We start from the raw sequence: 56,511 nt of genomic DNA on the forward strand, positions 1-56,511 counted from the left end.
CCTCCTCTGCAACGGCCAGCATGACGAGTACCCGGACGAAGACACCGTCCCCATCGGTGAGGCGTTCAGGCTCGTAAAACACATCGTCAGCACGGAATCCTGGCCTGCGGACGCGTGCTGGGTGGTCGATCGCTGAGGCTATCGCCGGGCCCAGATGGATGGCGGCGAGGTGGAGTGCAGCCTGGTAGGTGATGGCGAGCTTGTCCGTTCGCATGGCCAAACCGCACCACTGCTTGACTGGCCGTTCTCTATCCGTTCGTGGAGTCTATCGGGTTCGAACAGGGTGCTGGTTCGGGTGAGTTGGCCGATGCCGGGGCATGGAGGAAGGGCCTCTTGGTATCTCGCGGTTGTTGAGTCCAGCGAGAAGCAAGAGGCCCTGTTGTCGAAGTGTCGCGTGGTCATGGTTGCCGGGTCCAGTCCATGGGTGTGGTGGGCACTCTGACTTGAAGTCTCAGCGTCCATTGGTCACGCCTCTGTCGAGCCACACCGCGCGAGTGCCGGCCGGCGGCGGCAAACTCATCATGAGCCAGCCCGAGTTGGGGCGGCATGAGGTCACGCGAGCCCGTGCCGGTCGGCACCCTGGACGCTACGGCTGCAGACCGCGCGTCTGGGGTCGATTCAACAAGTCAGAGGTCCGGCCACCGCCCGGTCCGGCGCAACGCCCGACCGCGTACGGGCGGCAGGTCTGCATAACGTGGATGCGCGCGTACGACACCCATGCCGAGGCCGGCACGGTCAACACCCTTGGAAGGGCGCGATGTTCGACACCGAAGACGTGGGCGTGTTCCTCGGCCTGGACGTCGGCAAGAGTGCCCATCACGGCCACGGGCTCACCCCGGCCGGGAAGAAGGTCCTCGACAAGCAGCTGCCCAACAGTGAGCCGAAACTGCGGGCCGTCTTTGACAAACTGACCGCCAAGTTCGGCACCGTGCTGGTGATCGTTGACCAGCCCGCCTCCATCGGCGCCCTCCCGCTGGCCGTGGCCCGGGACGCGGGCTGCAAGGTCGCCTAGCTGCCCGGACAGGCCATGCGCCGGATCGCCGACCTCTACCCCGGCGAGGCGAAGACCGACGCGAAGGATGCCGCGGTCATCGCAGACGCCGCACGCACCCTGCCGCACACCCTGCGCTCGCTGGAACTCACCGACGAGATCACCGCCGAACTGACCGTGCTCGTGGGCTTCGACCAGGACCTCGCGGCCGAGGCCACCCGCACATCGAACCGGATACGCGGCCTGCTCACCCAGTTCCCCCCGTCACTGGAACGCGTCCTGGGCCCGCGTCTGGACCACCAGGCCGTCACCTGGCTGCTGGAGCGCTACGGTTCGCCGGCCGCGCTGCGCAAGGCCGGCCGCCGCAGGCTCGTCGAGCTCCTCCGGCCCAAGGCCGCGCGCATGGCCGCCCGGCTGATCGACGACGTCTTCGACGCGTTGGACGAGCAGACCGTCGTGGTCCCGGGGACCGGCACCCTCGACATCGTCGTGCCCTCCCTGGCCCGCTCGCTCGCCGCCGTCCATGACCAGCGCCGGGCCCTGGAAGCCCAGATCAACGCCCTGCTGGAGGCCCACCCTTTCCCCGGTCCTGACGTCGATGCCCGGCGTCGGTGTCAGGACCGCCGCCGTCCTGCTGGTCACCGTCGGCGACGGCACCGGCTTCCCCTCCGCCGCCCGCCTCGCCTCCTACGCCGGCCTCGCCCCGACCACGAAGTCGTCGGGGACCTCGATCCACGGCGAACACGCACCCCGAGGCGGCAACCGGCAGCTCAAACGCGCCATGTTCCTGTCCGCCTTCGCCTGCATGAACGCCGATCCCGCCTCCCGCACCTACTACGAGCGCCAGCGAGCCCGGGGAAAGACCCACACTCAAGCCCTCCTCCGCCTTGCCCGCCAGCGCGTCAGCGTCCTGTTCGCGATGCTCCGCGACGGCACCTTCTACGAACCCCGCGTCCCCCAGGCGACGGCTGCATGAACCAGCCCACACAACGGCTGACGCAGATCAACACCTAGGGCCGCCTGCCCATGCCGAGATATCTGCGGCCCCCCGACGGACCGCTTCTTCCGGGTCCCGGGCGAGCTTCCCGCAGGCCGCTGCGACGTCCTGCGCACCGCCCGGTCCCACGAGCGCGTCATGCACCCCGGTCTGCAGCCAGTCGGCCTGGTTGTCGTCAGCCTCGGCAACCGCGAGAGCGATAAGCCTCATGGCGGTCACCGTCCCCACCCGGGTCAAAGCCTCTGCCGTCTGCCGGGTCACCGCCGTGTCCTCGACGTCCAGCAGCAGTCCCACCAACGCTTCCGCAGCCTCAGAAACATCAGCGAAGGAAGCAAGGTCACGCCCGGAACGAACACGCCGCGTCCACGAAGGAGACGACGCCTCAGCCAAGACCGCCTCCAACCCACTCGTCATCTCTGGCACGACCAGACAGTCTCACGCCCCACAAAGACGATCAAACCCCGGGCAGAGGCCGCCCACACGCTTGACGAAGAACATAGAGACACCCATTACCTTCGTTGTAGCGCCCGGTTCGGGCTCGTGGCCCTCGGGGCCGGTATGACTCGTTGCCCCTGTCCTTGATGATCCGGGGGGTGCTGTCGCCGGTCCTGGCGGCACCGGGTGGTCGCTGATGGAAGCGTGTCCGCCGACAGGCAGGGCTGCGTAATGTGGCTGCCGATCTCCGGTGCCGGTCGGGCCACCGGCGGTGACTCCGGGGAGGGAAAGCCCGGTGACCAGCAACGACTTCACGTCGATCGATGTGTTCTGCGCCTTGGATGTGGGCAAGTCCGCCCATCACGGCACGGCCCTGTTGGCCGACGGCCGTACGGTCTTCGACAAGCCGCTGCCCAACGGCGAGCCCCAGCTGCGGGAGCTGTTCGTACGCCTGGGACGGCGGGGGAATGTCCTGGTCGTGGTCGACCAGCCTGCGTCCGTGGGGACCTTGGCGGTGGCCGTGGCCCGCGCCAGCGGATGCGAGGTGGCCTACCTGCCCGGCCTGTCCATGCGCCGCCTGGCCGACTGCCATCCCGGCACCGGCAAGACCGACGCCCGCGACGCCTATGTCATCGCCGATGCCGCCCGCATCATGCCCCACCTGCTGCACTCCATCGACCCCGCCGAGGGCGTGCGGGCCGAACTGACCATGGTTCTGGGCTATGACGACGACCTCGCCCAGGACGCCACCCGCACCTCCAACCGGCTGCGCGGCCTGCTCACCTCGATCCATCCGGCCCTGGAACGCGTCCTGGGACCGCGGCTGCGTCACCCGGCGGTCCTGGCCGTGCTGCAGACGTTCGGCTCCCCGGCGGCACTGGCTCAGGCCGGCACCGAGGAACTCATCGAGGTCATGACCGACGCCGCCCCACGGATGCGGACCCCGCGGGAGCTGGCCGGACGGATCCATGCCGCCCTGGCCGAGCAGACCGTCCAGGTCCCCGGCACCGGCTCGGCCGGCGAGATCATCTCCGGTCTGGCCGAGTCTCTCACCGTGCTCCTCAAGCGCCGCGAGATCCTGGAGACCCGCATGACGGCCCTGCTGCAGGCCCACCCTCTCGCGAAGGTCCTGACCTCCATGCCCGGGGTCGCGGTCAGGACCGGCGCCCGCATCCTGGCCGAGATCGGCGACGCCAGCGCATTCCCCACCGCTGCCCACCTGGCCTCCTACGCGGGACTGACCCCCACCACACGTCGATCCGGGACCTCCATCCGCGGCGAAGGACCGCCCCGCGGCGGAAACAAGACCCTCAAACGGGCCCTGTTCCTGGCCTCGTTCGCCTCGCTGAGCAGTCCCGAATCACGGGCCTACTACGACAAGAAACGGGCGGAAAACAAGCGCCACAACGCCGCCCTCATCTGCCTCACCCGCCGCCGCATCGACGTCCTGCACGCCATGCTCAAACACCGCACCCCCTACCAACCCGGGCACCAGCAAGCAGCCTGACCAAGCCAGCAGACCTTGACCGAACAGATAGAAGCCCCCCCCCGGGCAGCGCCCTGCCGGCAGAGCGGACGCCGACGAGCCGGTCGCAGGTCAGCCGTTGCTCTGTGCCGGAAGCGCTGCGCGTACTGGAACACGCCGGGGTCCTGGGCATCCGCACCGGCAGCGGCACGTACGTGGCCACAGAAGGGGTTCGAGCGTCATGTTCCGGCGCGCCCAGGCCGCCGCCCTCGGCGAACACAGCCCGCTCGATGTGACCGTGGCACGTGCGGCGATCGAGCCGGTCTGCGCGGAGCAGGCTGCGCTGTCCCACCACCCCACCGACCTCGCCGCCCTTGAGGCTGATTTCGCGGAAGAGGCACGGGCGACACCGGCGGACGAGGGCATGCCGGAGCCCGACCTGTCCTTCCACCTTGCCTGTCGCCGCGTCCCGCAACAGCGTGCTGCTGGCACTGGAGAGGTCGCTCATCAGTACCGCTCTCGCAGCCGCAAGCACGCCGCGACGGAATGTCTGGAGCACCACCGCCGACTGGTGTCGCAGGCCACGGCGCGACGCCCGACGAGCCCACCATGTGATGGCGATCCACCTGAGCGCCGTGGAGACGGCGCTGGTCGCGGGAGCGGCACCGGGCGGTGCCGCTCCCGCGATTCAGGCGCGTTCCAGGACGATCAGGTAGATCGCGTTGGGCGCGAGATCGACGGTGGCGGTGTACGTCCTGCCAGGCCTGACAATCTTCTTGTCGACCAACTGAAGACCAGCCTTGGCCGGGTCGGAGAAGTAGTTGCTGGTGTTCTGGTCGATCCGGTACATGAGCTGGCGGACCGGACGGTTCCTGAGCTCGGACGGCATCCGGGACATGTCGATGGTGGCCCGATAGCTGCGGTCGCCCACATGCTGCCAGTTCCAAAGCATCAGCGACGCACCGGTACGGTCCTTCGACGCCATCGCATAGACGCCGTTGTCCCCTTCGAGCGCGTCCGACTCGGCGGCAACCCTGGTGTCCTTCATCCGGGATTGCATCAGCATCATGTTGCCGTAGGGAGTGAAGGTGTCGTTGACCGGCCCGTTCGGGGTTCGGGTCACGAGCTGGTCCTTGCGCTCCTCGACCCGGTGCCGGACGCACCAGTTGAACATGTAGGTATCCGGCTGGTTCGCGAAGTAGTAGTTGTAGGTGGCCATACCGGCCGCCTGCCGGATGTAGTCCTTCTTGGGGTCGGTGTCGTCGTAGGCCGGACCCGGGTAGACGCCCGTCTCGGTGACATAGCTCGGGATGTGCCCGCGGATGCGGCGCTCCTCAAGCCAGCCGCGTAGGGCATCCCGCTGGGACGCCACCACCCTCAGGTCGCCGTTGTACAGCGTCGGCGTCTGATAGTTGTCGTCCCATTGGAGGTACGCGTGATAGGAGAGGAAGTCCAGGCGCTTGCGCGGGTCCCGGTCGGCGGCGTAGTCGTCGAGGAAGGGCCTCATCCACTTCGGGTCCATCCACATCAGCGCCGGTCCGCCGAGCTTGATCCGGTCTGCGCGCCGCACGCCCTTGTTGACCTTGTCGACGGCCTCGTAGTAGGGCTCGTAGAAGCGGTACAGGTCACCCGGTTGCAGCGTCGTCCTGTCCGCCGAGGTACCCGCCTTGCGCTGCTGGCCGTGGAACTGCCAGTCCGGCTCGTTGAAGGCCTCCACGTACTTGACACGGGGGTACTTCGCCTTGACGCTCCGCACGATCAGTTCGAGCATCGGCTCGAGGTCGTCGAAGGGCCGCTTCCCTTCGACGAAGTCCGTCGGGTTGAGGTTGATCAGCACCGAGTCGGAGACCGTGCTCGCCGCGGTGAGGTAGGCGCCCAGCTTGGACAGGTCGCACCTCTGTGTCTTCAGGTCACACAGGTTGAACACGTCGAGGCTGTCCGCCGCGTTCGGGCTGCTGAGCCAGATCCGGTAGATGTCGCCGTGCAGGCCCTGCCGGTTCAGGAACTTCGTGTCGGCGGCGCGCTGGTCGGGCCACGCCGTGACGTTGCCGAAGTTGTTCAGCCGTTCCGGGTGCGGCATTCGGCCCTCGCGTGAGCCGAAGTCGACCGAGACCTCGGCCGGGGAGGGAGAGGTGGAGGGTTCGGCCGCCTGAGCCGCGATGGACTGAACGGACGTCACGGCCAGCAGCGAGGCGGCCGCTCCGGCCAGCAACCCCCGCCGGGTGGGAAGTCTCGTACTCATGCGCACGGGGAAAACCTCGCTTCCATGAAGCAACGACGGCCTGTTGTCGCGGATGTGGGGGGACCGACGGGCGGTTTCAGCATAGGGAGACTCACGCTCACAGAGAACCCCTGATGCCATAGAGGAGAAGGTTATTCTTTGTCAGCGAGAAGACGGGCGCGGGCGTTGGGGTGCCTGCCACTGCCCAACTCGGGCCTCTCGGTACGGCAGATGTCACGCGCCTTGGGACAGCGGGTGCGGTGAGGGCAGCCCTCCGCCGTCCCAAGTGGGCCCGACGCCTCGTCCTCGGAAGGCTGCTTCGGGGAGGACGTCGTCGGCGAGGTCCACGGCCGTGGCACGACCGGGCGAAGCGCTCAGCAGTGCCTGGGTGAAGCGGGTGTCCGTATAGCTCCTCGGTCGTCCCGGTCGCCACCACACGCCCCATGTACCATCACGGCCACCCGGTCGGCGACGAGCCGGACCAGGTTGCGGTCAGCCCGAGGTCGGCGTGCGGCTTCATCAGGACGTGGGCTACCTGTGCCTGGAGGGACACGTCGAGGGCCGACACCGGCTCGAGGTGTGGCGAGGCCGGTTGCCGTCTCGTGCTGGCCATCACGAAGGGCTTGGGTTTCGCGTGGAAGCCTGCCTGGTGGACTCCGCTGGTCACCGAAACGAGGAGCGGGAGATCAATGAGGGCCTCGAGTGCCGAGGCTCGATAGCCAGGAAGAACTGGCGGCGGCGCAAGCCATTTGGATTCGCGGCGTACTTCTCCAGCTTCTTCTGATGGACCTCAGATACTGCGGCCAGCCGCCGCGAAACTGCACACCGCCGCTTGAAGCAGGTCAACGACGACCAAAGCTGAGGAACCCACCATGACGAGACTTCCCGCCAAACGCGGCCGCGTCGCCGTGATCGGTGCCGGACCCGGTGGCATGGCCGCCGCACTGTCCGTCCATCAGGCTGGCCACGACGTCGTACTGTTCGAGCGCTACCCGCAGGCCAGACCCGCCGGCAACATCCTCAACCTGTGGCCACCCCCCATCAAGGCACTCGGGCTGTTCGGAGTGAACACCGAGGACCTGGGTGCGCCCTGCACGTCCGAGTTCCGCAACGCCCGCGGCCGCCGCCGGGTCCGCGCGACCCTTCCGGAACAGGTTGTCCGCGACTACGGCGGCGGCTTCGTCGGCCTGCTGCGCCCCGAGTTGTACGAGCGGCTGCTCGACGCGCTCCCCAAGGGAGTCCTGCGGGTCAACCACACAGTGGAGAGCGTCGAGCAGGACGAGAGCGGTGTTCGACTGCACCTCGCGGACGGACGAGTCCACGAGGCGGACCTCATGATCGGCGCGGACGGCATCGATTCCCTGGTCCGCCGCACCCTGTGGGGCGACAGCCCCAAGCGCGAGCACAACCTGCACATCTTCGGCGGCTACACCTTCGACGACAGCGTCGAGACCGAGCACGGGATGTGGGTCCTCTCCCACACCCGCACGGTGCAGGGCAGTTGGACCTCCATCCGCGACAAGGGACGTGACGGCCACCAGTGGTGGGTACTCGAAGCCTTCGACGCAAGCCGGGAATTCACCGGTGACCTGCACTCGACCGCGACCGGCCTCGGTCAGGGCTTCGCCCACCCGTTCCCTCAGCTGATCGCCGCGACCGACCCCGCACACGTTCAGCGCTGGGTGATCCGCGACCGCAAGCCGCTGAAGCAGTGGTCCAAGGGCCGCGCCACCCTTGTCGGCGACGCCGCTCATCCCACCTCCCCGTACGCCGGGTACGGCGCCGGTATGGCCACCGAGGACGGCTATTTCATCGGCCGCCACCTGGCAGGGGTGGACCTGAGCGACTACGGCGCCGTCCGCCAGGCACTCGACGCCTTCGAGGCCCCCCGCAAGCCGCACACCGCCCGGCAGTCCCAGCACGCCTACGCCCTCGGGCAGGTCTTCCATCACGCGCCGCGCGCTCTGCAGCCGATCCGGGACGCGATCCTGGACCGCACCCCGCTGATGCAGAAGGTGGTCGGTGACTCCACCCCCGTATCGATCCTCACTCAGCTCGGTCAGATCGACCGGGCCGAAGCCCGCTTCAGGGCGCTTCTCGGTCTCGGCCGCGGCGAGGCGCATGACACCGACACCGCTTCCTGAACCACGTGGCAGGTCAGCGTAGCGCCGGGATCCGCTCGGAGGTGGCCGAGCGGACCCCGGGGCAAGTTGGCGGCGGCAAACCCCGGGTCAGCCACACGGTGGGCGCATCGCGGTGGCTCCAGGAGGACGGGGGCCCTGGTGAAACTACTCCGTCAGCGTGTCCATCGCGCGGTCGAGCAGTACGGCCAGGGGCACGGCGCCCTCGCAGGCCACCCAGCCCGTCGCGGCCGCATCCAGACAGGCGAGCGCGGCCCCGGAAAGCGAGTTCGGCCCGACCTCCTCCGGCTGGTCGGCGCTGACGCCCAGCCGCCGGGCGATCTCCGGCTCCAGCATCGCCTGCCAGCTCAGCTGCTTCTCGAAGTGCCGGGCGCGCAGTGACGGAGTCTCCTGGAGCATGCGCAGGTAGGCGAGTGTCTGCTCGGGCGCCTGCTCGTTCGCCTGCGTGAGGACGTCGAACGCCCTGCGCAGCGCCTCCCAGGGACGCTCGGTGTCGGGGCGGGCGGCGAACGCCTCCGCGATCTGAAGGCCGGTCTCCTCCAAACCCTGCAGGACCATGTCTTCTTTGGTACCGAAGTACCGGAACAGGCTGGCACGCGACAGCCCGACCTCACCGGCGATCTGGTCGACAGTAGTCCCGTCGAACCCTTGCTCGATGAAGAGCCGGAGCGCGACCTCGACGACTTCCTTCCGGACCGTCGCACGCATACGCTCCCGCAGGCCGGGCGGCTTGGTCTCGGACTGGGCGGAGGCGCGGGCAGAATCGGTCATGAGTAAAGAATACAACAGCGGCTCAATCTGATACTGAGCATCAGAAGCACGGGATCCCGGCAGCTGCACTGCAGTTTGCGCAGGAGACGTCAGCTTCAGGGTGGCCATGGCCTGTTCGCCGACGGCCCGGATGCGCGCTCGGGCGACATTGAGGGCCTGCGGACCGACGTAGAGGTCGCGGTGTTTACCGCGGAAGGGCACGCGCCCAGTCCTTCCTCGCGGACGGCAGCGCTTACGCCGGGGCCAACGGCGACGCTGGCACTGCACCACCCAGTCCGGCGCGCTGTTCTTCACCGAGCGCAGGACGCTGCGGGCGAGACTGATCTCCCCGCACGCCTGGGTGTTGACGTTCGAGACGCAGATGACCAACGTCTCCGGAACGGACGTCTCCATGGGGTCCCCGACCACCAAGGGACGGGAGAACGCCGGCTACGGCGGCCTGTTCTGGCGTGGCCCCCGGTCGTTCACCGGCGGACAGTTCGTGACCGAGGAAGGCCTCGGCGGCGACGAGGTCCGCGGGCGGCGCATGGAGTGGATGGGCTTCGCAGGCCGCCATGACGAGACGGACATGCAGTCGCTGGTGCTCATGGTCGACAACGCGGCCAACCCGAGTCACCCGCCGCAGTGGTTCGCCCGGACCAAGGAGTTCGCCTGCCTCAACCCGGCACCGTTCTTCAGCGAGGAGGTGACCGTCGAGGACGGCGCGACCGTGCGGTTCCGCTACGGGGTCGGGATCGCCGATGCCGACGCGGACGCGGCTCCCGCACTCGCCGACGAGGTACGACGGGTGCTCACACGGTCGGACACGCCGTCCGCACGTGCCGCGGAATCCACGGAATCCTCTTCAGGACGCTTCGCGACGGAGTGATAGGACCCCGCTCACTGTGCTGCCCCGGCGGCGTGCACTCCCCGCTCACCAGGGAGTGCACGCCTTCCTCGCGACCCCGGCTGACATCGCAACGGCCCGGCGCCTCTCGACGAACCGTGAGACGGCGGGCGTCCCGACGCTGCTCCGTTCCTGCTCTGCCGGAACCGGACAAGGTGGCCGTGGATGAGTTCGCGCAGCGGCCGTCTCGGCGGGCCGGCTGCGCGGCCGTTGTGACCCGCTCGCGTCAGCGGCGACCTGCGCGGGAGGCACAGGGGTCCCTTCGGATACCACCATCGTCGTCTTCTCCTGGGGCGGGCTGCCGTCCGACTCTCGGCCGGGCGGCAGGAGGTGGGGTGGGGCCGCCGACGACGCGCGGGGCTTTCGGTGCCTGCTCGTCCCGCCGACGTCGTTGATAGTGACAACAGCCGCACCGATGCGGAATGGTCGAACTGGTATGCCACCGATCCACAGGACGCATGGCGAGCCACCGATGTCCACCTATTGAGCCGCCTACCGGACCCCAGCCAGCGGACCAGCTCCAAACCTCGGTCCACGTGCGCGTGAGGCGCCGACCCGGTTGCGGCGGCGCTTCGGTGAGGATCTGCGCCCGCGTCGACCGCGCCTACGAGCTCACGTCGTTCGCCGCCACTCTGCTGGTCCGGCTGTGGACGCGGTCAACGTCAAGGCTCTGATCCGGCCCGACGACGCGAGCACCCTGCCGCGGGAGGCCGTCCGCGACTGTCCCGGCGAGCCCTCGGTCCAGGTCCACTGAGTCCGCGTGGTGGCAGAGTCCGACGACAGCGTGGACAACGAGTTGCCGACCGCCGACCTGGCCCCTCGTCACCACCTACAGGGGGCACGCCCCGCTCCCCTACGCGCCCCTGCGCGAGATACACCCGATTCAGCCGCTTGATGACGATGGCGGCGCGGCGCCTCCAGGATCGTGAACACCGGGTGGAGTTGAACCGGCCACGCCGGGTTTCGGGCCCCGGGCAGGTGGGAGTGCCGGAGTTGTTCACGGCGGTCCGATGCTGCGTCAGCACGACGCGGCCCTCCAGCTCGGCGGCCCGCCGATCTGCGCTGCGTGAAGTCGACGGCGCCGCCCGAGGTTGACACGTCGCGCCACCGGGCCGTGGCCGCGCCGGCCACCGACGCGAGCGTGCCACCCCCGGTTCCTCGTGTTCGACGTGGGCCGCTCTGCCCGGCTCGCCGTACCGCTGGTGCACGCGGGGCGGCCGCATCCGCGTGGCACGCCCGCCGGTGCCCTGCCTGTCGAAGTGTGGCGCCGAGCCGTCGGAAATTAGGTGGTCCCCGCCCGTCGGCGCGTTTCCAGACTCTCCGCCACCATGAAAAGTGCTGCTACGCCGCCGAGCGCACGCGCAGTCCTCGCTGGAGGCCGTCCAGCCCGCCTGCGAGCATCGCCTGGCTGAGTACCGTGCCGGGGAGCCCTGCGGAGCCATGGAACGCCCCCGGGTAGAGGTGGAGCTCCGTGGTGACTCCCGCCTGTACCAACCGCTGCGCGTAGCTCATTCACTCGTCCCGCAGGGGATCGAACTCGCACACTCGCCGCGGCGCGCGCCGTCCGGTGGGGCCTCTGTGGCACTGCGCTCTCACCTGCCTCTGCTAGGTGGCTCTCCGCCGTCCTCGCCACTCTTACCGTCCTCGACACTTCCGATCCCACGACTCGACTTGATACTCAGTATCAGTCCGATATACAGTCTTCTCATAAGACTTCAGCTCGAAGAGAAGAGCTTTCCCATGAGCAAGATCTGGTTCATCACTGGCTCGTCGCGTGGCTTCGGCCGTCAGTTCGCCCAGGCGGCCCTGGAGCGTGGCGACAAGGTCGCGGCCACCGCCCGCAACACCGACTCCCTGGCGGATCTGGTGGCCGCCCACGGTGAGGCGGTCCTGCCGCTGAAGCTGGACGTCACCGACAAGCCCGCCGCGTTCGAGGCCGTCCAGCGGGCGCACGAGCACTTCGGCCGCCTGGACGTGATCGTCAACAACGCCGGGCACGGACTGTTCGGCGCGGTCGAGGAGCTGACGGAACAGCAGGTCCGCGGTCAGATGGAGACCAACTTCTACGGCGCCCTGTGGGTCACCCAGGCCGCCCTGCCCCTCCTGCGCGCCCAGAACAGCGGCCACATCGTGCAGATCTCCACTGTCGGTGGCGTCACCTCCTTCCCCAACCTGGGCGGCTACAACGCCTCCAAGTGGGCCCTGGAAGGCCTGACCGAGGCCCTCGCCCAGGAGGTCGCCAGCTTCGGCATCAAGGTCACCCTCGTCGAGCCCGGCGGTTTCGAAACCGACTGGGCAGGCTCCTCCGCCACCTTTGCCACACAGCTGCCGGCCTACGACGACCTGCGCACCGCCGTCGCCGCCGCCTGGAGTGACGTCGAGTCCGGCGACCCCGCCGCAACCGGCCCCGCCCTGCTGAAGATCGTCGACGCCGACAACCCGCCCCTGCGCATCTTCTTCGGCACCGCCCCCCTCCACCTCGTCCCCCAGGTCTACGCCGAGCGCCTGAAGACCTGGCAGGAATGGGCCGACATCTCCACCCAAGCGCAGGGCAACGCCGCGTAACCCGTGCGACGGCCGCGCCGGTCACGCCCGCTGACCGCTCCCATGGCCATGGGAGCGGTCAGCGGGCGTGTGCACTTCCCCAGCGAGCAGCCGCACGCTCGCAGGTCGAGCTTTTGCGAAGTAGCCACCTGTCCTCCGGCTTGGCAGCTCTCAACCGATGGGCAGGCAAGGGACGGACGGGTTACCTCAGGGCAGCGGCTTCAGGTTCCCGTCACTGATCTGCCGTCGCAGGACAAACTTCTGGATCTTTCCCATGGCGTTGGCAGGAATGGCGTCGGCCAGGTACCAGTGGCGTGGTGTCTTGTACGGGGCCAGAGCCGTGTGCAGGTGGTCGTGGTGTCCGGCAGCGGTGGGCGGGTCGGCCGGATCGGTGGCGTTGATCACGGCGGCGACCTGCTCGCCCCACGCCGGGTCGGAGAGGTCGAGCACGGCGGCCTGCCGCACCTTGGGGTGGGTGCTGAGCGCCGCCTCGACCTCGGCGGGGTAGAGGTTCTCCCCGCCTCGGATGATCATGTCCTTCAGGCGGCCGGTGACGGTGACGTAGCGGCGCTCGTCCATCACGCCCAGGTCGCCGGTGTGCAGCCATCCGTCGCGGTCGACGGTCTGCGCGGTGGCCTCGGGGAAGTCGTGGTAGCCGAGCATGACCTGGTATCCACGGGCGCAGATCTCACCCGGAAGCGCGCCGAAGCGGCGCTCGGTCTCCTCAACGAGTTCTGGAGGCACCCGGTCACCGCCGGACAGGACGGCGGAGCAGGCGCTGAGATCATAGGAGTCGAACGAGGGGTGGTTCAGCAGGGCGGAGAGCATCGCCGGGACTCCGGCGAAGAAGCTGACCCGCCACTTCTGCAGCGCCTCCAGAACCAGGGCGGGCTGGAAGACCTGGACGAGCACGAGGGTGCCGTTGGCGGTGGCCACTCCGAGCACCGTCAGGTCGCAGCCGGTGGTGTGGAACAGTGGCAGCGCGCTGCCCCAGACGCCGTTCCGGGTGAATCCGGCGCGGGCGGCCACGAAGGCGGCGTTGCTCGAGCGCCAGGCCGCCGCCCGACTTCCCGCCGACGTCGACCAGCAGTGGATCTCGCTCGCCGAGCATCTGCTCCCCCGACTTCGACGACCCGCGGCACGGCGCGGGGCACCCCACACGGCCCATGGAGGGCAACCACACGCTGCTTCTCGAGGCCACCCTCGCCGCGACCCATATCGTGAGCACCTCCGCTGTGCACGCGTACGCGCTGGCCTCCCACACCAAGCACTACCTGGACCACTGGACGTCCTGGATGTACATCCAGGATCCCGACTTCCGGGCCGCCACGGCCGGACGCACCGTGTGGGGCGTCACCACCGTCAGGATCGTGCAGCTCGCGGATGACCGGGTACTCATGATCCGCAACGAATTCGACAGAGTCTTCCGGAGCGCCGAGCACACTCGGCCATACCTCAGGGCCCCGCGGCGGCAACACTCGGCGACGAACCCACGCACACCACCGGCTGCGGCAACGCACTCGCCGTCCGGATGCGCCCTCGGGCGCGTTCAGTTGACCATGGTCAGCAGCGTCGTACGTCCCTCGTCAGGACGCCCTGTTCCGTGGCGAGCGTGTGGTCGTAGCACACCCCCGCTCCGCTGAGCCGGTACCGCTCGCTCGTCGTCGCCACGGCATGCCGGTCCTCTCGGGCCACGCCCAGCGTGAACGTCGCGTCTCCGGCGTACTTGTCGTCGCTGAGGATGCCGTCCGTGCGGGCATGGTCGTCGATGGACATGATCACGCGGAGCCCGTTGTCCGTGTCGATCGTGGAGCGGCCGTCCAGTGTGTACGTGCGGTCGGTGCGCGAGGTGTGGCCGTTCACGGTGACCTTCTGGGCATCGGTCCAGCGGCCGGTCTGGTTGTCGGTGGTCTCGTCCGGGGTCCAGTGGTGGGTGATCGCCGTGGTCAGGGACCGGTCGACCGTGGTGGTGACCCGGCCGTGGGAGGTGTCGAGGTAGCCGGAGACCTTGAGGCTGTGCGTGCCCTCCGTCACCAGGCTGCGCAGGGATCCGTCCTCGTAGGTGTTCGTCACCTTCGGCGCGCCCGTCACCACCGCCTTGTGGGTGTCCTGCCACACCAGAATGTTCGTCGGGGCACTCCAGCCGGTCTGTCCGCTGGGCACCGGACTGGGGTTCCACCCCATCAGCTCGACCAACGGCGCGCAACGGACCGGCTGCAACCACTGACGTCGGCGCCTTGTCCTCATCGTCATGACAGCCAATCGAAGGCCCCGACCCGCCCCGGACGACCGGGAGTTGCGGCTATGGGCGGTCGGCCGGGCACTAGCCCTCGCCTTCGCCACCGCCGTCCTCGTCGCGGGCGGCATCTTCTACGGCCTGGTGCAACTGCTGGACGTGAAGGAGATCGACAGCACCGCCAAACTCGACGCGAACACGCTCTTCGACCTGGTGAAGCTCTCCTTCGGCGTAGTCGCCGGCGCCGGGGCACTCGTCGCCCTGGTCGTCGCCTACCGCCGCCAGCGCGTCGACGAGGCCGGCGCCCACCGCGAAGCCACCCGGCTCCACACCGAACGCTTCTCCCAAGCCGTCGACAAACTCGGCTCCGACTCCCCCGCCGTCCGGCTCGGAGGCGTCCACGCCCTGGCTGGCCTCGCCGACGACGCCCCCGACACCAGCCTGCGCCAGACCTGCATCGATGTCCTGTGCGCCTACCTCCAGCTCCCCTTCACCCCCGACCCCGGCAACGACCCTGCCCACCAGGAGGAACACCACCACTACCTGGCCCTGCGCAAAGTCCGGCACACGATCCTGCGCCTCATCGGCGACCACTACCGACGCCCCCAGAGCACCCACCGCTCCTGGCAAGGCTGCGATCTCGACCTCACCGGCGTCACCATCGACGGCGATATGGACTTCAGCGGCGCAGTGTTCTCCGGCGGCAACGTGTCCTTCGACAGCGCGGTGTTCTCTGGCGGCACCGTGTCCTTCGACAGCGCGACCTTCTCTGATGGCGCCGTGCACTTTGAGAGCGCAACGTTCTCGGGCAGCAGCGTGCACTTCCGAGGCGCGACGTTCGCCGACGGCATCGTATTCTTCCGCGACGCTACGTTCGCCGACGGCAGCATGCACTTCGACGGCGCGACGTTCTCCGGCAGCGACGTGTCCTTCGAGAGCGCGACGTTCGCCGGCGGCATCGTGACCTTCTACGACGCAACTTTTGCCGACGGCATCGTCTTCTTCCGCGGCGCTACGTTCGCCGGCGGCACTGTGTCCTTCGGAGGCGCGAGGTTCTCCGGCAGCGACGTGCCCTTCCGAGGCGCGACGTTCACCGACGGCAACGTGTCCTTCGAGAGCGCGACCTTCACCAACGGCACCGTGTCCTTCAACAGCACGACGTTCGGCGGCAGCACCGTGTCCTTCAACAGCGCGTGGTTCTCCGGCAGCGACGTGCCCTTCCGAAGCGCGACGTTCACCGATGGCAACGTGTCCTTCAACAGCACGACGTTCGCCAACGGCACCGTGTCCTTCGACAGCGCGACCTTCACCGACGGCACCGTGTCCTTCGAGGGCGCGACGGGTCCAACTCCCAATGGGCTATTTGCTGCCCTCGGCTCTCCTAATCCCCTGTGGGTCGCCCTTCCCTCTGCTTGGCGGCCCTCGAACCCACAGCACTGAGAGGGGTCGACGACCGCGTCAGCCAGCGAGGACGGCGTCCAACTGGACGGGATCTTGGTGCGCACCGTCGGTGGGGCGGGAGCAACTCCCCTCCGTGGAGAGGGCACCGTTTTCGCAGCGCACCGTGTCGGCAATTTCCGTGCCGGGTGCGGAGCTACCGCAGCGCGGAACGCGCCGATGCCGTCCGCTGGGCAAGCCTCGGGCAGGCGGCTTGCCCACATCGGCCGCACCCGGGCAAGCCTGCCACCAGCCGTGGTCGGGACAGCTGACGACGTGGGTATGACCCGGTCGGGGGCGACCACGGCCGACGCGGTCAGCTCGTCGGCTGTACCTGCTGCGGAAGCGGCCACCCCTTACGCGAGCTGCCCGTGACATGCGGGTGCTCTGGACGATGTCGCGCGCGTGAGTCAGGCACTGCGTGAGCGGCGTGCTGCCGTCTTCTTCGTGGCCTTCTTCGCTGCCGTCTTCTTGGCCGGCTGCTTCTTCGCGGTCTTCCTGGCTGGCATGTCGTGGACGTCGGCGTCCTCGCCGCGGGAGGCCCTGGCCTGCTGGACGGACTCGGTCAGGGCGGCCATGAGATCGAGGACCTTGCCCGGCTGTTCCGGCTCCGGGACGTCGGGCAGGGGCTTCTCCTCCCGCTTCGCTTCGATGATCTTCGCCAGGGCGTCGGTGTAGGAATCGGTGAACTCGGGGCCCTCGAGGTCCTCGTGGGTCATGCGGTCGATGAGCGCCAGCGCCCCCTCGATCTCCTCCTGCGACACCGCCTCGTCGGGCGGGTCGACGGCGCCGGGATCGCGGACCTCGTCCGGCCAGTGCATCGCATGCAGCACCAGCACATCGTCCCGGACGCGGATCAGTCCGAGGCGCTCCCTCCCGGACCAGGCGTACTTCGCGACGGCCACCTTCGACGACCGGCCCAGAGCCTGCACCAGGAGCTTGTAAGGCTTCGCCGCGACCTGCCCGTCCGGGGCCAGGTAGTAGCCCTCGCCGATCCGGATCGGGTCAACCGTGTCGAGGGGCACGAACCCGGCGATCTCGATCGCCTTCGCCGTGGGGAGCAGGAGAGATTGCAGGTCCTCGTCGGTGACCGGCACGACCTGGTCCTTGGCGTACTCGTAGCCCTTCCCGATCTCCGCCTGGGCCACCTCGCGGTCCTCCAGCTCACACACCTTCCGCACCCGCACCCGCCCCATGTCCTCAAGGTGGTACTGGTGGAACTGGATGGAGTGATTCTCGGTAGCCCCCACCACGTGGATAGGCACCGTCACCAGGCCAAACGAGATGGCACCGCTCCAAATAGTCCGGGGCATGGCAGACCTCCGCAGTACGCCCCGAGCCCTCTCAGTGTGGGATCTCAAGTTCGGCTGCACAACCTCACCGCCCGCTTCATATCGGCTGCACTCTCCGTCTTCCTTGACGAACTCGCCCACCACGCACGGCACATCGAACTGGCCGGCGAGCCCCGCCGCAGAACCTCCCACTCTGTCCGGGGTCATGTCTCCCTGCCCGTCTCACTCTCCGCGCGCGGATCATGGGTGAGCTATCCTCCGCGCATGCGCGGACAGTTCACCGGCTGGCCGGAGCAGGCCATGGACGTGTTGTGGCAGCTCCAGGGCGAACCGACCCACGCGACCCGCGAGCGCTACCGCGCAGACCGCGAACGCCTGGTCCGGCAGCCGATGATCGCCCTGCTCAACGAGGTCGCGGACACCGACCCCCGGTACGAGGACTTCTCCGTCTGGCACTACCGCACCGACTCTTGGTGGTGGCAGCACCAGGGCGCGGTGATCCGGCTCGGCCGCAAGATCGAGATCGGTCTCCGGTTCTCCCTGGACGGCCTGCGGATCCAGGGCGCCTGGTGGTACCCCGATCCCGGCCAGGTGGACACATTCCGCAAAGCCGTGGCCTCCGAGAGGAGCGGCCGCGAACTGTCCGCCATCGTCGAGGACGTACTGCAGAAGGGCTACGACATCTCCGGGGACGTGATGAAGCGCCCCCCGCGCGGCTATCCGACGGACCACTCCCGTACGCACCTACTGCGCCACCGTTCACTGATCGCCGCCCGTCCCCTCGGCTGCGAGCAGTGGCTGCACACCCCCGAGGCGGTCGACCGAGTCCTCTCGGCCGCCGCAGACCTGGACGCCCTGCTGATGTGGCTGGTCCGCCACGTGAAGCGTGCCACCTGACATCACGAGGGCGCCACGCGGAGCGGGAGGAACCACACCCGCGCCGCCGGCCCTCGTACTCTGGCGGTGATGCGCACGTTCAGCGCCGACCGGTCGTCCGCCAGGCCGTCGGTGGACGGGCCGTCCAGGCCGGTGAAGCCGTCCAGCCCCCGGGCGTCGCCGAGGACCATGCCGCACCGGTCGACCGGCAGGTCTCCGAGCTGCAGGGGTTCGCCGGCATCGAGGCCGGGCCAGGGCAGGCCGAGGTCGACCTCCAGGACGGCGATCGTCGGGCCCCCGTCGAAGGGTGAGGCTGATGTCCGGGCCCGGACCTGCAGGGGCCGGTCGGCGGCTGCTGCTACGGCGATCGCCTCGCACATCCAAGCGGATGGCTCGGTGTCCTCAGGTCCGTGCAGGTGGCCGCCGCCGGCAGCTATTGCGGTCCGGGCACGCTCGGACAGTGGTCCTCCGACCTGCGGCCAGTAGTCGATCCAGCCCGCCATCCCCAGCACGAGCCTCCCGGAGGGCGCGGTGACGGTGCCAAGGTCCACACCGGTCTCAGTCATCTGCGGATTCAACAGGCTCGGAACCGAAAGGATCAAGGTGTCGTCCGCGTCCGACGTTCGCGTGGAGCTGTCATGTGGGGCGCGCGCGACCGCCCGCAGTACATCTCCGAATCCAGCCATAGCGGACTACACAGGGGTGTTGGGCTGAAGGTCGAAGAACAGAACCTTGGGGTCGATATAGGGATTGCCAGTGGTCAGCTCGGACTGAGTGCACAGGTCCCGAGATGAGCCGGTCGCATATGGACTCGCGGGTGTCGTGTGCTTCGGGCCGGAGGACGCCGTGATCACTGAGGAGAGTCTGGCGGCCGGCCACCGTGCCCGTGACAGTCAATACCCAGTGGTAGGAGCCATGGTTGGTCACCTCGGTCACCTGCCGAACTGTGAGTTTTTCGACGGAACCAAGGAGGGAGCGGGCCGCGTCGTGGACCTCCGCGTCGTACCGGATCTTGCGCATGAGCACCACCATCGGATGGTTGCCTTCGGCGGCAGGCCCTATCGGCGCGTCACTCGACATGAGCCCCTCCCCTCAACATCGCTGGTAGCCAACCTGGTGGAGGAATCCATCCGAGGGTGACGGTGGGGACGGCTCGGTAGCATGAACACCCCGACGCTCTGTCGGACACGGCGCAGTCCCCTTTGGGTCTCCGTCTCCCCCGCAGTGCACCACGAGGTTTTCTTGGACACGCTCTCATTCGCTCACCTCCCCGCCTTCGAGCAGGACAGGATCAGTGGCTTCCTAGCGGTGCTCGCCCAACCCTGGCTCGCGTCCGGCGAGTGGCCGGTGTGTGGTCACGTCCAGCACGCCTACGACATCAGGGGGGACGACGCCGACAGGGTGTTCCAGTCGCTGCCGCGCGTCGGAGTGGCCGGACCGTTCGGAGCCGGGTACGGCTACACCACCGGCATGCGCCCACCCATCGGAGAGGGCGACAGAGTGCGGGTGACCGTGGCCGGCGGACTCGTCCTCCCTGAGATGCGGGCGGCGGTCGGCGAGCCCTTCCTCCGCGTGCTCCACCACATGATCAAGCTGCACACCGAAAAGCCCGCCTCAGCCAACGAGGTCACCTACGCCCAGCTGCGGTCCGGTGAGCTGAGGCAGGCCATGCCGCACCTCGCGCCTCGGTTTGTCGAGGTGCTGCCCGACCTGCTCTCGTACGAGCCCGGGATCGCCAACGGCGGCAGCGCCCGGAAGGGCGACGGCAGCTGGGAGTGGAACATCACGCGCAGCGTGCTCGAGTACCGCAACGTGAAGACCCTGGAGGAGTACGTCGAGAAGACGTGCGAGATCGTCACCGCGGCGGCCGCCGAGTTCACCCCCTCCGCCGTCAGCGCAGCTGCGCCCATCGTCGCTCCCGAGCGGGGCCCATACGTCGACCTGGCCCTCCTGAACGAGCTGGAGAAGGCTGCCCAGTCGACCACGTGGAACCTGAGCCGGCTCATCGCCCTGTGCAGAGAGCTGAACCACAACTACACCGCCGACATGCCGCACGCGGCCGCCGCCATGATCCGGACGATCCTGGACCACATCCCGCCCGTCTTCAATGGGCACAAAGACTTCAAGGTCGTGGCAGCCCAGCATCCGTTCGGAAAGACCGACAAAGCACACGCACAGGAGCTCGTTCGCTTCAAGGCCATCGCCGACGACGCGCTGCACCGGCAGATCGGCAAGAGCAACTCCACCCTCACCATGGACGATCTGCCCGCGCCTATCCGGGTCCGTGCGGTGCTGCGGGAGCTGCTGACACTGCTGTGACGAAGCGCGCGGACCGGGGCGGCTCGCTCCTGTGTAGGACCTGACACAGACAGCGCCGGGCCCGGTTCGACTCCTCGATTCCCGACGCCTTGAGCCTGCGGATAGATCTCAACGATTCTGACGTGCTAAGCCTGACTCGAAGGTCCTACGACTGGTAGTGGTCCCGCCAAGCGCGGCATAGTGCGTTGAACTCCTCCTGGCGTTCGGCAAGGAGGTCCTGGGGCCGTTGCAGGTGGCAGTCGAGGATGTGTACGCCGTCCGGGAAGGGTTCGAAGCCGATCCGCTCCCATACCCGGCTCAGTTTGGCGGCGGCTTCACGATGCTGTTCTTCGGTCCTCTCGCGGCCGTCGGCAAATCCGGGCTGGCACGCCACCGCGACACGGTCCCGCGAGAGGCGCCGGATCGAGGAAGCAACGAAAGGTCGGATATGCCTCAAGGCTCCGTCTAAGCTGCTCACTTGAGTGTCAACGCGGCATGGGGGTGGGGACGATGCAGGTGAGGTTCCGGTTCGCTGGTGACTCGGCCGAGGAGCAAGCCCGGTCTCTGCACGACTGGTTGCTTCTGGATCGGGATATACGCCGTGCCGGGGTCCTGGAGATGGCCTCGTCGTCGGCCTCGGTCGCCGGTCAGCAGGGAACGACGATCTTCGACCTGGTCTCCCTGGTTCTCGGCAATGGAATCAGCGCCGCTTCACTGGGCGTGTCGGTCGCCTCATGGCGGGCTACCCGCCCCCAACAGCCCACCATCATCGTCGAGCGGGCCGACGGCAGCAAGGTCACGATCAGCGGGACGTCGTCTGATGAGGCCCGGCATCTGCTGGAGCAGTTGCTCAGCGAGCAGCGGTAGGTACGGGCGTGAGCAGGTTGCCCGTGCCCGAGAGGTCTCGAGCATTGTTCATCGGCGTGGACAAGTTCCAGAGCCTGGACGACTTGCCTGCGGTGAGACGAAATCTGTCGACCCTCGTTGACCTCTTCGCCCAGGACGTATGGGGACTGGGAGCTTCACGCTGCATGCAGTTGCTCAATCCAGCTTCCGTGCGAGAGGTGGACGAGGCAATCTTCCGTGCTGCGGAGGAAGCGTCGGACACGCTGCTGCTGTACTACGCCGGACACGGTCTGCTCGATCGCAAAGGGTGCCTGCACTTGGCGCTGCCCGACAGCAGCACGCGATCCGTCCACTCGACGGCCTTCCCCTATGACTGGGTACGCATGGGGCTGTCGGCCAGTAGGGCGCAGCGGTGCATCGTCATCCTCGACTGCTGTTTCAGTGCGCGCGCCATGGGGCTGCAGTCATCGCCTTCGACCGTGGTGGAGCTGGCGGAGGCCGAGGGAACGTACGTCATAGCGGCCGCCGCTGAGAACGCCGTTGCCCTGGCACCGCCGGGTGAGACGTATACGGCATTCACCGGCGCCCTGGTGGGGGTTCTGACCGACGGCATAGCCGAAGCCCCCGAGTTCCTCGATCTGGACACTGTTTTCATGGGTTTGCAGTCCGTTCTCAGGCGTCAAGGGCGGCCGGATCCGCAGTGTCTGGGACGCAATCAGATCGGGCGGACCGTGTTCGTCAAGAACCCTGCCCACGTGCCGGACCAGGGCCATAGCTTCGAGGGGGCAATTCGCGAGCTGCACATCGCACGCACCACGCAGGCCGTCGAGATGGCGGGCCCGCACGACAGCGCGCCCTGGCTCTTCGCGCGCTGCTGGATGCGGGTCACCCGCTACGAGACGATCACCAAGGACCCCACGGACATCGACGCGGCCCTCAACGACTTCGACGACCTGCCGGCGGACCTGCCCGGCCGGGCCAAACTGGCCGCTGTGCTGGCCACCGCCCTCATCAGGTCGGGTGAGCTCGTGGGATCCGCACGCATGCCCCGCGCGATGGTGCTGGTGGACATCGCCGACGCGGACCCGTCGCCCCTGGCGGGCTGGCCCGCCACCTCCGCCGCGCTGCGGGCCGCGGACCTGCTCGTGGCCTGGCAGCAGAACCGGCCCGGGTTCAGTCCGCCCGCCGCGCTGCAGGAACTGGAGCGGTACGCACGCATCGTCGGCGACACCCAGCCCCACGCCACCCTGATCGACGCGGCACGGATGGGACTGCAGCACCTGGTCATCCAGGACGACATGGATCCGGCGGCAGCCCAGCGACTGGCCGAAGACGTCCGCGCATTCACGGACGGCCTGGATTCCCGGCCACCGTTGTTCGACCGCGGCAAGGTGATGGCACTGCTGCAGGAGGCGAACGCCAAGGCCATGCGCGGTGACCCCGCGGGAGCCATGGAGAAGCTGGAGGAACTGCGCGAGGGCGCCCTCCGGCTGCCCGTGGGCGATCCGCTGCGGATGGCGGTGGACGAGGCGTGGAACCAGCTCGTGCCGTTCCTGGACATGCTCCAGCCCGTGGCCCCGGCGGGCGAGGACCAGCTGCTCATGTTCAGTGAGATGGCTGCCCAGCCCGGAATCGCGGACAACGAACGTGCCCTCCGCCTGTCCCAGCTCGGCGCCGCCGAACTGGCCACGGACACCCCGCAGTCGGTGGACAGCGCGGTGAAACACCTCACCGAGGCGCTGTCCGTCGCCACCGAACACGACCCGCGACGCACGTACTACCTGATGTTCGCCGGGGTCGCGCACCTGCGCCGGGTCGAGATGACGGGTGACAGGCGCGACCTCAGGACCGGCACGGACCTGCTCGAACAGGCCTGGCGGCAGGCCGAGTCCAGCACCCATGCGCTGTGGACCACGACCGCCATGCCGCTGGCCCACGCCTACCGGCTCGCCGGCCGCAACGAGCTGGGCCGCTCGACGGCACTGAGCGGACTGCGCGGGCACGCGTGGAGCGTGCTGCTGCAGTCGACGCCCGACGAGATGCAGGCCACCGCACGCGACGCGGCCGGCGACGCGCTGGACACGGCGCGACTGTGCCTCATGGACCATGATCCGGAAGGCGCCGCCACCGCCCTGGACGCGGGCCGCGGTCTGATCCTCTACGCCACCACCGAGACCCGGGGCCTCGAGGCACGGCTCACCGCCGCGGGCGATGCGACCCTGGCCCGGGAATGGGCCGAGGCACAGCGGAGCCACCTGCCGGACGACGTGCCGGGCGAGCTGCGGCGCCGGGTCATCGGCGCGTTGGCGGGTGTCGAGCTGACGGCCGACGGTTCACCGGCGGCCAGTCCGGGCCAGGGCACGACCAGGCTGCTTGATCCGCCGCAGACGCGCGAGACGAGTGCGGCCCTGCGTGCGCTCGGCATGGACGCGCTGGTCTACCTGGTACCGGGCGACGAGCGCAACGGTGCCGCCGTGGTCATCCCGGCAGACGCACCCCCGAGCTGGTGCCTGCTGCCGAAGCTGAACGACACCGGCTTCGCGGCGTTCGGCTCCTTCCTCTTCGACGCGGCCCAGGGCATGGAGGGCGCGGACGCACATACCTGCGACAGTGCCCTGCTCGGCGCGCGGAACAGGGCCCCGCAGGTGCTCGACGAGATCTGCGAGTGGGCGTGGGAGGCGGCCATCGGACCGCTCGTCGAGCGCCACCTCGACCTGCCCGCGGACCGCCCCGCACGACTGGTGCTGGTGCCCGTACGGGAACTGGCCCGCGTGCCCTGGCACGCGGCCCGCACCAGGTCGGCGGACGGGACGTGGCGCTACGCCATGGAGCGCGTCGTGTTCTCCTACGCGCCGTCCGCCCGCCTGTTGTGCGAGTCGGCCTGGCACGACCCGGTACCCCTCACCACGAAGGGACTGGTGGTCGGTGACCCCGACACCGCGGGACGGGCGCGGGACCTGCCCGCCGCGCGTCTGGAAGCGCTGGCGATCAAGGACTGCTTCTATCCGGACGCGCGATACGTCGGCAGGCTGCCCGACGGAGAGCCGAGCCAGGAAGGAGCGGGCACCTGCGACGAGGTGCTGCGCTGGCTCGCCGATCCCGACGGCGGGACCATGATGCACCTGGCCTGCCACGGAATCGTCGAGCAGATCACTTCGGCACGGGACAGCTCCTATCTGCTGCTCGACGGCGGGGAACACCTCGCGGCAGAGCGGCTGGTGCTGACCCTGGGCGCCGGCCCCGACCGCGGTATCGCACTCGCCGTTCTGGCCGCGTGCAGCAGCGGCCGTTCCGGACGCGGCTACGACGAGGCGTTCAGCCTGAGCACCACCCTGCTGGTCGGCCGGGTCCGATCGGTGGTCAGCTCCGCGTGGAGCGTGCCGGACGAGGCGACCTCGGTGCTGATGTTCATGTTCCACCACTTCCTCAAGGAGGAGGCTCTGGCACCCGCCGACGCCCTGCGCACGGCACAGCTGTGCATGGTCAGACGCCGGGAACCGCCAGGCGCTATGCCGCACAACCTGCGTCGCTATCTACACCGCCACGGCGAAGGGATCACATCCTGGGCGGCATTCATGCACACCGGACGCTGAACAGGAGCACGCACCATGGGCCTTCCCCCGTGAAGGTGGGCACGCGGTTATTGATCACGCGGCGAGCGTGAGTTTAGCGGTGTGGTGTCGGTGTTCGTATTCGTTGGGGCTGAGGTGGCCGTTGGCGGAGTGCCGGCGGCGGGTGTTGTAGCGGGTCAGCCAGGCGAAGATGGTCCTGCGGCAGGTGGCGGCGTCACCATAGTCGTGGGCGCCCTGGAGAGTCTCGCGTTTCAGGGACGCGTGGAAGCTTTCGCAGGCCGCGTTGTCGGCGCTGGTGCCGACCGCGCCCATCGACCGGCTGACCCCGAGCTGGTTGCAGAGGCCGGCGAAGGCCCGGGATTCGTACTGGGCTCCGTGGTCGGAGTGGAACACGGCGTCGTCCAGGCTGCCGCGGGTCGAGGCTGCCATCCGCAGTGCGTCGGCGACCAAACCGGTGCGCATGTGGTCGGCGATGGACCAGCCGACGACCTTGCGGCTGAAGCAGTCCAGCACGGTCGCCAGGTAGAGGAACTCCCCGTTCTCCAGAGGGAGATAGGTGATGTCGCCCATGTATTTCAGGCCGGGTTCGGTGGCGGTGAAGTCTCGCTGGAACAGGTCCGGGACCGGTTGGGCTGCCGGGTCCGGGATGGTGGTGCGGACGCGTCTGCGCAGGCGGATGCCGGTGATGGAGAACGTCCGCATGATCCGGGCGACCCGTTTCTCGTTGACCCGCCGCCCCTTCTCGTGGAGCTCGGCGGTCACGCGCGGGGAGCCGTAGGTGCCGCCGGACTCGCCGTGGACCTGACGGATCTCCTCGGCCAGGACCCGGTCCTGGTGCCGGCGGGCGGCCCGGGCCTGGGCGCCGGCGAGCCACTTGTAGTAGCTGGACCGGTTCACGTCCAGGACCTGGCAGAGCCGCTTCACCTCGTAGGTGGCCCGGTGGTCGTCAACGAACTGGAAGCGGCTGATCACCAGTTCGTCTCTCCGGCGAAGTACTTGGCCGCCTTGCGGAGGATGTCCCGCTCGGTGGAGAGCTTGCGCTCACTCGCTTCCAGCTCGGCCACCCTCGCCTCCAGCTGTCGGACCCGCTCGTCCGGATCAGCGGACGGCACCGCCTCCCGAGGTTGGGCGGCCGGCTTCGCAGCGGCGGCAGTGACGCCACGGCGGTCGCGGTCCCGCAGCACCCACTCACGCAGGGTCGCCCGGTTGATGCCCAGGTCAGCAGCGATGCTCTTGTAGGTCGCCCCGGGTGTGGACTCGTACAGGGCCACGGCATCGGCCTTGAACTCGTCCGAGTAGTCCTTCATCGCCATCGGCGGTCTTCTCGCTTCCTCCGGATCAAGCAGATCCAGTATCAGCGTGTCCACCACTCAGGGGGAGGCCCCGAGGCTTTGTTAGGGCCAGTTAGGCCGGTCAGCGAAGGTGGCCGTCGCGAAGTACGCCTGGTCCGGCCGCGAGCGCCTCGGCCTGATCCGTGTGCGCGAGGACGTGCTGGTGCTGCACGCGATGCGCTGGCCCTACGAAGTCCGCGACCCGGGCGCCGTCGACACCCCGAACGCAGAGCTGTCCGACGACGAGATCGACGGCGCGCTCGCCCTCATCGACCGCATGACCCGCGACGGCCTGGAGGGCGAGGACCTCCGCGACACCTACACCGGCGCCCTCGCCAAAGTGATCGAAGCCAAGCGCGACGAGAAGCCCCTGCTCCAGGCCCCGGAGCCGGAGACGGCGGGCAAGGTGCTGGACCTGATGGCCGCCCTGCAGGAGGCCGTCGCCAAGGCCCAGGCCTCCCGCGGCGAGACCGAGGCGGACGTGCACCAGCTCCCGCAGAAGAAGACCATAAAGAAGACGACGGCAAAGAAGAAGAATGCGGGGCGGTCGCGCAGCGCGTGACACCCGCGCCTAGGCAAGGAGGCCACCATGGACCGTGTAGACCGCACAGAGGCCGATGGTCCGCTCATCAGGACCGCGTTGAGCTCACTGGACCGGATGGGCAACCACGAGATCCAGCGGATCATGTCGCAGTCCAACCTGGCGCAGACGCTCGCGGGCCTGATACAGAAAAAGAAGGACGAAGCGGAGAAGGACGCGCTCGGCAAGATCGGTTGACTAGTCGAGGATCCCGAGCGACGCCCTTGGACCGTCCGCCCGCCATGTAGCAGCCGCCGACCCGGCACCGGCGGCCGCGCTTCGATGCCGCGCCGGCGCTCGACCTCGCGGCGCTCCGCATCCACGATCCACCGCCAGCTACGGGCCAGATCCCGCTCCTGAACGCGCTCCAGGAAACGGAGTAGGATCGCTTCGTCGGACTCGAATCGTGCACACCTTCGATTACGGGAGGTAACCTGCCCCCCGCACCGCAGCCGTCCAGGAGACACCGCGGACCGTACGAGCCTCGACGCGCTGCTCAAGCAGGCCGACGTCACGGCTGGATTCTCAGCGAACCGGACGCGGCCCAGGACGTGGAGCTCCGCCCCGGACAAGACGGCTTCCACCTGCTTGGCGGCCGCGCCGGAGATGGACACTGTCCCGCTCACGGCCTGTCGCGCCCGCCGTCATAATGGAGACATGGCAGCCAGCACACACTCCCCCGCACCCGGACCCGAACTGGCCGGAGCGTACGCGGACGACCTGGCGCTGTACCGGCGCAAGTTCCAGCAGCGTCTGCCCGCTTCCCTGGACGAGCTGCGGGGCCCCGCACGGGGTGTGGTGGACCTTCCGCTGCATGTGGCATGGTCCGGGATGACGTCCTATGACCTGGACAAACCGCGACAGCGGATGGGTCTGTACCGCACCGTGCTGCACGAAGGGCTGCGCGAGGACCTCACGTCCGTGCTGAACCAGGACGTTCTGCTGGAGCTGTGGCCGACACTGCGCCGTCTGGTCGGCCGCACCGTGCGCACCGTATGGGAAGACGCCTTCCCCCAGCTTGCCGCCCGCGGCCAGGCGGCCGCGTGAGCCTGGACATGCCGGGACTGCACGCACGGCTCCTGGCCGACGTCATCGCTCTCGGCTCCCCCTACCCCCTCGTGCTGACCGGCGGCTACGCCGTCCGCGCCCACCGTCTGGTCAGCCGGCCCAGCCAGGACCTCGACGTCGCCACCGAAAACCCCGCCCCCATGGCCGACATCGCCGCCGCCCTGCACAGCGGCCTCCAGGAACTGGGCTGGCAGGTGCAGTCCCTGGAAACCGCCCCGCTGTCCGCCTGCTTCACCGTGCGCGACCGACGAAAGTACGCGCCCTGGGAGACCGCGGCGCACCCCGAGACCTGATCGACGTATTCGCCGCCTCCCACCGCTGGAACACTGCCGACCTCGAGGAATTCGGCCGACGACACGCCCGGGGACGCTTCGAACGAGAAGACCTCCAGGCCAACCTCGCGGGCGCCGAGTGGACCGACGACGAGGCGTTTGCCGCCTACGGCCTCGACGCCGCCACCATCACCGCGCTGCGCGCCTGGGCCGTGCACTGGGCCGACGACCTCGCCAGCAGACTCCACGAAGAAGACCACCCCCACGACCACGACTAAACCCACCCGCACCCCTCCCCCGGGCCACAGGCCCGCGAGCCGGGGCCGGGCGACGGCCACGGCCACGGCCACGGCAGCCACCGTGCGGCCAAGGGGCAGCGCCCAGCACCCCGCACCGGGCCAGCACACGGGCCAGCTGCGGCACCCAACTCCCGCAGGGCCCCCGCGCCATGCCTGCGGCAACGGTGTACTCGATGGACCCGAAGGTCGGTGGCGGGGACTGCGTACGCGGCAACGTCTGCTTCGAGGTGACGGAAGGATCGGACAGGGCGGAGCGGGTGTTGTACTCGCCGCAGGAAGAACTCGCGCCCCGGTGGACGGCCGCGCGGGAGTCGGCGTTGCACGAGCGGCATAGCGGAGACCGGAGGCGCGCGGCCGGCACGAGCACGCTGCTCCACCCGCCGCATCAGCCGCACCGTCCAAGCCATCCACGTACTACCGACCTGCGACTATTCAAGATGAAAGAGGCTCACTGTCTCAAGAACCACATGCTGTTCGACGAGAACACGGCCTTCCCTACGGTTCTCGCCGCCGCTGCTTGACACGTTAAGTGCCTGAAATGCCTGCCGGGACCGGGCCAGTCCCTACTCCTCTGCGATCCGCGAAGCGGCCTCCGAAGCCCAGGAGAAGATCTGTGTCACTTCGCGATCGCCCTGCCGACGCCCTCAAGCTGAGATGGCCGTTAGCTCCGGTGGGGTAAGGGACACATTGATAACCTGGGCGATCGCTTCCAAGCTCCAAGGACCGGAAATCATGATCCTCACCATTTCGCACTCTAGGTCGACCTGCCCCCACTTGCCTTCCCAACTCCGAAGCGTGTGCATGCGCGTCTCGGCCGGCCAGTCGGAGCGTTGGACGGGCAGCAAGGAGACTTGGACGCCATCGATAAAGCATGGCCCCGTCTCCCTCAGATCATCCATGCGGAGATAGCGGATCCGTGCAAGATGTAGCCATACCGGCGCATATGGCCTTTCCTCCTCCACGAAACCGAGCACCAGGTCCCCCTCAGGCCAATTTGCATCCATCTGGCACACCACTGTCTGAACATAGTACCCAGCCCATCGAGCAGTGATTCCCGAGATCGCCTGAATCTTTCGGGCATACGGACTAAGCGCGTCGGCCGCATCGATCTCATTCAACGCTCACACACTCCTATGGGCAGTTTCTGAGATACTCACCCGTATCCTTATGATCCTGCGTCGAAGAATAGGGAGTTCCGTCAGGGTTCCAACGTTGTGGGCGGTTTCTAGCGTTCGGGCCCATGTCAATCATATTACTTCTCACGACACGACCGTTCGCCATTTCTATTGAAACTTTATTCCCCGAGGCATCCTTGAACGTAGCCCAGGCGCCAGAATCTCCAGTGGGTCCTGCCATCTCAAATCCATGGGCCCGAAGCGTATCGTATGCCTGAGTTTGCGTCATCCCATTCATGTTCGGAAGAGACGGAAAGGGATTGACATTTCCACCACTGTTATGAACCAGGACCGGGGTGGCGCCAGCCAGTACATAGTACGTGTGGATGCCGTCAACGGTGAGATTGCGCGTTTCCTGCATGCGATGGAGCGAGTGAGTCTCGTCGACAGTGACGACCGCACCAGCATCCGTGCGCAGGGTCATACCCTTCCTTAGGTCGACTGCGTTGACCCAGGCGTGTTCCGAAGGGGACCAGAACGGGTGGTGATCGGTTGCGATAATCTCGGAAATTTCACCACTCGTCTCCACGGCCACTTCCGTGAAGTCTTTGTCCTCCTCGGTGATGATCGTGGCCAGGACGATGCGTGCTTCTGTCTTTCCGGTTTCAGGGTTTGTGGCAAGTATCTTGTCGCCTACGGCGATGTCCTGGATTTTTTTGACAGTCCCGTCTGCCATGAGGACCTGCGCTTCAGGAAGGAAGCTGTTCTTGGAGCAAGGCCCTCCGAAGCGCCCGAGGACGTAGTCCATGAGTAGCTGAAATCCTATGTTTCCGCAGATGGGGCATGTATCTACGGAATCGATACTCTTTACGTGCTGCCAGTCTCCGTAGTAGTTACGGAGATTCTTACAGGTCATATCAATGCTTGGATTGACATTGCAATACTCGCGGAAGTAGAGCTCGTAGTTGAGTTCGAGGCTGACACCCTCCATGTACGTGCCGAGCCGTCTCATCTGAGACTCCGTGGGCCGCCCGTCGTAGTCCTTGACAAGGTCTTCATCCAGCGGAGGTGCTTCGCCGTCTCCGATGTCCGTGACAGGATCTCTGTTTTGCGCGGAATGAGGATCGTCGGCCGGGTCGTAGTCGTCGTATGTGCCGTTGTCACCCGAGCAGTAATTAGAGGGCCAACAGCTCTCCAGACCTGTGGGGTCCATCCGGTTGACGGGGTCGTTCTCGCTGTAGCTGTAGGCAGACAGCCGCTGCGGCATGTACGGACTGCTCAGCGGGTCCGTGCTGAGAAACCGTCCCAAGTCGGGATCGTAGGCGCGGGCCCCGAGAAGAGAGAGTCCGGTGCTGGTGTCTTCCGTCTTCCCAAGGAAGCCGTTGTCGGTCCCCGTGGGCAGGGTGCCGCTACGTTCGTCGCCGAAGGGTGTGTAGCGGCGGCGGGTGGTGGTGCCGGTGGTGGCGTCGACGGCGAGCTGGGTGGAGGCCTGGGTGTCACCCATGAGGTAGGTGACCTTGCCCTTCCCGTCGGTGGAGGTGGTGCCTTCCGTGGTGCGAATAGCGACGGTTGTGTCGCCGCTGGTGTAGTAGCGGGTTGCGGTCACCGTGGTGCCGTCGGTGGTGCGCAGTTCCATGCCGCCGATAGACGCCACGGTTTCGTCGGGGGTAGTGCGGACCAGGAGGTTGCCGTCGGCGTCATAGGCGTAACGGGTCAGGTCGCTGCCGCCGTCGGTGGTGGTCTTGACCGTGGCAATCCGGCCGAGCGGGTTCCAGGTGTAGTCGCTGGTCTTCCCGGGTGCGACGCGCTTGACCGTCTGGCCGGCGTTGTCGTAGGTGAGGACCTCGGTCGCGGTGGTGGTGCCCGCGGCGATGGTGTTGATCTTACGGACAGCGTGCGGGCGGGCGGCGTTGTCCGTCCAGGTGCCGGCGTCGTCGTAACCGGGGTAGAGGTAGTCGCGGGTGGTCTCCGTGCGGGCGGCGTCGAACTCAGTGACGGACTGCAGGTTACCCATGCGGTCGTAGCTGTAGTCCGTCTCGTAGGGGTCTGGGCCGGTGAAGTCGGAGGCGGTGTACGCGGAGCAGCCGCCCTCTTCTGCACGGGTGTAGGAAGTGATCAGGCGGGCCTGGTCGTCGTAGCGGAAGCACTGCGACTGCGCGGTCTGGCAGCTTGCCTGTTCCCGTATCCGCAGGATCTTGCCGTCGCGGTCGCAGGAGTAGACATCCTGCTGCTTCTCGGTGGTGATCACGCCGGCGTTGACGGTGGTGGTGATGCCCTGCAGCCACCGTGTGCCGTTGTCGTAGTTGTAGCTGTAGCTGCGCTGGGCGCTGACGTCGCTGGTGCTGGTGCCGGACGGGCCGTAGGTACGGCCGGTCAGCAGGCCGTAGGCGTCGTAGCCGGTGCCCCTGATGTAGGTCTGCCAGGGCGAGGTCAGGGTCCGGGAGCGGCCGTAGGCGTCGTAGGTGGCGGTGACGGTCTCTTCGTTGAGGCCGCCTGCCTTGGGATAGGTGACCGAGGTGATGTGGTCGGCGGCGGCAGTGTTCGAGTAACCGCTGCAGACGTTGCGCGGTGTGCGGGCCGTGCCGGCCGGGAGCTGTGATGATCCAGCGGGCGGCTTCGCGTGGTGAGGGCGGCCGCTCGTGTGGCTCGTCCAGGGGCAGGCCGCGCCGTAGCGGTGCGACGGCCATCTTCACGCGCTGATAGTGGCCCAAGTAGCCCTTGGTGAGGAGTTCCTGGTGCAGGACCTTGGCGCTGTGCTCGCCCTCGTCCCAGCGTTGCTGCAGGTAGTCGAGGTACGGGTCGAAGGTGGAAGGGCGGCGCGGACTGCAGGTGGAGCAGCGAGTCGGCAGCAACGACGGTGGTGTTGATCTCCTGGGTTCCGGCGCCGGGGTAGTACGGCGCGTGCGCGAAGAGGAGGTACACGTCCCGGTTGCGGGCCGGGCTGGGTTCGGGGCGGCCGTTGGGAGTTACCCGGCCCCCGCCGACGACGTCAAGTCGGTGACGTTCGAGGTGAAGGACCAGGTGCAGGACTTCGGCAAGGTGGCAGACGTGCGCGTGTTGACCGCCCGCTGACCCGACGGGCGACCCTCGGCGGGCGGCGTCAGCCGAGCGGGATGGCCGAGATCGAGAACGGGAGCTCCGGCTGGCCACCGGTCTGCCCGGTGTTGTACTGGCTGTTGACCACCAGCAGCCGGCCACGTACCACTCGCGCGGTGCTGGGATGCAGGAAGTCCGAGTTGATCACGGACTCCACCTCGGCCGCCGACCAGTCTTCGGCCGGCCGCAGCACCGAGACCTGCGGCTGCGGGTTCTGCGGGGAGAGCCCGCCGCGGACCACGTAGAGCCGCCCGTCATGCCGAACGAGGCCGTCGCCGCCGTACAGGAAGGCGCCGCCGAGGTCCACCTGGTGGATCTCCTTGGAGTTCCGGTCGAATCGGTACAGCTTGCCCGACTGGCTGTGCACGGCGATCAGGTTGTCGCCGTCGACCGCGATGATGCCGTTGAGGTTGTGCCCGTTGACGTGCTCTACCGGAGTGCCGTTCAGGTCGAGCCAGGGGTGCATGCTCCAGCGCCCGTCCCGCTCGCTGATCCGGTAGATGAGGTGACCGATCGAGTCGGTGGCGTAGGCGGTGCCGTCCTCGGCGATGGTGATGTCGTTGACGAAGCCACCGGGCATTCCGGAGACCGTGGCCAGGAGCCGGCGGGATCGGATGTCGTAGATCCACACCCGGTTGGTCGCGCCTCCGCCCACGTAGAGCCTGCCCTGGTCATCGGAGATGATCCCCGACGTGGTCATACGGCCGTCCACGCCGCCCGGGAGCCATATCTGCATCTTCTCCCGGCCGGGCGTGCCCATGTAGAGGGTGCCCTCCTGCGTGCTGCCGGTGAAGAACTGGTCGGTGGCCCGGTCGTACGCCAGTCCGCCGGGGTATGCCCGCAGGCCCGGGACGATGTACCGGGACGGAAGGCCGATGCCGGCGTCGTTGCGGAGTTCCGCGGCCTGGGGCGACGGGGTGGGAGCCGGATTTCCGGTGTGCGTGGAGGCCACGGCGGGGGTGGCCATGAGCAGGAGGGTGAGGGCGGCGGAGACGGTGGGGACGCGCACGAAGGTCTGTCCTTTCGATGGCATATCACCGATGATCAGCGGACGGCTCTCGGCCAGCCAGGGTTCAACCCTGCGTAGGTACGGCGAACCTATGCCCGGCAGGACCACCAAACGGCGCGGAGTATGCGCTGGCCATGCGGCTCGGTGGTCCTGACCGAGCCCCCGACAACATAATGGTCATCCAACTCTGCCTATACCTATAACAGTTCAGGTTGCCCACAGCCCCCAGAGCGGCTCTCATCGCCTCATGGGCGCCGTGGGGATCGCCCTCCGCGTAGTGAATGCCGATCCCGGACTCACGTATCGGAGGCTGCGCCCCGGACAGCGGTGACTGATCAGCACACCGATCGACGGCCGAGCGGGATAGATGAACTGACGCCCGCGCTGAGATGCCGAGACCGCCGGGCTGAAGGTGGGCCACTCGTCGTCGAGCGGGTGGTGTGCAGACGGGGTCGAGGTCGGTTGCCCAGGCGACGGCCCAGGTAGAGAGGCTGTCGACCTGCTCGGGGCTCAGTCCGTAGGCGGCGAACCTGGTTCCTCTCGAAGGATCCACTCAGGTATGAGTGCGCCTCCCGCGTCCTCTCGCGCCGCAGCTGAGCGACGGCTTGACCCGGATGTTGTCGCTCAGGCGGGCCGCATTGTCGATGCGGCCCGCCTCTCCGCCCCGAGCTGCGCGAGCAGTTACGCGCGGTGTTCGCCTCCGCTCGCGACAACGTCCGCCTCAAGCTCAAGCGGCTGGCTGGCCGGCCGGCCGGCCGGCCGCGAGATCCTGGCCGAGACCGAGCCAGGCTTGTTCACCCAGCCTCGGCCGTAGTCGACTGATGTCGTCACGACCTGCCCGCTTGTCCGCACGAAACGAGGAATCGGGCATCAACTCTCATGCCGCCCTCTGAGTGGACGTTAAGTCCGATCTTCCTCGGTTCGTGATCGCTCGATCGTGGTACTGATCGCCGTCCGGGCCATCTGTTGGGCATGTCCATGCTGAGATGCGGGCGTGAAGCGAGAGCCGTACCTCAGCGACTTGTCGGACGAGCAGTGGGCGTTGATCGAACCGATGATCACGGCCTGGAAACAGGACCGGGTGGCCCGGTCGGCGACCGGAGATCCCGGGTCCTGCGACCTGCGGGAAGTCGTGAACGCGATCTTCTATCAGAACCGGACGGGCTGTCAGTGGCGGTACCTGCCGCACGATCTGCCGTCCTGGTCGGCGGTGTTCTACTACTTCGGGCTGTGGCGCCAGGACGGCCTGGACCAGCGGATTCAAGAACTCCTGCGCTGCCAAGTGCGGGAGAGAGCCCGCCGATTAGAGGACCCGTCCCTCGTGATCCTCGATACCCAGTCCGTGCGCGCGGCCGCAGGTGTCCCCAAGACCACGACAGGGCTGGACGCGAACAAGAAGGTGTCGGGGCGCAAGCGAGGGCTGGCCGTGGACGTTCTGGGGCTGGTCATCGGCGTCGTGGTGCTGGCCGCCTCCGCCCATGACAACGCCGCCGGCACCGCCCTGCTCGACCAGGCCGCCGAACGCTGCGGCAACCGGCTGGAGAAGGTCCTGGTGGACCAGGGCTTCAAGGACCAAGTCGTCATCCATGGCGCATTGTTGGACATCGACGTCGAGGTCGTCCGCCGCAACCCCGACGACCAGGGCAAAGGCTTCGTCCCACAGCCGAAACGATGGGTGGTCGAGCAGACGAACGGCACCCTGCTCCTGCACCGGCGCCTCGCCCGTGAATACGACCACCGGCCCGACACTTCCGCTTCACGCGTCTACTGGGCCTCCATCGCGAACATGGCCCGCCGGCTCACCTCGCCGAGTCCCGCCTGGCGCGACACCCTCGAGCTGGCCGCGTGACCATCATCGAGCTCCTGGCCGGCCTCCAGGCCCAGCACGACGAAACCACCGCCCGCGCTGGTGAACTACGCGACCAGATCGAGCACTTGACCGCCGCACTGGCCGAGGCCGAAGCACGACTCGTCGACCTGGCCACCACCCGGAAGGTCATCACCGAACTCGCACCGGCCGGAGAAGACCCCGATCCGCCCGAGACGAGCACCGCCTACCAGGCCATCGTGAACGCCTTCAACCAGCACCCCGACCAGGAGTTCCGAGCCCGAGAGCTCCACGAACACCTGGGCATGCCCACCGACGAGGCATCGGTCAACGTCACCCGCGCCCGCCTCGGACGCCTCACCCGCCAGGGCTTCCTCACCCAACCCGGACGAGGCCGCTACCAGAAACGGACTTAACGTCCACTGAGTAGGTTCGGGGACTGGAAACGGAGCGTCAGCCACCGCGCCAGTCCTCGAACCTACTCAGTACACCTGCGAGTAGCAGTGGCCGTTGAACTGGCCGTTGCTATCGAATCCCGGCAGGTTGACGCCGTGGAGGGTATTCGGGCCCCACACGCCGTCGACGGTGACGGAAGGACTGGCGAGCCGCTGTGCGTACTCCAGCCCCTTCTTCGTGTTCGCGCCGAAGTCACCGTCGACGGTGAGACCACGGGCGTAGCAGTTGTTGAGGATCCGCTGCAGCGCCTTGACGTGGTCGCCGTTAGCCCCTTGTGCCATGTTGCAGCGGGAGTAGCGGTGGGTCGTGCTGCCCGTCTTGGAGACGTAGGCGGGGATCCGCGTGTAGAAGGAACCCATGTTGTTGTCGGACGTCATGGTGCCGTTGCAGTTGTTGACGGCCAGCGCCCCGGCCTCCTGCGCGCCGGCCGTCGGGACTGAGGCCCCCAGGCCGGCCACCGTGAGGACGGCTGCCGCCAGTGCCGCGGACTTGAGCTTCATGTGTGTTCCGTTCTAGGGAGTAGCGGCGTTCGACGTGCCAATCGTCGCCCTGCGCTGAAAGGCACGGCTGTCAGCTTGAGGGGCAGGTGGATTGGGTTTGGATCTTGATGCCGCTCACCCTGAAGTCGTCGTTGAAGTGGTAGGTGCTGTTCGGGGGGAGGCACCGGTAGTAGGTCACGCTGTACTTGTCGTGGACGCGTAGGGAGACCCGGTCGTCGTTGCGGGTGTTCCTGACGTAGTTGGCGCCGTAGCTCTTGGATCCGAGGTCCTGGTAGGAGCTGGTGACGTCCTGGTACGCGGCCGTGGGCTTGCTGTTGTTCCAGTCACTGTCGGTCAGGTAGAAGCAGACGCGGGGCCAGCCGCATCCGTTGTAGTCGCCGGCCGAGGCGGTGGGGGCCGTGGCCAGCCCAGTGGTGGCGAGTGCGGCGGCCGCTGTCGCCACAACAGCCATCCGCTTGGTCATCTTCGCTCGAACGCGCACAAGGAATCAGTCCCCGATTTTGTCCCAGTGGGTATGTGCCGGTCGGGCACGCCTGACTGTCTCCTGGACGAAGGTGCTGGGGTACCTGCAACTTTTCGGGTTGCGCGTCGCGGTGCTCTCGATTCCCGGGCTGGGACAGCCGCCTCGGGCGCGCTGGCGGTGGCCGTTTCGGTGCGGTCACCGGCAGCGGCTCGCAGCTGCCGAAGCCGCATGTCCAACAGGTACTGGGCGGTGCGCAGGCGCGCCGCATCGGCCGGAGTCCTCGATCCGTCTCCTGGACGCTTCGGACGTTCTTGATGCTTTTGAAGGCCACGGCTCTCATGTCCGGAGCCGAGTCAAGGGTTACGACTATCAGCACCTGCGGCGTCGGCTGTCCTCCAGAGGCATCCAGCACCGCATAGCCCGCACGGGCGTCGAGTCCTCGCAACGGCTGGGCCGGCATCGCTGAGTCGTGACGGTGTCCTGGCTGTCAGGCTGCCGACAACTCCACCGCCGTTACGAGCGCAAGCCAGAACACTTCCTCGCCTTACAGCCATCGCCGCAACCCTGATATCCCACCGTCGACTCACCAACTGAAATGACGTCTTCACGACCGCAGGGCTGCCGTCGGTGATCCGGGTGGATCGGGACAAGGAATTCCTGCCCAGCCGACGAGGAAGTACCTATTTTGACTACCTATTCGACATACTGATCAACGTCCAGAAATGCCCCGACTTTAGCCAAGAATGCAATACCCTCCAGCCCTATTGAGAACCCAGGCCCAACCGCGTCATCTCTTGAAATACACTGCACCAAACAGACCTTCAACACACAGTCCATCTGGAGCAGACCGCCGACGGTGACGAGCACGACTACCGCGGTGCCGCAGGTGCGGGCGAAGTCGGGCAGGCTGAAGACGGCCACCCAGCCCAGGGCATGCTCAGCCCGGTGGAGTACGAACTCCGCACCCCACCACCAGTAGCCTGAAACCAAGCAACTCGACTCCACTCAACTCGGGACAGTCCGGGGACTCCACAAATCTCAGTACAGCTCACGACCGAAGGCCGATACGAAACGCAACGACTCGCCCTGCAAGGGCTGGCCTTCGCCGAGACAACGCAGAGGAAATCAAGCTGACGGGCAACCAGAGGGGACAGCAGTTCCTAGCTCTCCGCTTGTTTCGCCGCATCCACGGCTCACGCGTACCTCAGACAACGCCACGCCCTCAATGCGCTCAAGAAGTCGTCGTCGTGATTGCAAGCGGCCCGAAATGCTGACTGCGAGGCGTCAGCGCCCCAACCACGCCCGCATGGACGGCACACATGGCCCGCTCGACAGTCTCCTGATTTTCGCCGACCGGAGCCACGTAGTCGATGACGGCGCGCGCGGCGTCCTCCCCGAGCATTCGGGTGATCACCCACGTGGCGAGATACTGGGACGCCAGGCAACCGCCCGCCGTAGCGATGTTCCCCTCGGCGTGGAACGGCGCGTCCAGCACGGTGACGCCGCAGCCTTCGACAAAGGCTCGGCTCTTCATGTCCGTGCAAGCCGGCATGCCTTCCAGCAACCCGAGCCGGGCGAGCACCAGCGCGCCGGAGCACTGCGCACCGATCAGCTGTCGCGAAGGGTCGAGCAGCAGCTTCGAGATCAGCCGGTCGTCGGCGACCACCTCTCGCGCCTTCACCCCGCTACCGATCAGTACAACGTCGGCTTCAGTCACGAACTCCATCGGGCGCTGCCCGGTCACCTCGACGCCGTTCATCGACGTGACCACCGGCGTCGGCGTCGTGATGAAGGCTTCCAAGCCGTCCTTACGGCATCGGTTGATCAGGGCGGAAGCGATGAAGCTGTCGAGCTCGTTGAATCCGTCGAAGGTGACCACGGCGACCTGCATCACAACTCCTTCAAGCACAGCATCAGAAGTCCGCAGTTTCCCTGGCGCGCCGTTCCCGGTCGAGAGCCAATCAGCGGCTGGTGGCATGCCTGTCGACGCTCTGACTGTCGAGTCCCGAGCCTGAGTACCGCTACGGGCGAATAGGGCACAGCCAGAACAGTGCCTCTCCACCAGTAGGCGCGGCACACCACGGAGGCGATCACCGGGGTGGTCACCGGGGTGGTCACCGGGGTGGTCACCGGGGTGGTCACCGGAAGCCTACGGGCGCCCACCGAAGGCGTTGGTGCCAAAGATGACGGGCCCAGCAGCAGTGTGGTGGGCACCGGGGCGGCCAAGGCGATCTACCGCCTCGTCACCGGCAGCCGGCACTCGCACCACTACCCGAGCGCTTGGTGGATGTCGGCTCGGCCTTCCCAGCAGATCCGTAAGGGCCGGAAGCCGTGCAGCCACGCGAAACCTCTTTCGATCACCCAGCAGTAGGTACACATTCCTGTGAAACACGCAGGAAACGGGTGCTCCCTAGACTCCGGCAGATGCGCCACCTGACTGTCCTCGAAGCCCCCACCGAGTGGAGCCGGTTCACCGAGGGTTCTGTCGAACGCCGGATGCTGATCGCCCTCGGCGACCGGCTCGGTACCAGGCTGCGTCCGAAGCCGCTCAAGCTGCCCGACGGCAACCGCGTCGAGGTCGAGGGGATCGACGCCGACGGCCGGGTGCTCGTTCAGCTCGTCGGCAATCAGGGCGCGTACAAGCCCGCTTACCGCAACAAGGTCATGGCGGACATGTTCAAGCTGCTCTGGCTGCGTGACGCGGTGCCCACCGCCGAGCGGGCGGTGCTCCTTGTCTCCGAGCTGATCGTGCAGGCGCTCGGCGGCTGGGTGGGAGGCGCGGCGGCGGACCTCGGAATCGAGATCTACGTCTTCGACGGCAGCACGGCCGTAACGCTGCAGCAGCGAACGTAATACCCACGAAACAAGAAGTGGTGACGGAGCGAAACACAGGGCTCCTACGGTCGGAAACACCTAAGCGGATTTCCGCGTCGCAGTCTCCCGCACTCGCTACGCACGCTCTCCGACTTCCAGGATCGGGCCTTCGTGCTCGCGACATGGATGGGAGCGTGAAGGTGACTGGTACGCCAGCACTTGAGTTGCGATCGGTGCACCGGGTCTACGGATTCGGGCCGTCCGCCACGAATGCCCTCGACGGCGTCGATCTGACGGTGCCGTCCGGCCGGTTCGTCAGTCTCATCGGGCCCAGCGGCTGCGGCAAGTCGACGCTGTTGCGCATGGTGGCCGGGCTTGAGCAGCCCGATCGCGGTGAGGTCCGGGTGCATGGCGTGACGCCGGCGAAGGCGTGCGCCGCCAAGATGATCGGACTCGTGCCGCAGAGCCCGGCGTTGCTGCCCTGGCTGTCCGTGCTGCGGAACGTCACACTGCCGCAGAAGATCAACAGGGGTGCCGCCGGGCGCCGCGAACGCATCGGCGGCTTCGAGAAGCGGCAGGCGGCCCCGGACATGCGGGACCTCCTGGTCAAGGCGGGTCTCGGCGAAGCCATGCACAAGCTCCCGGCGCAGTTGTCCGGCGGTATGCAGCAGCGTGCCGCGATCGTGCGCGCCTTCGGTCTGCGCCCCGACGTGCTCGTCATGGACGAGCCCTTCTCGGCACTCGACGAGTTCACCCGCGAGAGCCTTCAGGACCAACTGCTCGACCTGTGGGACGAGTTGAAGACAACGGTGCTGTTCGTCACCCACTCCGTCTCGGAGGCCGTCCGGCTCTCCGACACCGTGGTCGTCATGGCGCCGCGGCCGGGCCGCGTCGTGGACACCATCGACATCGACCTGCCCCGGCCGCGCGGAGAGAACCTCTTCCGGGAACGTCGCTTCCACGAGTACGAGGACCTGATCCGAGACCGACTGCGCCACGCCTGGCACGGCGCGGCCGCGTGAAGGGGGTGCGGGAGATGACCGTGACCGACGAACGCGCCGGCACCACCCCGGCGACGGAGCCGCAGACACCCGTCGAACCGTCGCGCTTCAGCCTCAGGCATCCGAGGTCCCGGATCGCGTGGGTCCGTCCCTCCGTGTGGCTGCCCCTCGCCGTGATGCTGGCCTTCCTCGCCGTCCTGTGGCAGTGGGGAGCCAGGGAACTGCCCTACCTGCTGCCGCCGCTGCCGAAGATCGGCGACTCGCTCACCACGGAGTTCGGCTACTACGTCGACAACGCTCTGGTCACCCTGGGTGAGGCGACGGCCGGCCTTGCGCTGGGGTTCGTCGCCGCGGTCGTCCTCGCGGTGCTGACGACCGAGCTTCCCGTGGTGCGCCGGGCGGTCATGCCGATCGCGGTCGTCCTCAACGTCACCCCGCTCGTGGCGATCGCACCGGCACTGGTCGTGGCCTTCGGTTTCGGCCCGCTGCCCAAGCTCGTCATCGCCGGCCTGATCTGCTTCTTCCCGATCCTCATCAACACCGCGGCCGGTCTGCGGTCCGTGCCGCAGCAAGTGCTGCAGGTGTACCGGACGATGGACGCGGGCCGCTTCGAACTCCTGCTGCACGTGCGCTTCCCCAACGCGCTGCCGTTCCTGTTCGCGGCGCTGCGCATCGTCTTCCCCCTGTCGATCGTCGGCGCGGTGGTCGCCGAGATGTCGGCGTCCGGATCGACCCGCGGCCTCGGCACCGCGATCAGTGTGGCCTCGTCGATGAACCAGCTGCCGGTCGTATACGCCTCGATCCTCGTCCTCGCGGTCCTGGGCGTACTCCTGCTGCTCGTCGTGACGCTGGTGGAACGCCGCGTCCTCCACTGGCACGACAGCGCGCACAACTGACCCGCCCTCACGTCGCTGTCCCCGGTCGCCCGCGATGGCGGGGCACTCGGCGCCCCATGCCCTGATCCGCCTCATGGGCGGCGCCCTTCTCCGGCACACCCCTTCCCAGGCACCCCTTTCCCCGGCGGCCCCCGCCAGTTCGGAGTCACCCATGCAGTCCACCCTCATCAGATCCGGCCTCGCCTCCCTGTCCGCCCTGGTACTGACGGCCGGCCTCGCGGGATGCGGCTCGGACTCCTCCGACAGCACCTCGGCCGGCTCGGCAGGTTCCGCGATCTCCGCCGCGCGGTGCGCCGAGAACAAGGCCGCCGGAAAGATCACCTACCTGTCGGGCTACCAGTACCAGTCGTCCGTGTCGATCCTCGAGTACATCGCCGCCGCCAAGCTCGGCTACTTCAAGGATCTCTGCCTCGACCTCGCCCTCAAGCCCGGCACCGGCGACACGGCACAGAACACCAAGCTCCTCGCCAGCGGTCAGGCGACCGTGAGTCCGGTCGCCGAGCAGGACGTCATCCAGGCCCGGGCCAACGGCATCGACATCACCGGCATCTCCTCGTACTCGAACGCCGGCCTCGAGATCCTGATGACGAACAAGGACATCACCAAGCTGCCCCAGCTCGACGGCAAGGTCGTCGGCCACAAGGGCTACGTACCCGCCACCGTCCAGGCGATGATGGTCAAGGCCGGAGTCAAGTGGGACTCGCTCAAGCTGGTCAAGCAGGGATACGACCCCTCCGTACTGCCCCGCAGGCAGGGCGGCCTGGAGGCGCTCACCGGATTCGTCTCCAACGAGCCCAACCAGCTCAAGGCGGCCGGCGACGACGTCACGGTGTGGAAGCCGGTCGACTACGGCGTCCCCAGCTCACTCGGCGCGATGGCGGTGAACCCAGCGTTCGCCAAGGCCCACCCGCACGCCGTCGAGGACATCCTGCGCGCCGCGCTGCACGCCTACGACTACTGCACGTCCAGCGACAAGCACATCGCCGAATGTGTGGGGTACGCGGCCGAGCTGTCCGGACCGACCTACGACAAGAAGCTGAACACGGCGATCTGGAAGACCGAGACGCAGGTCGTCAAGGACAACCCGACGCCCGGACAGCCCCTGGGCGGCATCGACCCCGACAACGTCACGGGGCTGGTCGGCATGCTGCACCAGTTCAGGATCGTGCCCGCCAGTGTGACCGCCGACCAGGCCCGGGGGTGGTTCGACGCTTCCTTCGTCAAGAACGTGTACGCCGCCGACAAGCTCGTCTGGCCCGCCCCCTGACCGCACCCGCCGCATCAAGCAGCCCGCACGGCTCCCGGCTCCCCGCACGGCGCCGGCGATCTCACAGAAGGACTCACCCGCATGCCCGCGAAAGAGTACGGAATCTTCCTCCCCATCGGGAACGGCGGATGGATGCTGTCCACGACCGCGCCGCACCCCGAGGCGACCTACGCGTGGAACAAGCGCGCAGCCATCCACGCGGAGACCATCGGCCTCGACTTCGTCATGTCGATGGCGAAGTGGCGCGGCTTCGGCGGCAGCACCGACCACTGGGGCCGCTCGCTCGAATCGATGACGATGATGGCGGCGCTCGCCGAGGCGACCAGCCGCGTCAAGATCTGGGCGACCCTGCACGCCAACGTCCACAACCCCGCCCTCGCGGCGAAGATGTACGCCACCCTCCAGGACATCTCCGGCGGCCGCGCCGGCATGAACATCGTCAACGGCTCCTACGCGGGCGAGTTCGAACAGTTCGGCGAGTGGGACCCGCAGCTCAGCCACGCGGACCGCTACCGGATGACGGAGCTGTGGACGGAGGCGGTCACCCGCCTGTGGACCGAGGACTCCGTCACCATGCGCACGCCGTACTTCGACCTGGTCGACTGCGAGTCCCGCCCGCATCCGGCCACCCGCCCGACCCTCATCAACGCGGGCAGGTCGGAGGACGCCCGGCGCTTCCAGGCCAAGTACGCCGACGGTGCCTTCCTCTCCGCCGAGAGCCTCGACGAGATGCGGATGCTCTCTGCGGACGTCCACGACCGGGCGAAGGCCCACGGCCGCGTCTGCAAGACCTACTCGATGCTCACCGTCGTCCAGGACGAGACCGACGAGCTGGCCGCCAAGAAGGTGAAGCAGTGGGGCGCGGGACTCGACCGTGAGGCCCTCGCCCACATGCGCCGCACCTGGGGCATCCCCGAGGACCAGGCCCGCGCGTGGGCCGACGGCGCGGACGGCGAGGCGGCGTTCCAGACGCCGTACGTCGCCGGATCGGCGCAAACGGTCACCGACCACATCGAGTACATCGTGCGCGAAGCCGACCTCGACGGACTCATGCTGATCTTCCCGGAGTACGACGAGGACATGCTGCTGTTCGGCGAGACCGTACTGCCCGCCCTGCGCGCCCGCGACGAGGTGGCAGCCTGATGCCCGGCCTGCGCGACACCCAACTCGCCCACCTCACCCGACCCGGCAGCAGGCCCGCGCTGGTCGTGGTCGACGTACAGCGCGACTTCGCCGATCCGGCCCGCCTCACGGAATACGGGCTGACGGACGCCGCACTGGCTGCCCTCGACCAGGCGGTCACCCGCGTCGGCGACCTCGTCGACGCGGCACGCGCCGCCGAAGTGCCCGTCCTCTGGGTCGAGTTGGGCAGCGACCCGGCCCGTCCGTGGCGGGCGAGCAACTGGCTGCGCGGCGGCGACTACGACGCCCCCATGAGCCCGGCCGAACCGTGCGTCCTCGGTACGCCCGGAGCCGAGTGGTACCGCGTGCGGCCCGCCGAGGGCGAACCGCGCGTCGTCAAGCGCGGCTACAGCGGCTTCCTCGACACCGATCTCGCCGCCCGGCTCCACGAGGCCGGCTGCGACTGGCTCACCGTCGTGGGCCTGACGAGCGAGTGCTGCGTGTACGCCACGGCCCAGGACGCCATGCAACTGGACTGGCCCGTGGTCGTCCCCCGGGACGCCACCGCCGCCTACGACCTCGACGTCAACGCCGCCGCCCTCGCCCAACTGGCACTCAACGTGGCCGTTATCAGCGACGCCGACGAGGTCACCGAGATGTGGAAGAAGGCAGCGCGGTGACCGGCATGCACATCGGCTACGACCTCTCCTTCACCCACACCGAGGGTGCCTGGGCCCGGCAGGGCTCCTGGGTCGGGCACGACTTCCCCGACGTACGCATGTACATGGAGCTGGCCCGGACGGCCGAGCGCGCCGGCGTGGACCTGCTGTTCTTCGGTGACGGAAGCGGCATCCCCAGCACCTGGCGGGGCAGCATCGAACCGGCCGTGGAGTGGGGCATTCAGTGGCCGCGCCACGACATGTCACCGGTCATCGCGGCGATGTCCACCGTGACGGAGAAGATCGGCTTCGGGCTGACGTACTCCTCCACGTTCATGCATCCCTTCTACGTCGCCCGGCTGCTCAACTCGCTCGACCACGTGACGGGCGGACGCATCGCCTTCAACGTGGTTGCCTCGACGCGCGGCGCGGACGCGGCGAACTACGGGTTCAACGAGCTGATGGACCACGGCCTGCGCTACGAGCGAATGGAGGAGTTCGTCAAGGTCTGCCGCGCGCTGTGGGACTCGGTGGCACCCGACGCCATCGTGCGCGACCGGAACACGGGCCGGTTCGCCGACCCCTCCAAGGTGCACCCGATCGATCACGAAGGGCGCTTCTTCACCGTCAAGGGCCCGCTCGCGTCGGTGCCCAGTCCACAGCACCACCCGCTCGTCGTGCAGGCCGGCAACTCGCCCCGTGGCATCACCGCGTCGGCACGGCTCGCCGATCTCGTCTTCGGTTTCGGCGGCAACCTCATGGCCCAGCACCGCCACCGCAAACTGCTCGACGAGGCACTCCTCGCCGAGGGGCGCGACCCGGCCCGCGTGGGCATCCTCTGGGCCACGCAGGTCATCGTCGGCCGCACGGCCGCCGAAGCCGAGGCACGCCGTGACGCGGCGCACGAGTTCTGGAGCGAGGAGGCCGTCGCCACCTACCTGTCACACAACGCCGGCTACGACCTCTCGACGCTGCCGGAATCCTTCCGCCTGGCCGAGCTGCGCGACGAGATCGTCGCGGCCAACGCGAGCCCGGCCGGCCTCGTCGGCTCGCTCATCGCCGAGTTCGGCGAGGACCACACGATGAGCCGCGACGAGTTCTTCGAGCACGGCCGTGAGCGGGCGACGGGGCTCGACCACGGCATCGTCGGCGACCCCGCCACCGTCGCCGACGCGCTGGAGGAGAACTTCGCCGCGACCGGATCGCGCGGCGGCTACATGTTCTCCAGCCCGCTGGCCATGCCCTCGGGCTTCGCTGAGATCAGCGAGCTGCTGCTGCCTGAGCTGCGCCGCCGCGGTGCGCTCGCGCCGGCCTACCCGGGCGCCACGCTGCGCGAGAACCTGGCGGTGTGACATGACAGCACCGAGCGAGCGACGCCATTGGCTCGCTCTCGGCAGTCTGTGCACGGGGTTCTTCATGCTGCTGCTGGACAGCACGATCACCTCGGTCGCGCTGCCCGCGATGATCACCGGCCTGGACACCACGGAGACCCTCGCGATGTGGGTCAACAGCGGCTACCTCATCGCCTACGCCGTGCCCCTGATCATCGCGGGACGACTGGGCGACCGCTACGGCCACCGGCGCGTCCACCTGGTCGGACTCGCGGCGTTCACCCTCGGGTCACTGCTGTGCGCGCTGGCCCCCACCATCACGGCACTCATCGCCTGGCGGGTGGTCCAGGGCGTCGGCGCCGCGCTGATGACCCCGCAATGTCTCACCATCATCAAGGCGCTCTTCCAGCCGCCGCGCCTCGCCGTCGCGCTCGGCACCTGGGGCGCCGTCGGCGGAGCCGCGGTGGCCGTCGGGCCGCTGGCCGGCGGTCTGCTCGTCGCCGTCGGCGGCTGGCCCGCCGTGTTCTGGGTCAACGTCCCGGTCGGCATCGCCGCGATGGCCGCCGTGGCCGCGTTCGTACCCGCCCTCCCCCGCCAGAAGGCCGGCATCCCGGTGTGGGCCATCTGCGCGAACGCGACCGGCGTCGGCGCGCTCGTCCTCGGCATCCAGGGCACGGACGCCGGGAGCACGGACGTACTGGGTACCCCCCGGTGGCTTCTCGCCGTCGCCGGCACGCTGGTCGTCGCGGCCGTCGTCTGGGGGCAGCGTCGCGACGGGCAACGCGCGCTCGTGCCTGTCGCGTTGCTCCGCAGCCGCGGGTTCGTCACCGCGTCCTGGGCCGGCGCCGCCGCTGCCTTCAGCGCCGGCTCGGCCATGATCCCCCTGATGCTCTACCTCCAGCAGGAGCGCGGGCTCGATCCCGGCGCGGCGGCGCTCACCCTCGTACCGATGGGCGTGCTGTGCCTGCTCGGAGCACCCGTCTCGGCCCGGCTCAACAACGGCATCGGGCCCCGTGCGGTCGCCGTTCTCGGCTCCCTCGCGCTCGTCGTCTCCATCGGGGCCTCGGCGGTGCTCGTCGCGACGGACGCGCCGATCCCTGCGCTGACCGCCGCCTTCGCCATGTACGGGGTGGCCAACTCGTTCGTCTGGTCGCCCCTGTCGATCGCGGCGGTGAGCTCGGTGGCGCCGGACGAGGTCGGGGCGGCGTCCGGAACCTTCAACGCCATGAAGCAACTCGGCGCCGTGCTGGGCAGCGCGGTCTGTGCCGTTCTGCTGGCCGGATTCGACTACGCGGCCACCCTCGGTGGCCTCGCCGCCGTCGGACTGTTCTGTCTTCTCGCGTCCGTGTTCCTCCGGGTCGACCGTCCCGGGGCCGCTTCCGCCGCGGTCTCCGCCGCCGCGCCCCCTCTACCCACAGGAGTCGCCTGATGAAAGCCGTCGCCGTCGTCGGAAACCCCAAGGCCGGCTCGCGCACCCGCGATGCCGCCGAACGCCTCGCCGCAGCCCTCGGGCTCGACTGCGATGTCCTCGAAGTCACCTCCCTCGGAGCCGGCCTGCTCACCTGGGGCGACCCGGACGTCACCGCGGCCGTCGAGCGGGTCAGGTCCGCCGACATCGTGATCGCGGCCTCCCCCACCTACAAGGGGACCTACACCGGCCTGCTCAAGCTGTTCCTCGACCAGCTCCCCACGGCGACCGGCCTCGCGGGCCAGGTGGCACTGCCCCTCATGCTCGGTGCCGGACCGGCACACGCCCTCGCCCCCGAACTCACCCTCAAACCAGTGCTCGTGGAACTCGGTGCGACCTGTCCCGCACAGGGCCTCTACCAGCTCGACTCCACCTACACGACGGACAACTCACTCGCCCGCTGGGCCGGGCAGTGGGGTCCGATCGTCCTCGACGCCGCGAAGACGGGAGCAGATCGATGACCGCACTGAAGGGTTTCACCTCGGATCAGGCCGAGGTCAAGCGGGCGTTCGCCGGATTCCCCTCCGGAGTCGCGGCCGTCTCGGCACGCGTCCACGGCGAACCCACCGTCATCGTCGTCTCGTCGTTCACCGTCGGAGTCTCGCTCAACCCGCCCATGGTGTCCTTCGCCGTGCAGCACACCTCGACGACCTGGCCGGTGCTGTCCCGCGCGGACACGATCGGGGTCTCCGTCCTCGGAGAGGAACACAGCGACAAGACCCGGCAACTCGCATCTCCCAGCAAGGAGGGCCGGTTCGCCGGCGTCGAGACGGTCCAGGCGGAATCCGGCGCGATCTTCCTCGAAGGTGCGCCGGTCTGGCTAGAGTGCACCATCGAGCACCGCTACCCGGCCGGCGACCACGACATCATCGTGCTGCGCGTGCTCACCATGCTGACGGACGATGACCGCAATCCGCTCGTCTGGCACCGACAGGCACTGAAGTCGCTGGACAGCTGACAGGACCTCGGCGGACTGTTCCAGGCACGGTGAGCGTCCGGAACAGCCCGCCGAGACAGGAAATGGTGCAGGTGGGGCGGCACTTCAGTCAGGCAGGCGTCGGCGTCAGTGGCTGGGAACCACGCGTCGTCCCACAGATGCTGAGCCATGCGCTCCCCGCTGTGATCAGATCAGGCCCGCGCCTCCGTCGACATCGAGGAGCGCCCCTGGGCGGGCGGGATCGGTGGTGATGCGTCGGCGGGCACGGTCTTCCACTCGGAGCACGGGGCGTAGGAAACTCCCTGATTGTGGAAGCCATACCTGTCGACTTCCCCGAACTGGCACCCACTTGACTGAGACGTCATCCGTTTTCCGAACGTGATCGTTTAGTTCGGGTGGGTGGGCATGAACTCCCTTTGGTGCCGACCTCGGCGATACCCACGCGCTGGGCCGCCTGGCCCTCATGCGGGAGGGGGCCGGGGACCGGGAGGGCGCCGAGGACCTCTACCGGCAGGCCGTCGATCACGGCAACACCCACACCCTGGGCCGCCTGGTCGAGATGCGGGAGGAGGCCGGGGACCACGACGGCGCCCGGGACTTGGCCCGGCAGGCCGCCGACTACGGCGAAGCCCACGTGAGCGCGGCTTGGGATGCCTCTTGGGTTGCCTTCCACGAGATGTGGCCGTACGGCCTGGACCCGGACGGCACACCGACACCTCCATGGCAGCCCATCAGTGTCCGCCCTGCTCAGACGACAGATACCGCCAGCCATCACAAAGAGCCCCTCGGGTTCTGAGCTCTCCACCGTGGCGTATGTACGAGATCAACAGAGGTTCAAAGATAGGTTCTGAACCCGGATCAATCACTCGGCCCGGTGATACGCCGGGATCGTTTTTCCGGGTGGACCCGAGTACGGGATACTTTGGATATATGAACTCCGGGGGAACGATTTCAACCTTCTTCCGCCGCACAAGGATCCGATGGAATACTTCTGGGAGCAATTCAAGTGATGGTGCGCGAAGGGTCCCTGGCTGACCATTTCCGGCGGATCGCAAGGGAGGCCGGATGGACTGTCACATTGCTTCCTGGTGACGCTTTGCGGAGTTGGGAAGAGATGGTCGATGAATGTGCGGACGGTTATGATCTGGATACCTCGGAGTACTTGAACGATCTATCCATGCGTGATCTGCTCCAGCTGGTTGCAGACGACTCAAAAGTTCGGTCACTCCCCGAGTTTTCATGGTTCACGGCCGAGCTTGCCAGAATTGATGAAGGGTTCAGGACGGTTCTGGCGAACGGTCTACTCATTCGAACCGAAGAGCGCCGCTGGTGGCGCCGGTCGTTCCCTGCTGCAGGGCGGGGGAATTTCGTGAGTGATGTGAAGGAGCGATATGGCGTGGAACTGATGCTGGTCGACTGACGAGACGCATTAATCAGCCGATAAAGCGAGTGCGAAGGGCTTGGGCGAATTAGAGAGATGATCACTGCTTCCGAAGTGATTTTACGTGCCTAGGATTTTATCGATTCGAATCCACAGTCTGATGTTCCGTTTATGGTCGACGAGGCTCAAGTTGACGTGTAGGATGGAGTCCTTTTCGCTCCATGTAATAGCTGTGAATTCATTCGGGCGGGCAGCGTCGAGGCCATGATGATTGGGTGTATGCCTGTACGGGTAGATCTCCAGTCGGGGGAATGCCACTTCCTGTCGTTCGATGAATTTATCGAACTTGATCTGTGAGCTCTTTCACCGTCCACCGCAGCGGCGACATCTCCGGGCGCTGAGAAGCTGCTGAACTTGATTGGGTGATGTCGGGTGGCGTGGGTCATCGGTTACCTGCGCCGGTGACCGCCGACCCACATGCGCTGGCCCTTGGTGTGCATACTGTGACCGGCAGAGGGGCCGTCGTCCGACCGAACGGCGATGGGTGGGGCCGATAGGCCACGGGCCGGGCCGGACGATCAAGGGGACCAGCGATGGATGTCAAGGAATGCTGGCGCCGCTACGGGCTTCGCCCCGTCGGCGCGGCCCTCGACGAGATCCGTGCACTCCTCAGAGAGCACACGGCGCGTGAGCGACGCGTCCAGGGCGCGGGCGACACTGAGCTGATGAGGCTCTGCTGCTTCCAGCTGTTCAACAGCGGCGACCTCGACGACGTTCTCCTGATCTGGAGTGCGAAGCAAGCCAGCTTCGACGCAGCGTGCTCGATCGACATCGAATTCCTGCTTGGGCACGGGCTCGACGCGACGAAGGCCCACCTCTCGGCCAACCGTGCACCTTCTGCGACGGCGGCACTGGATCGACTGCGCGAGCTCGAGGCAGACGGTGGATTCGAGGGCTTCTCAGTGGAGGAGCGCTCCGCCGTCTACGACCGGTACTACGGCGACTGACGAATCTGCAGCGCCGGTCAGTCGTCCGTGATGAGGCCGGTGCCCGCAAGGCAGCTGTCGACGAAATCCGGGCGGTACTGGATCTGCTTGAGCCTGCGCTTCACGGCCCTGGTGATCTGGCCCAGGTCGGCTGCGGCGAGGTTGCCAATGTCGCGTTTGACCAGCGAACAGATGCCCTCCTGCGGGTTCAGGTCCGGCGCGTAGGTGGGGAGCTGGAACACGGTGAGCCAGGCGGCATTCGCGGCGATGAACTCCCGCATCCCGGCGGTCAGGTGGAGGCGGGCGTTGTCCCACCAGCACAATCGGTCCGCCGAGCTGGATGCGGGCACGCACCAAGAGGTCGCAGAGGTCCCGCCAGCCGAAGCCCTTCGGCTCCCCCTTGCGCCCTCGGTACTCGCGGATGGCGTAGATCAGCCGGGACCGCTCGCCCGGCTTGTAGCAGGTCATGCCCGCCATCGACACCCGTCCGGAGCCCCGGCCGCGAACCCGGGCGACCGGGGTTCGGCCGATCCGCCCCCAGGTTCGAGAGCGCGGCGGCGTCATCGACTGGCCGGCCTCATCCTCGAAGACGATCCAGCCGTTTCACGCCGCCGCACAGGTCTTACCCGCGGCCAGACCTCCTTCTTCCACAACTCAACCGCCGCATCGTCGCGCTCGATCGCCCGGCGGGTGGGCTGCTGCCACGACCAGCCGTGCCGCTTCAGCAGCCGCCACGTGCCTTCTACCGTGTACGAAACGTGGAACAGTCGACCGATCAGCGTCTTGACTCGCGCCAGCGTCCACCGCTGATCGGCCCAGCCGTGGACGAGTGGTGCACGCTCCAACTCCCGCTCCAGTCTCGCAATCTGAACCGATCTGAGCCTGGGACGTCCAGGCGATCCCTTCGACAGGATCCCGGCCTCGCCTCGCTCGCGCCAAGCCCGGCGCCACCGCTCCACCGACCGCTCGCTCACCCGCAGCGCGGCAGCGATCTCCCGGTTCTTCTCCGCGCTCTCGAAGCGTTCCACGGCCTGCAGCCGGATCCGCTCCCGCACGGCTCTCTCGGCGTCGGTCAGCCCGCTGCCCTGCGCGTACCTCACGGCCCCACAACTACCGCAGCCGACAGGCCGGCGTCAGGCAAACATCCCCGACATCACCCAATCAAGTTCAGTAGCGGGTCAATCGGCAGGTTCTCGAAGCCGAGTTTGGGGGAGGATCTGGATGTGCTTGGTCACCTCATCGAGCGCATTCCTGGCTAAGCCGAGAAACGCGTTCCGCTCGGCTATGAATCTCATGCCGGCCTCGTGCACGTTGTCGCCCCCGTTGGGGTGGCTGTCCGCCGCGACTGCTTCCGCGTACTCCCGAACGTCTTGGACGAGGGAGGACAACTGCTCGACGAGATTGTGGGCTGCTTCCGCGACAGCCTGGGGGCCCTCCAGCACCACCACCAGTCCAGCGCTCTCGGCATCCTTGAACTTCAGCCTGATGGCAGCGATCCGCGTCTCATCGAGCGGGACCGGAGCGTGCCCGGCGCGCAACTCACGGAAGAAGGCCTGGTTGGCCCGGTCAGCGTTGCCCAGTGCATCGAGGAATGAGAGATAGGCAGCTTGCCGGCGTTCACGGCGCCATCGCTGATGCTCGACCCGCAGGTCATTCAGCTGTACCCGGTCCTGTGATCTTTCTCTGCGCTGTTCCGTACGAGCTGCGATGAAGGCGGTGAGGGCGACCCCCATGACGGTTCCCAGCACGCCCACGGCCGATACGAGGATGGCGGTCATATCTGCGTTCTTCCCTGAGGGGGTGCGCGCGTACGCCGACATGGGTTCGCCCCACGGACCTACTTGGCCCGTGTGCGCGATAGATGGCTCGCGCGAGAGCGGCGGGGGCCTGCCGAGCTGGGGGTTTCTGGGTTCACGATGGTCTGCGGCGTGCAGCGTCTGCTGCCAGGTGGCTTCGCGTCGTCCGGATCGCACGTGATCCAATCTCTGTGGATTCGACGGGGGTGGTGTGGTGTGAGGGATTGGCGGACCGATCCGACGTTCGCGATGTGCCGGGCTCTGGTGGACGGAGCGGATCTGGCCTCGTTCGCGGGAGGCCCGTTCGATGTGCGGGCAGTGCTTGCTGGCATCGAGTCCGGGGCCCACAGCAGGTCGCTCCTCGACGCAGTCCCGTGGGGGAACTTCCCTCACGGCGATGACGTCCGGAAAGCGATTCACCTGCTGCAAACCGGCGAGGACCCGAGTCGCGCGACGGACGTGCTGGGGGGCCTGTGCGCCAACGACAGCCGGGCCGCCGCCGCCCTCGCCGTACCGTTCCTGATCCGCATCACCACCGATGCCCACCATGCACACCGTGTTGCCGCCCTCGCCGTGCTCTCAGGCCCGGCCCGCGCCCGGCACTTTGGCGTCGCTTCCCGAGATGAACTCCTGCTGCATCGCACCGATCCTCGGCGCCACGCTCCCGACGGCTACGACGACTACGGCGTTGAGGTGACCGGCTACCCGGCTGGCTGGTCGGTGGCCGCCGCCCGAGCCGCGATCACCGCCCACACCGCCGCGCTCCTGCCCCTCCTCGGCGACTTTGACCCTGCCGTCCGCGTCGACGCCGCCTACGCCCTGGCGACCGCCGCCGACCCCGACCACACCATCCGCGCCGCCCTGGCCAACGGGTACGCCGCGCAGCGTGACGCCATGGTCCGTGCCGCCCTGCTCCTGGCCACCGCCGAGATCACCCGAGCCCATCCGCACCCCCCGACCGTTACATGGCTGCGCGAGCGGTGGCAGGACCAGGCGGAGGTCCCGGAAGCCCGCCTGGCGGCTGCAATCGGATGGCTCTGTCTCACCGACGACCCCGCATCCGAGGAGCTCCGCCGCACCGTCGACGCCCTCTCCAACGACGAACGCGCACACGCCATGGAAGCTCTGCCGTGGATGAACGCTGCCGCCGGAAGCAATGAACCAGGACTTCTGCGCTGCAAGCGCTGCATGCTCCACCCAGAAGAACCCGACCCGGAAGCGATCTTGTGGGACTCCCTGTTCTGAGTAACCGCGCTGCGGTTGTGTATCGGAGTTGTCCATCGGGGCCACCTCCGGTGCACAGTCACATCTCCGCTCAGCGCCGCCGAGGAGACCCAGTCGTCTGCGGCAGATCGGGGAGCAGACGGCCCGCCAGAACATCTGGGCTGCGCCCGTACGCGGCCTGCACGGCCGCGATCGCCTCCTCGTAGGTGTCGGCGCGCGTGTCGACCGTCAACTGCACACCCTCCCCTCCCCCGGTGCCCGGCCCGGCCCCGGTCGCTGCGTCCTGGTGCCCGAGCGGGGCGAGTCCGAGAACCAAGCGGCGGAAGTCGCGGCCGGCGGCGCGTACGTCGTCTGCTCCGTCCCACTCCGTGCGGTACTCCACATCGGGGAACTGGCGGAAGCACACCAGGTGCTCGGCGACCTCGGCGATGTCCTGCGGTCTCGGGAAGACGGTGCGGAAGGGGGCGACGGTGTAGTGGAGGACGTCCTTGGAGTTGATGCCGGTCAGGGCGTAGAACCAGCCCAGGCGTTCCTTCCAGTGCAGGCGGATCCCGCGCTGGCCGTGAGTGCGGCTCATGTCCCAGGTGAGCCACATGTAGGTGGTGAAGCCGCGCTCCGGGGTGGTGGCGTCGGCCCGCACGGACCCCGGTGGGATACCGCGTGCGGTCAGCGCGTCGTCGACGGCCCGCACATAGGGCCAGTGCGGCAGGCCTTGAGGGCTGCCCAGACTTCCGGGCGGCTCAAGCAGCACGGACCTCACCTCCATCAGCGTCGGGAGCGGTTCGGGTCATGAGGCGCGGCGGAAGACGGCGGCCGGGCCGATGACGCGGGGGCCTAACTTGTCCCGGATCTCATCGACGGTGGCTTCGGCCACCAGGCGGGTCTCTCGGGCGTCGTCGAGACTGATCTGCTCGGCCGCCTGGTCGGCGCCGATGAGGTCCTCGCCCTTGAGGACGAGTCCGGTCAGGCGGCCGCGCTGCAGGCCGGCAGCGTCCATCAACTGGTAGGCCAGGGTGCGCAGGTCGTCGTCGTGCGCGGACGGCTCCACCAGACGCCTCGTCCTCTCCCAGCGTCCTCCCCCGGCGAAGGTGAGGGTGAGGGTGACCGCGCGGGCCACCTGGGCGCGGCCGCGCAGCAGTGTGCCGAGCCGGACCACCAGGTCGAGCAGGGCGGCGCGGACGGCGGCGCCGTCCAGGACGTGCCGGTCGAAGGAACAGCGGACGGTGGCAGCGGCGGGCAGGGTGCGGGGGATGACGGGGCGGGGGTCGATGCCGCGGGCGCGGTCGGCGGCGATCCGGCCGGCGCGGCCACCCAGCAAGCGGTGCACCGTGGCCGGCGGGACGGCGGCGAGCAGGCCGACGCAGTGGATGCCGTGGTCGCGCAGCACGCCGGCCTGGCGGGGGCCGATGCCGTGCAGGGCCTCAACGGGCAGCGGTCCCAGCCAGTCCGTGACCTCTTCGGGGCTGATGGCGAGGACGCCGCGACGCGGACGTCGACCCCGAGCCGGGACAGGGCACGCACCCGCAGAACCTCTCCCACCGCTTCGAGACGGCCGACCAGACCCTCGGAACGTCCCGGCGCTGACGCCGTCCGGCCTTTCTCGACGACCTGGTTCCCCCTGCGCACCCAGCTGAGCGCCGGGCCAGGCCAGACTGGCCACGGCGCTACGCCACAGCCGAGGCCTGAAGCTCCGCCCGCCTGAACCGTCAGCAGGCCGACGAGGTTGGATGGCTCCATGGTGAGACGAGAGCGGGAGAAGCAGAGGCGGCCTCCCTTCGGCATGCCGAAGGGCATCGTCCTGCTCGCGACGCCGGAAGGCTGGCGCCACACTGTCCTCACCGTGGAAGGCGGGATGCTCTGCGGGCGCCTCGCCGACGTTCCCCTCGACGCCGGCCCAGCCGAGGCGCGGGCCGCCGCTGCGGCCATGGTGGTAGGACTCGCACACGACTTCCACTAAGTACGCGTCGCCGTGACCTGGGATCCGCCACGGGATCCGGGGTCCTGGACCGCCCAGGTCACCGTTGCCGCGCTCCCGCCGAACACCTGCGGCAGAACGGCAATCGTTCGCGCTTCGCGGTGGAAGCGTCGAGCGGACTGAGCGCGGTGCGCGGCCGGACAGGGAAGCGCTCTTCGCTGGGAATCCGGCGGCCCCCTACTGCCCCACGTCCGGTCTGCTGCGCCGGCTGCGTCCGGCGCGAGCGCGGAGGCCCCGCCGACGCGCAACACGAAGACGACGGCGCCCGATCCCCCGAGGCGCACCCCCTCCGCGCAGACCCGACCACGACCGTCTCCACCCCGACCGAAACCCCGACCACGACCACCCCCGACCACAGACCCGACCATGCAGGTCAGCGCCTTGCACAGTCGATGCGCAATGACTGCGCAACCGACCGGCCATTGCGCACCACCCGAAGCCAGCCACCGCCGCGCAGCTGCGCAGCCTGCCCACCGACCCTCACCGCCACGCCCCGGGCACGGACGACTGGGACAGTCTGCGCAGTCGTCGCAGCCGTGGCTGCGCAGCCACCGCAACCGATTGCGCAGCCGTCGCGGCACCGGTTGCGCAAGTCCGGCCCCGTCGATTGCGCAGCCGGAGGTGAGGCA

General features: G+C 67.9%; 51 protein-coding genes and 8 pseudogenes. 35 read left to right on the forward strand and 24 right to left on the reverse strand.

The window, feature by feature from the left end; translation table 11 throughout:
- Window positions 1–214, reverse strand: a 214-nt coding sequence (locus ACWD3I_RS43480) for a hypothetical protein (RefSeq protein WP_451084355.1), incomplete at its 3' end; no start/stop codon positions are given.
- Between the two features lie 543 nt (window positions 215–757).
- Here ACWD3I_RS43480 and ACWD3I_RS43485 point away from each other — a divergent pair.
- Window positions 758–1,967: pseudogene (locus ACWD3I_RS43485) on the forward strand (IS110 family transposase).
- 27 nt (window positions 1,968–1,994) lie between these two features.
- On the opposite strand, the gene ACWD3I_RS43490 reads toward ACWD3I_RS43485, so the two are convergent.
- Window positions 1,995–2,282, reverse strand: coding sequence for a hypothetical protein (locus ACWD3I_RS43490; RefSeq protein WP_365406820.1), 288 nt, complete (start codon window positions 2,280–2,282; stop codon window positions 1,995–1,997).
- Window positions 2,283–2,718: 436 nt separating this feature from the next.
- On the opposite strand from ACWD3I_RS43490, the gene ACWD3I_RS43495 reads away from it, so the two are divergent.
- Together ACWD3I_RS43495 and ACWD3I_RS43500 are read left to right on the forward strand one after the other, a co-directional pair.
- Window positions 2,719–3,930, forward strand: coding sequence for an IS110 family transposase (locus ACWD3I_RS43495; RefSeq protein ID WP_451084356.1), 1,212 nt, complete (start codon window positions 2,719–2,721; stop codon window positions 3,928–3,930).
- Window positions 3,927–4,184: a GntR family transcriptional regulator gene (locus ACWD3I_RS43500; protein ID WP_365413506.1), complete on the forward strand. Its 258-nt coding sequence runs from the start codon at window positions 3,927–3,929 to the stop codon at window positions 4,182–4,184. The genes ACWD3I_RS43495 and ACWD3I_RS43500 overlap by 4 nt, the downstream gene beginning before the upstream one ends.
- 392 nt (window positions 4,185–4,576) lie before the next feature.
- On the opposite strand, the gene ACWD3I_RS43505 is transcribed toward ACWD3I_RS43500, so the two are convergent.
- Both ACWD3I_RS43505 and ACWD3I_RS43510 read right to left on the reverse strand, forming a co-directional pair.
- Complete coding sequence (locus ACWD3I_RS43505) at window positions 4,577–6,130, reverse strand: hypothetical protein (RefSeq protein ID WP_365413494.1); 1,554 nt, start codon at window positions 6,128–6,130, stop codon at window positions 4,577–4,579.
- A gap of 430 nt (window positions 6,131–6,560) precedes the next feature.
- A complete protein-coding gene (locus tag ACWD3I_RS43510; protein ID WP_365413496.1) occupies window positions 6,561–6,722 on the reverse strand; it encodes a hypothetical protein in 162 nt (53 codons plus the stop codon).
- Between the two features lie 259 nt (window positions 6,723–6,981).
- Here ACWD3I_RS43510 and ACWD3I_RS43515 point away from each other — a divergent pair, with 259 nt between their 5' ends.
- Window positions 6,982–8,253, forward strand: coding sequence for an FAD-dependent oxidoreductase (locus ACWD3I_RS43515; protein WP_365413498.1), 1,272 nt, complete (start codon window positions 6,982–6,984; stop codon window positions 8,251–8,253).
- A gap of 144 nt (window positions 8,254–8,397) precedes the next feature.
- Here ACWD3I_RS43515 and ACWD3I_RS43520 read toward each other — a convergent pair whose 3' ends face one another.
- Window positions 8,398–9,021 carry a TetR family transcriptional regulator gene (locus ACWD3I_RS43520; RefSeq protein WP_365413500.1) on the reverse strand — a complete coding sequence of 208 codons (624 nt, stop codon included), beginning with the start codon at window positions 9,019–9,021 and terminating at the stop codon, window positions 8,398–8,400.
- Between the two features lie 241 nt (window positions 9,022–9,262).
- On the opposite strand from ACWD3I_RS43520, the pseudogene ACWD3I_RS43525 reads away from it, so the two are divergent.
- A pseudogene (locus ACWD3I_RS43525) lies at window positions 9,263–9,889 on the forward strand (DUF6807 family protein); the annotation flags it as partial.
- A 1,359-nt stretch (window positions 9,890–11,248) separates the two neighbouring features.
- On the opposite strand, the gene ACWD3I_RS43530 reads toward ACWD3I_RS43525, so the two are convergent.
- Window positions 11,249–11,419 (reverse strand): alpha/beta hydrolase family protein, encoded by a 171-nt coding sequence (locus tag ACWD3I_RS43530; protein ID WP_365413502.1) that lies wholly within the window; start codon window positions 11,417–11,419, stop codon window positions 11,249–11,251.
- A gap of 228 nt (window positions 11,420–11,647) precedes the next feature.
- On the opposite strand from ACWD3I_RS43530, the gene ACWD3I_RS43535 reads away from it, so the two are divergent.
- Window positions 11,648–12,472, forward strand: a complete 825-nt coding sequence (locus ACWD3I_RS43535; RefSeq protein WP_365413504.1) for an SDR family oxidoreductase — start codon at window positions 11,648–11,650, stop codon at window positions 12,470–12,472.
- A 186-nt stretch (window positions 12,473–12,658) separates the two neighbouring features.
- Here ACWD3I_RS43535 and ACWD3I_RS43540 read toward each other — a convergent pair whose 3' ends face one another.
- From ACWD3I_RS43540 to ACWD3I_RS43550, 3 genes and pseudogenes are all read right to left on the reverse strand, one after another.
- A complete protein-coding gene (locus tag ACWD3I_RS43540; protein WP_365411446.1) occupies window positions 12,659–13,480 on the reverse strand; it encodes a class I adenylate-forming enzyme family protein in 822 nt (273 codons plus the stop codon).
- Between the two features lie 241 nt (window positions 13,481–13,721).
- A complete protein-coding gene (locus ACWD3I_RS43545) occupies window positions 13,722–13,850 on the reverse strand; it encodes a hypothetical protein (RefSeq protein WP_256726563.1) in 129 nt (42 codons plus the stop codon).
- A gap of 164 nt (window positions 13,851–14,014) precedes the next feature.
- Window positions 14,015–14,485, reverse strand: a pseudogene (locus ACWD3I_RS43550) (peptide-N4-asparagine amidase); the annotation flags it as partial.
- A gap of 217 nt (window positions 14,486–14,702) precedes the next feature.
- On the opposite strand from ACWD3I_RS43550, the gene ACWD3I_RS43555 reads away from it, so the two are divergent.
- Window positions 14,703–16,127, forward strand: a complete 1,425-nt coding sequence (locus ACWD3I_RS43555; protein ID WP_365411452.1) for a pentapeptide repeat-containing protein — start codon at window positions 14,703–14,705, stop codon at window positions 16,125–16,127.
- Between the two features lie 407 nt (window positions 16,128–16,534).
- Here ACWD3I_RS43555 and ku read toward each other — a convergent pair whose 3' ends face one another.
- Window positions 16,535–17,437 carry a non-homologous end joining protein Ku gene (ku, locus tag ACWD3I_RS43560; protein WP_365411455.1) on the reverse strand — a complete coding sequence of 301 codons (903 nt, stop codon included), beginning with the start codon at window positions 17,435–17,437 and terminating at the stop codon, window positions 16,535–16,537.
- Window positions 17,438–17,680: 243 nt separating this feature from the next.
- On the opposite strand from ku, the gene ACWD3I_RS43565 reads away from it, so the two are divergent.
- Entirely contained in the window at window positions 17,681–18,313 is a 633-nt protein-coding gene (locus ACWD3I_RS43565) for a DUF2461 family protein (protein WP_365411458.1), read from the forward strand.
- A 2-nt stretch (window positions 18,314–18,315) separates the two neighbouring features.
- On the opposite strand, the gene ACWD3I_RS43570 is transcribed toward ACWD3I_RS43565, so the two are convergent.
- Window positions 18,316–18,858 carry a hypothetical protein gene (locus tag ACWD3I_RS43570; protein WP_365411461.1) on the reverse strand — a complete coding sequence of 181 codons (543 nt, stop codon included), beginning with the start codon at window positions 18,856–18,858 and terminating at the stop codon, window positions 18,316–18,318.
- A 676-nt stretch (window positions 18,859–19,534) separates the two neighbouring features.
- Between ACWD3I_RS43570 and ACWD3I_RS43575 the strand changes: the two genes are divergently transcribed.
- On the forward strand, window positions 19,535–20,611 hold the full coding sequence (locus ACWD3I_RS43575) for a hypothetical protein (protein WP_365411464.1): 1,077 nt from the start codon (window positions 19,535–19,537) through the stop codon (window positions 20,609–20,611).
- 145 nt (window positions 20,612–20,756) lie between these two features.
- Here the strand turns inward: ACWD3I_RS43575 and ACWD3I_RS43580 are convergent, their stop codons facing one another.
- The gene (locus tag ACWD3I_RS43580; RefSeq protein WP_365411468.1) at window positions 20,757–20,984 is read right to left on the reverse strand and encodes a hypothetical protein; all 228 of its coding nucleotides are present in this window, start codon (window positions 20,982–20,984) and stop codon (window positions 20,757–20,759) included.
- A gap of 116 nt (window positions 20,985–21,100) precedes the next feature.
- On the opposite strand from ACWD3I_RS43580, the gene ACWD3I_RS43585 reads away from it, so the two are divergent.
- Both ACWD3I_RS43585 and ACWD3I_RS43590 read left to right on the forward strand, forming a co-directional pair.
- On the forward strand, window positions 21,101–21,457 hold the full coding sequence (locus ACWD3I_RS43585; RefSeq protein ID WP_365411471.1) for an effector-associated constant component EACC1: 357 nt from the start codon (window positions 21,101–21,103) through the stop codon (window positions 21,455–21,457).
- 23 nt (window positions 21,458–21,480) lie between these two features.
- The gene (locus ACWD3I_RS43590; protein WP_365411474.1) at window positions 21,481–25,029 is read left to right on the forward strand and encodes a caspase, EACC1-associated type; all 3,549 of its coding nucleotides are present in this window, start codon (window positions 21,481–21,483) and stop codon (window positions 25,027–25,029) included.
- A gap of 54 nt (window positions 25,030–25,083) precedes the next feature.
- Here ACWD3I_RS43590 and ACWD3I_RS43595 read toward each other — a convergent pair.
- A protein-coding gene (locus ACWD3I_RS43595; RefSeq protein ID WP_365411477.1) for an IS3 family transposase occupies window positions 25,084–26,321 on the reverse strand; the annotation gives its coding sequence in 2 pieces (ribosomal slippage) (window positions 25,084–25,995 and window positions 25,998–26,321; 1,236 coding nt in all).
- 103 nt (window positions 26,322–26,424) lie between these two features.
- On the opposite strand from ACWD3I_RS43595, the pseudogene ACWD3I_RS43600 reads away from it, so the two are divergent.
- The 5 genes and pseudogenes from ACWD3I_RS43600 to ACWD3I_RS43620 all read left to right on the forward strand — a co-directional run.
- Window positions 26,425–26,901 (forward strand): annotated as a pseudogene (locus ACWD3I_RS43600) (Ku protein); the annotation flags it as partial.
- 27 nt (window positions 26,902–26,928) lie between these two features.
- Window positions 26,929–27,117 (forward strand): hypothetical protein, encoded by a 189-nt coding sequence (locus ACWD3I_RS43605; RefSeq protein WP_365411480.1) that lies wholly within the window; start codon window positions 26,929–26,931, stop codon window positions 27,115–27,117.
- Window positions 27,118–27,576: 459 nt separating this feature from the next.
- On the forward strand, window positions 27,577–27,966 hold the full coding sequence (locus tag ACWD3I_RS43610) for a hypothetical protein (RefSeq protein WP_365411483.1): 390 nt from the start codon (window positions 27,577–27,579) through the stop codon (window positions 27,964–27,966).
- Window positions 27,967–27,974: 8 nt separating this feature from the next.
- Window positions 27,975–28,537 (forward strand): annotated as a pseudogene (locus ACWD3I_RS43615) (hypothetical protein).
- 194 nt (window positions 28,538–28,731) lie between these two features.
- Window positions 28,732–29,079 carry a hypothetical protein gene (locus tag ACWD3I_RS43620; protein ID WP_365411486.1) on the forward strand — a complete coding sequence of 116 codons (348 nt, stop codon included), beginning with the start codon at window positions 28,732–28,734 and terminating at the stop codon, window positions 29,077–29,079.
- A 610-nt stretch (window positions 29,080–29,689) separates the two neighbouring features.
- On the opposite strand, the gene ACWD3I_RS43625 is transcribed toward ACWD3I_RS43620, so the two are convergent.
- Entirely contained in the window at window positions 29,690–31,921 is a 2,232-nt protein-coding gene (locus tag ACWD3I_RS43625) for a polymorphic toxin-type HINT domain-containing protein (RefSeq protein WP_365411489.1), read from the reverse strand.
- Between the two features lie 581 nt (window positions 31,922–32,502).
- On the opposite strand from ACWD3I_RS43625, the gene ACWD3I_RS43630 reads away from it, so the two are divergent.
- On the forward strand, window positions 32,503–32,745 hold the full coding sequence (locus ACWD3I_RS43630; protein ID WP_365411492.1) for a hypothetical protein: 243 nt from the start codon (window positions 32,503–32,505) through the stop codon (window positions 32,743–32,745).
- A 28-nt stretch (window positions 32,746–32,773) separates the two neighbouring features.
- Here the strand turns inward: ACWD3I_RS43630 and ACWD3I_RS43635 are convergent, their stop codons facing one another.
- Window positions 32,774–33,802, reverse strand: a complete 1,029-nt coding sequence (locus ACWD3I_RS43635; RefSeq protein ID WP_451084357.1) for a hypothetical protein — start codon at window positions 33,800–33,802, stop codon at window positions 32,774–32,776.
- A gap of 970 nt (window positions 33,803–34,772) precedes the next feature.
- Here ACWD3I_RS43635 and ACWD3I_RS43640 point away from each other — a divergent pair.
- On the forward strand, window positions 34,773–35,627 hold the full coding sequence (locus tag ACWD3I_RS43640) for an IS5 family transposase (protein ID WP_365414184.1): 855 nt from the start codon (window positions 34,773–34,775) through the stop codon (window positions 35,625–35,627).
- Complete coding sequence (locus tag ACWD3I_RS43645) at window positions 35,624–36,022, forward strand: hypothetical protein (protein ID WP_451084358.1); 399 nt, start codon at window positions 35,624–35,626, stop codon at window positions 36,020–36,022. The genes ACWD3I_RS43640 and ACWD3I_RS43645 overlap by 4 nt, the downstream gene beginning before the upstream one ends.
- Window positions 36,023–36,088: 66 nt before the next feature.
- Here ACWD3I_RS43645 and ACWD3I_RS43650 read toward each other — a convergent pair whose 3' ends face one another.
- Window positions 36,089–36,562 carry a peptidoglycan-binding domain-containing protein gene (locus tag ACWD3I_RS43650; RefSeq protein ID WP_365411802.1) on the reverse strand — a complete coding sequence of 158 codons (474 nt, stop codon included), beginning with the start codon at window positions 36,560–36,562 and terminating at the stop codon, window positions 36,089–36,091.
- A 70-nt stretch (window positions 36,563–36,632) separates the two neighbouring features.
- Window positions 36,633–37,013, reverse strand: coding sequence for a hypothetical protein (locus ACWD3I_RS43655; protein ID WP_365411805.1), 381 nt, complete (start codon window positions 37,011–37,013; stop codon window positions 36,633–36,635).
- Between the two features lie 367 nt (window positions 37,014–37,380).
- Here ACWD3I_RS43655 and ACWD3I_RS43660 point away from each other — a divergent pair.
- Window positions 37,381–37,619: pseudogene (locus ACWD3I_RS43660) on the forward strand (IS5/IS1182 family transposase); the annotation flags it as partial.
- 99 nt (window positions 37,620–37,718) lie between these two features.
- Here ACWD3I_RS43660 and ACWD3I_RS43665 read toward each other — a convergent pair.
- The 3 genes and pseudogenes from ACWD3I_RS43665 to ACWD3I_RS43675 form a co-directional block, all read right to left on the reverse strand.
- The gene (locus ACWD3I_RS43665) at window positions 37,719–37,946 is read right to left on the reverse strand and encodes a hypothetical protein (protein ID WP_451084359.1); all 228 of its coding nucleotides are present in this window, start codon (window positions 37,944–37,946) and stop codon (window positions 37,719–37,721) included.
- Between the two features lie 310 nt (window positions 37,947–38,256).
- Window positions 38,257–38,916 (reverse strand): DJ-1/PfpI family protein, encoded by a 660-nt coding sequence (locus tag ACWD3I_RS43670; RefSeq protein ID WP_351690020.1) that lies wholly within the window; start codon window positions 38,914–38,916, stop codon window positions 38,257–38,259.
- Between the two features lie 377 nt (window positions 38,917–39,293).
- Window positions 39,294–39,398, reverse strand: a pseudogene (locus ACWD3I_RS43675) (IS5/IS1182 family transposase); the annotation flags it as partial.
- Window positions 39,399–39,449: 51 nt separating this feature from the next.
- On the opposite strand from ACWD3I_RS43675, the gene ACWD3I_RS43680 reads away from it, so the two are divergent.
- From ACWD3I_RS43680 to ACWD3I_RS43740, 13 genes are all read left to right on the forward strand, one after another.
- The gene (locus ACWD3I_RS43680) at window positions 39,450–39,878 is read left to right on the forward strand and encodes a hypothetical protein (protein ID WP_351690019.1); all 429 of its coding nucleotides are present in this window, start codon (window positions 39,450–39,452) and stop codon (window positions 39,876–39,878) included.
- A gap of 161 nt (window positions 39,879–40,039) precedes the next feature.
- Window positions 40,040–40,861, forward strand: coding sequence for an ABC transporter ATP-binding protein (locus tag ACWD3I_RS43685; RefSeq protein ID WP_365411809.1), 822 nt, complete (start codon window positions 40,040–40,042; stop codon window positions 40,859–40,861).
- Between the two features lie 14 nt (window positions 40,862–40,875).
- The gene (locus ACWD3I_RS43690) at window positions 40,876–41,736 is read left to right on the forward strand and encodes an ABC transporter permease (RefSeq protein WP_351690017.1); all 861 of its coding nucleotides are present in this window, start codon (window positions 40,876–40,878) and stop codon (window positions 41,734–41,736) included.
- Between the two features lie 151 nt (window positions 41,737–41,887).
- Entirely contained in the window at window positions 41,888–43,003 is a 1,116-nt protein-coding gene (locus ACWD3I_RS43695; RefSeq protein ID WP_365411812.1) for an ABC transporter substrate-binding protein, read from the forward strand.
- Window positions 43,004–43,084: 81 nt separating this feature from the next.
- On the forward strand, window positions 43,085–44,146 hold the full coding sequence (locus tag ACWD3I_RS43700; RefSeq protein ID WP_365411815.1) for an LLM class flavin-dependent oxidoreductase: 1,062 nt from the start codon (window positions 43,085–43,087) through the stop codon (window positions 44,144–44,146).
- Window positions 44,146–44,805: a cysteine hydrolase family protein gene (locus ACWD3I_RS43705; protein ID WP_365411818.1), complete on the forward strand. Its 660-nt coding sequence runs from the start codon at window positions 44,146–44,148 to the stop codon at window positions 44,803–44,805. Before ACWD3I_RS43700 ends, ACWD3I_RS43705 begins: the two co-directional genes overlap by 1 nt.
- Window positions 44,806–44,810: 5 nt before the next feature.
- A complete protein-coding gene (locus ACWD3I_RS43710; RefSeq protein ID WP_365411850.1) occupies window positions 44,811–46,136 on the forward strand; it encodes an NtaA/DmoA family FMN-dependent monooxygenase in 1,326 nt (441 codons plus the stop codon).
- 1 nt (window position 46,137) lies between these two features.
- A complete protein-coding gene (locus ACWD3I_RS43715; protein ID WP_365411822.1) occupies window positions 46,138–47,544 on the forward strand; it encodes an MFS transporter in 1,407 nt (468 codons plus the stop codon).
- Window positions 47,544–48,044 carry an NAD(P)H-dependent oxidoreductase gene (locus ACWD3I_RS43720; protein ID WP_365411824.1) on the forward strand — a complete coding sequence of 167 codons (501 nt, stop codon included), beginning with the start codon at window positions 47,544–47,546 and terminating at the stop codon, window positions 48,042–48,044. Before ACWD3I_RS43715 ends, ACWD3I_RS43720 begins: the two co-directional genes overlap by 1 nt.
- Window positions 48,041–48,541, forward strand: coding sequence for a flavin reductase family protein (locus tag ACWD3I_RS43725; protein WP_351690011.1), 501 nt, complete (start codon window positions 48,041–48,043; stop codon window positions 48,539–48,541). The genes ACWD3I_RS43720 and ACWD3I_RS43725 overlap by 4 nt, the downstream gene beginning before the upstream one ends.
- 442 nt (window positions 48,542–48,983) lie before the next feature.
- A complete protein-coding gene (locus ACWD3I_RS43730) occupies window positions 48,984–49,316 on the forward strand; it encodes a hypothetical protein (protein ID WP_365411827.1) in 333 nt (110 codons plus the stop codon).
- Between the two features lie 381 nt (window positions 49,317–49,697).
- Entirely contained in the window at window positions 49,698–49,940 is a 243-nt protein-coding gene (locus ACWD3I_RS43735) for a hypothetical protein (RefSeq protein WP_365411830.1), read from the forward strand.
- A 554-nt stretch (window positions 49,941–50,494) separates the two neighbouring features.
- Window positions 50,495–50,908: a hypothetical protein gene (locus tag ACWD3I_RS43740; RefSeq protein ID WP_365411833.1), complete on the forward strand. Its 414-nt coding sequence runs from the start codon at window positions 50,495–50,497 to the stop codon at window positions 50,906–50,908.
- A 17-nt stretch (window positions 50,909–50,925) separates the two neighbouring features.
- On the opposite strand, the pseudogene ACWD3I_RS43745 reads toward ACWD3I_RS43740, so the two are convergent.
- Both ACWD3I_RS43745 and ACWD3I_RS43750 read right to left on the reverse strand, forming a co-directional pair.
- Window positions 50,926–51,987, reverse strand: a pseudogene (locus ACWD3I_RS43745) (IS630 family transposase).
- A 78-nt stretch (window positions 51,988–52,065) separates the two neighbouring features.
- Complete coding sequence (locus tag ACWD3I_RS43750) at window positions 52,066–52,665, reverse strand: hypothetical protein (RefSeq protein WP_365411841.1); 600 nt, start codon at window positions 52,663–52,665, stop codon at window positions 52,066–52,068.
- 150 nt (window positions 52,666–52,815) lie between these two features.
- On the opposite strand from ACWD3I_RS43750, the gene ACWD3I_RS43755 reads away from it, so the two are divergent.
- Window positions 52,816–53,928, forward strand: a complete 1,113-nt coding sequence (locus ACWD3I_RS43755; protein WP_365411844.1) for a hypothetical protein — start codon at window positions 52,816–52,818, stop codon at window positions 53,926–53,928.
- Window positions 53,929–53,998: 70 nt separating this feature from the next.
- On the opposite strand, the gene ACWD3I_RS43760 is transcribed toward ACWD3I_RS43755, so the two are convergent.
- Window positions 53,999–54,658: a DUF6292 family protein gene (locus ACWD3I_RS43760; protein ID WP_365411847.1), complete on the reverse strand. Its 660-nt coding sequence runs from the start codon at window positions 54,656–54,658 to the stop codon at window positions 53,999–54,001.
- A 36-nt stretch (window positions 54,659–54,694) separates the two neighbouring features.
- A complete protein-coding gene (locus ACWD3I_RS43765; RefSeq protein WP_365411853.1) occupies window positions 54,695–55,294 on the reverse strand; it encodes a DinB/UmuC family translesion DNA polymerase in 600 nt (199 codons plus the stop codon).
- Window positions 55,295–55,642: 348 nt separating this feature from the next.
- Here ACWD3I_RS43765 and ACWD3I_RS43770 point away from each other — a divergent pair, with 348 nt between their 5' ends.
- On the forward strand, window positions 55,643–55,864 hold the full coding sequence (locus tag ACWD3I_RS43770) for a hypothetical protein (RefSeq protein ID WP_451084360.1): 222 nt from the start codon (window positions 55,643–55,645) through the stop codon (window positions 55,862–55,864).
- Window positions 55,865–56,511 lie beyond the last annotated feature (647 nt).

It is taken from the genome of Streptomyces sp. NPDC002817, from assembly GCF_053592055.1.

Coding starts and splice junctions, on each gene's coding strand:
- ACWD3I_RS43545 (WP_256726563.1), bottom strand. CDS start 13,850: ATGAGTACCCGGTCATCCGCGAGCTGCACGATCCTGACGGTGGTGACG.
- ACWD3I_RS43515 (WP_365413498.1), top strand. CDS start 6,982: ATGACGAGACTTCCCGCCAAACGCGGCCGCGTCGCCGTGATCGGTGCC.
- ACWD3I_RS43720 (WP_365411824.1), top strand. CDS start 47,544: ATGAAAGCCGTCGCCGTCGTCGGAAACCCCAAGGCCGGCTCGCGCACC.
- ACWD3I_RS43520 (WP_365413500.1), bottom strand. CDS start 9,021: ATGACCGATTCTGCCCGCGCCTCCGCCCAGTCCGAGACCAAGCCGCCC.
- ACWD3I_RS43690 (WP_351690017.1), top strand. CDS start 40,876: ATGACCGTGACCGACGAACGCGCCGGCACCACCCCGGCGACGGAGCCG.
- ACWD3I_RS43705 (WP_365411818.1), top strand. CDS start 44,146: ATGCCCGGCCTGCGCGACACCCAACTCGCCCACCTCACCCGACCCGGC.
- ACWD3I_RS43635 (WP_451084357.1), bottom strand. CDS start 33,802: ATGCCATCGAAAGGACAGACCTTCGTGCGCGTCCCCACCGTCTCCGCC.
- ACWD3I_RS43725 (WP_351690011.1), top strand. CDS start 48,041: ATGACCGCACTGAAGGGTTTCACCTCGGATCAGGCCGAGGTCAAGCGG.
- ACWD3I_RS43610 (WP_365411483.1), top strand. CDS start 27,577: ATGGCAGCCAGCACACACTCCCCCGCACCCGGACCCGAACTGGCCGGA.
- ACWD3I_RS43670 (WP_351690020.1), bottom strand. CDS start 38,916: ATGCAGGTCGCCGTGGTCACCTTCGACGGATTCAACGAGCTCGACAGC.
- ACWD3I_RS43700 (WP_365411815.1), top strand. CDS start 43,085: ATGCCCGCGAAAGAGTACGGAATCTTCCTCCCCATCGGGAACGGCGGA.
- ACWD3I_RS43695 (WP_365411812.1), top strand. CDS start 41,888: ATGCAGTCCACCCTCATCAGATCCGGCCTCGCCTCCCTGTCCGCCCTG.
- ACWD3I_RS43605 (WP_365411480.1), top strand. CDS start 26,929: ATGGACCGTGTAGACCGCACAGAGGCCGATGGTCCGCTCATCAGGACC.
- ACWD3I_RS43680 (WP_351690019.1), top strand. CDS start 39,450: ATGCGCCACCTGACTGTCCTCGAAGCCCCCACCGAGTGGAGCCGGTTC.
- ACWD3I_RS43505 (WP_365413494.1), bottom strand. CDS start 6,130: ATGAGTACGAGACTTCCCACCCGGCGGGGGTTGCTGGCCGGAGCGGCC.
- ACWD3I_RS43530 (WP_365413502.1), bottom strand. CDS start 11,419: ATGAGCTACGCGCAGCGGTTGGTACAGGCGGGAGTCACCACGGAGCTC.
- ACWD3I_RS43715 (WP_365411822.1), top strand. CDS start 46,138: ATGACAGCACCGAGCGAGCGACGCCATTGGCTCGCTCTCGGCAGTCTG.
- ACWD3I_RS43740 (WP_365411833.1), top strand. CDS start 50,495: ATGGATGTCAAGGAATGCTGGCGCCGCTACGGGCTTCGCCCCGTCGGC.
- ACWD3I_RS43730 (WP_365411827.1), top strand. CDS start 48,984: ATGCGGGAGGGGGCCGGGGACCGGGAGGGCGCCGAGGACCTCTACCGG.
- ku (WP_365411455.1), bottom strand. CDS start 17,437: ATGCCCCGGACTATTTGGAGCGGTGCCATCTCGTTTGGCCTGGTGACG.
- ACWD3I_RS43770 (WP_451084360.1), top strand. CDS start 55,643: ATGGTGAGACGAGAGCGGGAGAAGCAGAGGCGGCCTCCCTTCGGCATG.
- ACWD3I_RS43620 (WP_365411486.1), top strand. CDS start 28,732: ATGGACCCGAAGGTCGGTGGCGGGGACTGCGTACGCGGCAACGTCTGC.
- ACWD3I_RS43650 (WP_365411802.1), bottom strand. CDS start 36,562: ATGAAGCTCAAGTCCGCGGCACTGGCGGCAGCCGTCCTCACGGTGGCC.
- ACWD3I_RS43510 (WP_365413496.1), bottom strand. CDS start 6,722: ATGGCCAGCACGAGACGGCAACCGGCCTCGCCACACCTCGAGCCGGTG.
- ACWD3I_RS43655 (WP_365411805.1), bottom strand. CDS start 37,013: ATGGCTGTTGTGGCGACAGCGGCCGCCGCACTCGCCACCACTGGGCTG.
- ACWD3I_RS43710 (WP_365411850.1), top strand. CDS start 44,811: ATGCACATCGGCTACGACCTCTCCTTCACCCACACCGAGGGTGCCTGG.
- ACWD3I_RS43750 (WP_365411841.1), bottom strand. CDS start 52,665: ATGACCGCCATCCTCGTATCGGCCGTGGGCGTGCTGGGAACCGTCATG.
- ACWD3I_RS43535 (WP_365413504.1), top strand. CDS start 11,648: ATGAGCAAGATCTGGTTCATCACTGGCTCGTCGCGTGGCTTCGGCCGT.
- ACWD3I_RS43555 (WP_365411452.1), top strand. CDS start 14,703: ATGACAGCCAATCGAAGGCCCCGACCCGCCCCGGACGACCGGGAGTTG.
- ACWD3I_RS43570 (WP_365411461.1), bottom strand. CDS start 18,858: ATGACTGAGACCGGTGTGGACCTTGGCACCGTCACCGCGCCCTCCGGG.
- ACWD3I_RS43585 (WP_365411471.1), top strand. CDS start 21,101: ATGCAGGTGAGGTTCCGGTTCGCTGGTGACTCGGCCGAGGAGCAAGCC.
- ACWD3I_RS43735 (WP_365411830.1), top strand. CDS start 49,698: ATGCGTGATCTGCTCCAGCTGGTTGCAGACGACTCAAAAGTTCGGTCA.
- ACWD3I_RS43565 (WP_365411458.1), top strand. CDS start 17,681: ATGCGCGGACAGTTCACCGGCTGGCCGGAGCAGGCCATGGACGTGTTG.